The sequence below is a fragment of the Cupriavidus sp. 01T418 genome, assembly GCF_056398885.1.
This window is the reverse complement of record NZ_JBFTQG010000054.1, coordinates 1-57,671: the sequence shown is the minus strand read 5'-3', so window position 1 is coordinate 57,671 and position 57,671 is coordinate 1. Positions and strand designations below refer to the sequence as shown.

Below are 57,671 nucleotides of genomic sequence, written 5' to 3'. Positions count from 1 at the left end.
GCCCGCGGGGCAAACCAACCGTGGGCGATTCCATTCACCGTCAGGGCTCCAGATGAGCGGCTTTTCCATGCTTCCCGACCTGCATTTCAATGGTGGCAAGACCCTCTGGGCGGACGCCCGGAGGTTACCGCGCGAAGGCCTGGCCCAGGCGCTGGTGGAGGCGCGCAACCGTACCCTGGCCTGGCTCGCCGCTTTCGGCCAGACCCGGCGCGGCTGGGAGGTGCCACGGCAGGAGTTTGCGGACCCGCCGCTCTGGACGCTGGGCCATGTCGCCTGGCATGCCGAGTGGTGGTGCCTGCGCGAGGTGCATACGGTGGAGCGCGACGGCTTGCCGCTGCAGGTCGCCGGCCTGCCTGCGCTGCTGGCCGGCGCGGACGAATGGTTCGATCCCGCGCGCATCGACCCCGATGCCCGCTGGGAAGCCGCGCTGCCCGACGTGACGGTGGTCAAGCGCTACGCCGCCGACGTGCTCGAAGCCGCCTTGCGCCGCCTGGGGGCGCAGCCGGACGATGGCGATGCCACGCTCTACGCCTGGCGCCGCGCCCTGTTTCACGAGGACCGCCAGGGCGAGAACGTGGCAGCGCTGCTGCAGGCAGTGGACATGGCACCGGTGGGGCCGGCCGTGGTCTTGCCGTCGGTATCGGTGCCGCACGGCGGCACCTTGCAGTTTCCCGGCGGGCGTTTTGTCCAGGGCTGGAGCGAGCCGGACGGCTTTGCGTTGCCCGATGAACTGCCGCCGCAGCCCACCTATGTGCCAGCCTTCGAGATGGACGCCGCGCCGGTCAGCAATGCGCAGTTCCTCGACTTCGTCGAGGACGGCGGCTACGAGCGCGCGTCGTGGTGGACGGCGGCGGGGCGGCAGTGGCTGATGATGCAGGACCGCTCCGCGCCGCGTTACTGGGCTCGCCACCCGGAGTCCCGAGCGTGGATGGCGTCGCGTTTCGGCAGCCTGCGCACCTTGAATCCGGACGAGGCGGTGCGCCATGTCAGCTTGTTCGAGGCGCAGGCCTGGTGCGCATGGGCTGGCCGGCGCCTGCCGATGGAAGCGGAATGGGAACTGGCGGCGGTCCAGGCGCGCGGCGGCTTGCGCTGGGGCATGGTCCGCGAGTGGACGGCAACGCCCTACGAGCCCTATGCCGGCTATTCCGCCGGCCCGTCCGATGCGGCGTTTCTGGACAGCTTCGCCACGCACCAGGTGGTGCGCGGCGTCTCGTTTGCCAGCGCGGCGCGTCAGCGCCATGCGCGCGCGCGGCTGGCGCTGCTTCCGGAGAACGATTTCGCGTTCGTCGGTTTCCGCAGCTGTTCCCTATAGCGGGCCCGGCAAGGGCCGCGGCTGACGCGCCGCCAAATGAAAAAAGCACCCGAAGGTGCTTTTTTCATTTGGCGTGATGGATCGCCGCGTCGGCGGCAAATCCATTCAGTCGGGCGAATTAACGCTCGAAACGCGAGCGGCCGCCGGTGTTGCCGTTGCCACTGCGTTGGCCGCCGAAGCCGCCGCGGTTGCCGTCGCCGAAGCTGCGGGGCGCGCCGTCACGGTTGCCGTCGCGGTTGCCGAAGCTGCGGCCTTCGCCGCCGCGGTAGCCACCGTTGCCGCCATTGCCGGCCGCGCCGCCGCCGAAGCCGCTGCGATTGCCGTCGCCGAAGCTGCGGGGAGCCGCGCCGTCGCGATTGCCGAAGCCGCGGTTGTCGCCGCCACGATAGCCGCCGCCTTCGTTGCCGAAGCTGCGCTGGCCGCCGGCCGCGCCCTGGCCGCCCTGGCCGCGATAGCCGGTGCTGTTGCCATTGGCGTTGCCGAGGCCGCCGCGGTCACCGAAACCACGATTGCCGTCGCGATCGCCGAACGGGCGGTCGCCCGTGGGACGAGCGGCGCCGTCACGGCTGCCGAAGCCGCGGCTTTCGCCGCCGCCGAACTTGCGGTCACCAAAGGTGCGGTTGTCACCGCCGCGATAGCCGCCGYCGCTACCGTTGCCGTTGCCACGGTAACCACCGCGGTCGCCGCCCGGCTTGCCGCCGAAGCCGGTGCGCGGCTTGGGCGAGCGGCGCGGTTCCAGGCCTTCGATCACCGAAGCGTCGACGCGGTTGTTGGTGAAGCGCTCGATGCGCTTCCACTGGAACATGTCGCCGTGGTTCACCAGGTTGATGGCGACGCCCGAGCGGCCCGCGCGGCCGGTACGGCCGATACGGTGCACATAGTCTTCGGCTTGCTTGGGCAGGTCGAAGTTGACCACGTGGGTGATGTCCGGCACGTCGATACCGCGTGCTGCCACGTCGGTTGCCACCAGGATGCGCAGGTTGCCGCGGCGCAGCGAGGTCAGGGTGCGGTTACGCGCGCCCTGGGTCATGTCGCCGTGCAGCGCGCCGGCTGCGAAGCCGGTGTCGGACAGGCGCTCGGCCAGCGAGTCGGCATCGCGCTTGGTCGCGGTGAAGACGATGGCTTGCTTGAGCGTGGCATCGCGCAGCAGGTGGTCCAGCAGCTTTTCCTTGTGCGACATGTCGTCGGTGAAGTGCAGGCGCTGTTCGATATTGCTCTGGTCGGCGCGGGTCGCGGCGATCTCGATGCGTTGCGGGTCGCGCAGCTGGCGCGAAGCCAGTTGAGCGATGCGGCCGTCCAGCGTAGCCGAGAACATCAGCGTCTGGCGGGTGGCCGGGGTCGCGGCAACGATGGCGTCGATATCGTCGGCGAAGCCCATGTCGAGCATGCGGTCGGCTTCGTCGAATACCAGCATGTCCAGTTGGGACAGGTCGATACGGCCGGCTTCGACGTGGTCGAGCAGGCGGCCCGGCGTGGCGACCAGGATGTCAGGCATCTTGGACAGTGCGGCGAGCTGCTTCGGGTAGGGCATGCCGCCCAGGATGCTGGCGCACACGATGCGGCGCAGATGGCGGCCGTACTTGGCGGTGGCTTCGGTAACCTGCAGAGCCAGCTCGCGCGTGGGGGTCAGCACCAGCAACGCGGGTTGCGCCGGCGACGGACGGGGGCGCTTGCCCTTCATGCGCTTGACCGGATCGTCCGAACGCGGGCGATTCGGCGAAGCCTTTTCGCTGATGCGCTGGATGGCCGGCAGGATAAATGCGCCGGTCTTGCCCGAGCCGGTCTGGCTCGAAACCAGCAGGTCGCGGCCAGCCAGGAAGGCGGGGATCGCCTGGGCCTGCACCGGGGTCGGCGTGGTGTAGTTCAGTTCAACCAGGGCGCGCAGGATGGCTTCTTCGAGGCCAAGCTTGGCAAAGYCGTTGTCGGCATTGACGGTAGCGGCGGCGGCAGGCGCAACGGCTTCCGGGATGAGGATGGCGTCGAGCTTGTCGAGCGGGCTCGGTTCCTGGATAGCGGGCGTGGCGATGGCGGCGGCTTCGGTCGATGCGTCGGCGGCGGAGGCAAAAGCTTGCTCCGCACGAATGTCGTGCTGGGTCATGTCGTAGTTTTCTTTATGTGCATGGCACCCCATGCCGATCTAGCGGACAGGGGTGGGCGCAGTGCAAAGTCTTAAAAAGGCTTCGGCGCCAATCGGTGAGGCCGTTACGACAGACACAGCTGACAGTACGGCGGCAGGCAGGGCGACACCGGGCACAAGGCCGGGCGCGCGGTCCCTGGCAGGCAAACAGCTCGATAGAGCCATTCAACAGGATCGGAGACGAGGCGACGTCGGTGAGAAATGCGTTCTGTCGGGTATCACCACTTGGCCTTGATTCAGCTTAAGGCAGGCCAGCCGGCGGGACCGGGGAGCAGAGCTTGAGAGCGGGGGCGGTATCGCCTGCCGGAAGATACCGGTAGACGTGTTGCACAACTCACAGTGCGAACTCACGGCGCGAATTATAGCAGAAACAAAAGTAAGTCTGTTGCACTGCGATAGAAATTACTTTTGGGAGTCGAAATGTGGCGCTGCGGGCCTGATGCGGCGCTTTTCGTCGGGATTTGCCGATGCTGCATTCCGTATTCATTCCGTATTGCATCCCCAGGCGGCCTGCCTATACTGAATTCGTCGGGCGCATCGTTGTCCGGCAAGGTGGCGGACCCTGGAACAACCGCTGACCTTCCTCGGCGCTTTGCTTTAAGTGCTGCTAGCCGTTGATATCGCGGCAGTCGGTGTCATTGCCAGCTTTCCTTGGCTCTCCGGGTAGTCTGGAGGGACGTCCGCGTCATGGGCGGAATCATGGGAAACCGGCATGCGCGACTGTTGCCGCGATAGCGCCGGCGTCGACCTGGATGGTCCGGACCGTCCGCAACCAGCCCGCCAGTTTCCTGGCGGGCTTTTTCGTTGTGCTCCTGGGCGTAACGTGCTGCAAGCACAACTCCTCGCCGTGGCTCCGCCGCGCGGGTAATCCATTGATACCTTTGCTGACAGACTGAAGTCCCGCATCAAGCTATTCTCGTGCCTGAAACTGCAAAACGGGTTAGCGAAATGAAAAAGGTTTTTTTGTACGCAGGGGCTGTCGCTGGTTTGATGGGCACACTAGGCATGGCGCCTGCGGCGCATGCCGAGGTATCGGTCAATGTGTCGATTGGCGTGCCGCCGCCGGTCCCAGTCTATGAAACTGTCCCGGTGGCACGCCCTGGCTACATCTGGGCGCCCGGATATTGGGACTGGGATGATCGCGGCCACAAGCACAAATGGAAGCAGGGCAGGTGGGAGCGCGAGCGCGCGGGCTATGCCTACGAGGCGCCACGCTGGGTGCAGGCACGCAACGGCTGGGTGCTGGTGCCCGAGCGCTGGGACAGCCGGCCGGGCAAGAAGGACAAGGGCTACCACTGCCCGCCGGGACACGCCAAGAAAGGCGAGTGCTGAAGACAGCGGGGGCAGGCGCGCAGGTTAGCGGAGAGTGAGCAAGGCTGGCGGCGGCACGCTCGCGCGCCTTGGCCGGTGAGGTTTTTGATATACTCCGGTCCTGCTCCCGGATCCGCGCCGCCAAGGCGCGTCAGCAGGTCCGCGGGGCCGGTCCTCTCGCCGTAGTTCAATGGATAGAACACGCGCCTCCTAAGCGTGAAATGCAGGTTCGATTCCTGCCGGCGGGACCATCATATGGTTCGCAGAAGTTCTCTGAAGCTCCAATCTCAAGTAAATCAATCCCTGCCGGGCTTTTGGCGTTTTCGCATGCCTGGACGTATTCCCATGCCCAATCGACGCCCTTGTCGCCGCTACCCAGGCCCGAGTACATGCCGAAGGCGGTGTATTCGCGACGGATCATGCGAACACTTCACTTTTGCTGAAACCATTGCTTACAGCCGGCATGCAAGGCAGTGCGTATTCTGGAAGAAGGCAGAAGTTGATAAGGAGAGACTTATGAAACCCGTTCTTGTGCTGCTTGCCGCTTCCGTTGCACTGCTGAGCGGCTGCGTTGTGGCGCCCTACGGGGATGAGCACCATGGCGGTGGTGGCGGATACTACGGCGGAGAACCCCACGGGGATCACGACAAGGACCACGGCGATCGCGGTCACGATCACGGCGATCAGCGGAACTACGGTGGGGATCACGACGGGCGGCACGATCAGTACTGAATTCCAATCGGTGGTCCTGCGCTGTCCTTTTTGTTGAGCGAGCATGGCTCGGCGGCTCGACTGGTACCGGCCGTTCCCAAGGACGAACAGGTTTGGGAATGGACAAAAAAGAAGGCGCGACGGTGCCGCGCCTTGGGTGCCGGGACTCGTACACGGGGAGCGTAGATCCGGCGAGAGGCAATCGCTTCAAAGACAAAGCTATGCGAAAGTAAGAAAAAGGGCAAATTCGCCAAAATAAAATCAGAGTTGGCAAATGCATTGATTTTTGGCGCCGCCGATCCTGTGTGAATGATGGATGGTGGATCAGCGCCTCCCTCGTCTACCGGCCATGGGCGGGCAACGCCTTGATCGTGGCGGTGCCGTCCTTCTGCACGTCGGCGCGCGCCAGGGTATCGAGGGGGATTGTCTTGATTGGCTTCCTCAGCACCACGATGACCGCCTCGCCGCGGACGTTCTTCGCCCAGCAGCCTGTATCCCAGCCGCCACGATAAGTCGCCTTGCCGGACGCCTCGCCGCGATAGGATGCATAAAAGCGCATGCGCGCGGCATCGACGAAGGGCAGATCGCACTTCTTGTTGATGAAAAGGATGGTTGGAGATTGCAGCTGGATGGTTTCCCCGACTTTCATATTCTCAGTCGGGTAGATATACGCGTCCTCGGCTGATGCTGTGGCGCACAGCAGGGCAGTGGTGGCGGCCAGGAGCTTCTTCTTCATCGGACCTCATGGATAGGCGAGAGCGAGTTGACGCCCCGGCCCTGAAGCAGGCTTTCGGGCGGCTTATGAACTGTCAGCTGGACATCCATTCTTGCGGAAATTGTACGGCTGACGTTCCCGGTCAGCCAAGGGGTCGAATGCCGGGGATCTTCGTCTCCCGGCGCCGCCACGGAACCACTTGGGCGATGGTCTTGCGCGGCCTCTTCAATGCGCATCCATCTTCGAGAACAACTGGATCACCGCCACCCCCGCGATAATCAGCCCGATCCCCACCCAGGCAGCCAGGTCAGGTAACTGGCGATAGAGTAGGCTGGCGATCAGCGTGACCAGCACGATGCCGGCGCCGCACCAGATCGCGTAGGCGATTCCGACCGGCACGGTCTTCATGACCTGCATCAGCAGGGTGAAAGCGCCAACATATCCGGCAACCACCAGCACGCTCGGCCAGAGGCGTGTGAAGCTCTCGGACGCCTTGAGGCTGCTGGTCGCAATGACTTCGGCGACGATGGCGAGGGCCAGGAGCAAGTAAGCGTTCATCAATGAGTCCTATTGTCTAGCTGTGTCTAGCTGTGTCTGGCTGTCGCTGGGGCCACATTTTTCCACACATCTCGTCGCCGTCCGGGGACGCGGCACCCACGGCGCTTGCCTGAGGTGTACAGTCCAAGCCATGGTCGAAGCATTCGCGCGTTGGCGATCCCCTCCTTTCGGGTGGTTGTCACGCAGCCGGATGCGTTCTTCAATCGAACATGAGCGCCTTGTCTTTGTAAAGGCGCCAGCAATGCGCTGGGTCGGATGGGATGGTCGCGGTAGCCCCGACAAGCTGGCAGATTTGATAAAGCCAGCGGCGGGCGAGTCAGGTTTTGGGGGAGGGGGCGCCATGAATGGCGATGGAGATGTACCGACCGTTTGGCCGCAGGTGGAGGGCAATACGACGGGGTTGGGGGTCTGGCAGAACACGATAGCCGCTGCAGATGTCGCGCTGGAAGAAGCGTCTCGAATCCAGCGCGGCGTGCAGCACAACTTGAAGCTCCAGCAGGAAGTGAGGGCACTGCGTGAAGAGCTGCGCAAGGCACATGGCGAGCTGGACCGCTATCGTGGCATGCATGCGCGCGTGGTGGTGGGCATGCGGCAGCTGGAAGAGGAAAACGCCGGCGAAATCAGTCGCCTGCGCGCCGAGAGCGAAATGCTGATGGTGCGCCACCGGGTCTACAAGCTGCTCTCGGAGCACTACGCGCTGACCGCGCTGCGCTTCGATCCGGCCACGCTTGCCGAGCATCGCGATCGGGTGCTTCAGCACGTCCTGTTCCAGCGACGCAAGGGCACGCCACTCTCGGGCATCTGTTCGGCGGACATTGCCTTTCTGCTGCTTTAGGTTCCAGGCTTTATCCGGCCGGAGCGGCGGTGCGCGGGCGCAGCACCAGCAGTGCCAGCATGCCGCCCACCACGCCCCAGAAGGCCGAACCCACACCGGCCAGCGTCATGCCTGAGGCGGTGATCATGAACGTAAGCAGCGCCGACTCGCGCTGCGCCGGGGTGTGCATTGCCGTGGCCAGGCCGCTGGCGATCGAGCCGAGCAGGGCGAAGGCGGCCACTGCGATCACCAGCGCCTTGGGAAAGGCGGCAAACAGCGCGGCAATACTGGCTGCCAGCACGCCCGCGGCGAGGTAGCCGAGCCCGCAAACCACCGCCGCCGTATAACGCCGGTTGCGGTCCGGATCGGCTTGCTCGCCAGTGCAGATGGCTGCCGTGATCGCCGCGAGGTTGATGCCGTGCGAGCCGAACGGCGCGAGCAGGGCCGAGGCGATCCCGGTCACGGCGATCAGCGGAGACGCCGCTACGTGATAGCCGTCGGCGCGCAGCACCGCCAGCCCGGGAATATTCTGCGACGCCAGCGCGACAATGAACAGCGGCACCGCGATGCTGACAAAGGCCTGCAGCGAGAAGACCGGCGTGGTCCACACCGGCTTGGCCAGCGCGAAGTGGAACGATTCGAAGTGCAGCTGGCCAAGCGCGCCGGCCAGCGCCACCCCCGCCAGCAGCACGCCGGGCACCGCGTAGCGTGGCCAGAAGCGCTTGCCCACCAGGTACAACGCGAACATCACCAGCAGCAACAGGGTCTGCTGCTGCGCTTGCACGAACACGTCGACGCTGATGCGGAACAGGATGCCGGCCAGCAGGGCCGAGGCTATGCTGGCCGGCAAGGCGCGCATCAGTTTGTCGAACCAGCCGGTCAGGCCCGCCGCCGTCATCAGCAACGCCGCCATCACGAAGGCGCCGATCGCCTCCGGGTAGGGCACGCCGGGCAGGCTGGAGATCAGCAGGGCGGCGCCAGGGGTGGACCAGGCTATGACGATGGGCGCGCGCGTCAGCAGCGAGAGCCCGATGGTGGTGACGCCCATGCCGATGGACAGCGCCCAGATCCACGAGGCAACCTGCGCATCCGACAAATGGGCTGCCTGCCCGGCCTGGATCATCAGCACCAGCGAGCTGGTGTAGCCGGTCAGCGTGGCAATCAGCCCGGCGACCAGGGCCGAGACGGAGAGATCGGTCAGCTTCAGGGGGGTAGCAACAGTGGACATGGAACGGATACTCGGCCTGATCAGCAGGCGGAAGCGAAAAAGATCGGCTGGGCCGTCATCTTCGCACGAGTCGCGCCGTTCTTGTCCAGCCCGGCGCTAGTCGGCAACCTTGTCGCTGGGGAACTTGAAGGAGTCGCGCAGCAGGTAGCTCATCGGGATGTCGAGGTTGACGCCATGCGGCGGAATCGGCGACTGGAACCACTTCTTGTAGAGCTTCTGCGTATCAAGCGAGTAGATGGCCGACACCAGCGTCTTGTCCACCAGCCGCTTGAACTCCGCGTCCTGCTTCGACAGCATGATGGCGTAGGGCTCGACGGTCAGCAATTCGCTGGTGACGGTGTAGCGGGCCGGGTCGTGCGAATTCGCACGCAGGCCGTAGAGCAGCACATCGTCCATCACGAAGGCGTCGGCCTTGCCTTGCTCGACCATGGCGAAGGCTTCGGCGTGGTCCCTGGCTTCCACCACACGCATCTGCATGGCGCCGGAGCCGTTGATCTGGCGCACCACGGCCAGCGACGTCGTGCCTGCCGTGGAGACCACCGTCTTGCCGCGCAGGTCGCCCAGCTTGTGAATGCCGGAGTCGGTCTTCACCAGCATGCGGCTGCCGGCGATGTAGTGCGGGATGGTGAAGGCCACCTGTTCGCGCCGTTCGCGGTTATTGGTGGTGGAGCCGCATTCCAGGTCGGCCTTGCCGTCGACGATGGCGGCGATGCGGTTGGCCGGCGTGACGGGCACGAATTCCACCTTCAGGCCGGGCAGCGAGAGCGCGCCGCGCAGCGCATCGGCCACCCGCAGGCAGAGGTCGACCGCATAACCGTACGGCTTGCCGCCGATCAGGAAGGAAAACGGTACCGAGCTTTCCCGGTGAGCGATGCGCAGCACGCCGGTTTGTGCGATGCGATGCAATACCGGCGAGGCGTCGGACTGCGCCGCGGCGGGCCTGGCGCCGATGGCCAGCCAGAGTGCGAGCAGGGTCGATAGCAGGAGCAGCAGGCCGGCCGGGCTGGGCGAAGTCGCCAGCCCGGCGCCGCGCAGGCGTCGGCGAAGCGGATGGTTCATGGATGTCCCCGTACAAAAAAGAAAGCGAGAAAGCGAAAAAGCGGAAAGAGGTGTCAAGGGGAAGTGGCGCTGGGTCGCCTGCACCGGTTCGGACCGATCTTATGCTTATGCTGCTGCTGCCATTGTGCTGGGGCCTGCTGGCCGGCAATCATTATTCCATGGCGGCGAGCAACTGGACAACGGCCGCGGCGTGCGCTGTTGCGCGGCAGGCAAAGGGTGGACAGGACGGGTTGGGCGGAATGGGCGGAATGGGCGGTTCCGCGCCGTGGCCGATGGCGGGCGGGGCGGCGTTGACGGGGCTTTCCCTTACGGATTTGTCCGACTAGAGCCGGGCGGGTGTGCTTGGTATTCTCCGTTCGTGCCTTGCGAGCAGGGCACCGAGGAGAGACTCTTGGGCCCGCGCAAGCGCGGGCCCTTCTTTTTTTTGGGCGGGCCGCATGCGCCGGCTTTGCCTTGCTCGCGGCTGTGGGCTGGCGCAGGTGGTCTACAATGCCGGCTACCTGACACCGTGCCGCCCGGTTGCCCTTCGACGCCGGCGGGCAGTTGCGGGCGGCTGCTGGTTCCGTCAAGCCGCTTGAGTCGCCTCCCTTTCGCAGTCTCCTTTCGTATTGCTCCCATGGCCCTGTTTTCGATTTCCGACGCCCAGCTCGCCTTCGGGCACGTGGCCTTGCTCGACCATGCCGACTTTTCCCTGGAAGCCGGCGAGCGCGTCGGCCTGATTGGCCGCAACGGCTCCGGCAAGTCGTCGCTGCTCAAGATCGTGGCTGGCCTGTCCGCGCCGGACGATGGCCTGATCGCGCGCCAGAGCGGCGTGACCTCGGCCTATGTGCCGCAGGAGCCGCAGTTCGAACCCGGCCAGACCGTGTTCGACGCGGTGTCCCTGGGCCTGGGCAAGGTCCACGATCTGCTGGTGGCCTATGAAGCGGCGCTGGCGGCGCTGGACGACAGCCACGACGAGGCCGCGCTGGACGAATTGCACCGCCTGCAGTCCGAGGTCGATGCCGCCGGGGCATGGGGCTTGCGCACGCGGGTCGAGACCACGCTGGCGCAATTGAGCCTGAGCGCCAATGTGCGCGTGGATTCGCTGTCCGGCGGCATGCAAAAGCGCGTGGCGCTGGCGCAGGGGCTGGTGGCCGAACCCGACATCCTGCTGCTGGACGAGCCCACCAACCACCTGGATGTGGAATCGATCCGCTGGCTCGAGGACCTGCTGCTGGCATTCCGCGGCAGCGTGCTGCTGATCACGCACGATCGCGCCTTCCTCGACCGCGTGGCGACCCGCATCGTCGAGCTGGACCGTGGCCGGCTGGTTTCCTTCCCCGGCAATTTTGCCGCCTACCAGACGCGCAAGGCCGAGCAACTGGCGGCCGAGCAGGTGGAGCAGGCCAAATTCGACAAGCTGCTGGCGCAGGAAGAAGTCTGGATTCGCAAGGGCGTGGAAGCGCGCCGCACGCGCAGCGTGGCCCGCATCCAGCGCCTGGCGACGATGCGCAACGAACGCGCTTCGCGCCGCGACGTGCAGGGCAACGTCAAGCTGGAGGTGTCGCAGGGCGAGCGCTCCGGCAAGATCGTCGCCGAGCTGACCGATGTCAGCAAGCTCTTCGGCGACAAGGTGGTGGTGCGCGATTTCACCGGCACCATCATGCGCGGCGACAAGGTCGGCCTGATCGGCGCCAACGGCGCGGGCAAGACCACGCTGCTGCGGATGATCCTGGGCGAACTGGCGCCGGACGCCGGCGAGGTCAAGAACGGCAGCAATATGCAGGTGGCGTATTTCGACCAGATGCGCACGCAGCTGGACCTGGAGCGCTCGCTGGCCGATACCATCAGCCCGGGCAGCGACTGGGTCGAGATCAACGGCCAGCGCAAGCACGTGATGAGCTACCTGGGCGACTTCCTGTTCGCGCCCGAGCGTGCGCGTTCACCGGTCAAGTCGCTGTCCGGCGGCGAGCGCAACCGGCTGCTGCTGGCGCGCCTGTTCGCGCGCCCGGCCAATGTGCTGGTGCTCGACGAACCGACCAACGATCTCGATATCGACACGCTGGAACTGCTTGAGGAATTGCTGCAGGACTACAGCGGCACCGTGTTCCTGGTCTCGCACGACCGGGCCTTCCTGGACAACGTGGTGACGTCGACCGTCGCCGCCGAGGGCGACGGGTACTGGCGCGAGTATGTGGGCGGCTACTCCGACTGGCAGGTGCAGTCGGCGCGCAGCGCGGCCATGCGGGACGCGCGCGGCGGGGAACGCAAGGCAGCGGAAGCGGCGAAGCCGCGCGAGGCGCGCGCTGCCGGCCGTGCGGTCAAGCTGTCATACAAGGAACAGCGCGAACTCGACACGCTGCCCGAGCGCATCGCCTCGCTGGAGAGCGAGCAGAAGACCGTCAGCGCGCAGTTGGCGGATGGCTCGCTCTATGTCAGCGACGCGGCCAAGGCCGCGCAGCTTGCGGCGCGGCACGATGAGATCGATTTGGCACTGCTGGAGGCGCTGGAGCGCTGGGAAGTGCTGGAGGCCAAGGCCAAGGCCGAGGCGCAGTAAGGCATCCCGGTTCCGGTTGGCTTTCTCTGCTCTCCCACGTGTGGGAGAGCTGCCGGGGCAAGGGAGGGTGCACCGTCGGGCATCACAGGCGGGTTTGGCTCAACCGCACCAGGCCAGCACCATATTCGTCAAATCCACCATGAAGGCCGGCCGCAGGTAGGCCATGAAGCCCAGCGCCAGCACTGCGGCCAGCACCGCGAAGCCGCCGGCCCGCAAGACGGTGGCGCGCGCCCTGCTCATGCCGCCACCGCCTGCGGGCGCGCAATCGCGTGCTCGCGGATCGGCAGGTTGACCAGCGCGGCGACGATGCCCAGCCCGATGGCGATCATCCACACCGCGTTGTACGTGCCGGTGCGGTCGTACAGGAAGCCGCCCAGCCACGCGCCCAGGAAGCTGCCGATCTGGTGCGAGAAGAACACCACGCCCGAGAGCATCGACAGATACTGCACGCCGAATACCTGGGCAATGATGCCGTTGGTCAGCGGAACCGTGGATAACCACAGGAAGCCCATCATGGCGGCGAACACCCAGGTGCTGGCGGCCGTCAGCGGCAGCAGCAGGTAGGCGGCGATCACCACCGAGCGGGTGATGTAGATCAGCGAGAGCAGGTAGCGCTTGGGCACGCGCTGGCCGAGTGCGCCGGCGCTATAAGTGCCGAACACATTGAACAGGCCGATCAGCGCCAGCGCCACGGTGGCGATCTTGGGGTCGGTCAGGCCCCGGTCCTTGAGATAAGGCGCCAGGTGCACGCCGATGAATACTACCTGGAAGCCGCAGACGAAGTATCCCAGCGTCAGCAATTGGAAGTTGCGGTTGCCGAACGCTTCGCGCATGGCCTGGCCAATGGTCTGCTGGAAGCCGGTCCCGTGTCCCTCGCTTTGCGGCTCGCGCAGGCTGAAGGCCAGCGGCAGCATCAGGCAGGCCAGCACCGCCAGCACGAACAAGGCGTTCTGCCAGCCGGCCACCGAGATCAGCGTCTGCTCCACCGGGATCATCAGGAACTGCCCGAAGGAGCCCGCGGCCGCCGCGATGCCCATGGCCCAGACGCGTTTCTCCGGGCTGGCTACGCGCCCGATCACGCCGTACACCACGCTATAGGTGGTGCCGGATTGCGCGATGCCGATCAGGATGCCCGCGCCCGATGCGAAGGCGGTGCCGGAGCTGGCCATTGCCATGACCACCAGGCCCCCCACGTAGAGCGCAATGCCGATCAGCATGATGCGGAACGCGCCGAACTTGTCGGCCAGGGCACCGGTGAACGGCTGGGTCACGCCCCACATCAGGTTCTGCAGCGCCAGCGCAAAGGCGAAGGTCTCGCGGCTCCAGCCGTGGGTTTGCGTGATGGGCAGGTTGAACAGGCCGAAACCGTGCCGGATACCCATCGACAAAGTGACCAGAAGGCCACCGCATATAAGGACGGTCGTCAGAGAGAGTGCCTTTGTCGGCGTTTTTTGAATGGGGTTCTGCATGGCGTCCTGCATCCTGGCTGGGTGTGCGTTGTGCTGTTTTTGATGTTTTTTAATTTTATCGGCGCGCTCCGGATCCACCCGGGCCGCACCGTGCCAGCGAGTGTACCCCGCATCGGAAAGTGACGTAACGCAGCGTTCCGGGGCCGGGGGTGGCGTTTAATGCGTCGTATAGGGCATGTAAAAAGCCAGTCACGATTGGCATCAAGACGCCTTCGCGCTTCCATTACAATGCAGGCTGCCCGGTCCCCCTGGCTGGCGTGCGGCAAGCGCCCCCCGCCAAGGCTGGCCGAGAATCCCACTACGCAAGCGACTCCATGGCGAGCAAAACCAGTCAGTACAGCGAATCTTCCATCCGGGTCCTGAAGGGCCTGGAGCCGGTCAAGCAACGGCCCGGCATGTACACCCGTACCGATAACCCCCTGCATATCGTGCAGGAGGTGATCGACAACGCGTCCGACGAGGCCCTCGGCGGCCACGGTTCCGAGATCATGGTCACCCTGCACCGCGACGGCAGCGTCAGCGTGGAGGACGATGGCCGCGGCATCCCGGTCGGCATCCACCCTGAAGAACAGGTTCCGGTGGTGGAAATCGTCTTTACCCGCCTGCACGCGGGCGGCAAGTTCGACAAGGGCAAGGGCGGCGCCTATGCCTTCTCCGGCGGCCTGCACGGCGTGGGCGTTTCCGTCACCAACGCGCTGTCGACCCGGCTCGACGTGACGGTCTGGCGTGATGCCAATTGCGCCACGCTGACCTTCTCGGGCGGCGACGTCACCGTGCCACTGGCCACGCGCAAGCTCGAGCGTGGCGAGAAGAAGAGCGGTACGCGCGTGCAGGTGTGGCCGGATCCGAAATACTTCGATTCCGCCACCATCCCGATGGCCGAACTGCAGCGCCTGTTGCGCAGCAAGGCCGTGCTGCTGCCCGGCGTCAAGGTCACGCTGCTGCATGAAAAAAATGGCGAGTGCCAGACCTGGCAGTATGACCAGGGCCTGAAGGGCTACTTGGTGGAAGCGCTGGCGCAGGGCAGCGGCGCCGAACTGGTGGTGCCGATGTTCGAGGGCGAGCACTTCGCCGATCCCGATGCGAATGCGGCGGAAGACGGCTTCGCCGAAGGCGAGGGCGCCTCCTGGGTGGTGGCGTGGACCGAGGACGGCGCACCGGTGCGCGAGTCCTACGTCAACCTGATTCCCACGCCGGCCGGCGGCACGCACGAGTCCGGCTTGCGCGAAGGCCTGTTCCAGGCGGTCAAGAGCTTTATCGAAATGCACGCGCTGCAGCCCAAGGGCGTCAAGCTGATGAGCGAAGACGTGTTCGCGCGCGCCTCCTTCGTGCTGTCCGCCAAGGTGCTGGACCCGCAGTTCCAGGGCCAGATCAAGGAGCGCCTGAACAGCCGCGACGCCGTGAAGCTGGTATCCACCTTCAGCCGTCCCGCGCTGGAACTGTGGTTGAACCATCACGTCGAATACGGCAAGAAGCTGGCCGAGCTGGTGATCCGCCAGGCGCAGGCGCGCACGCGCGCCGCGCAGAAGGTGGAAAAGAAGAAGGGCTCGGGCGTGGCCGTGCTGCCAGGCAAGCTGACCGACTGCGAATCCATCGACGTGACCCGTAACGAGCTGTTCCTGGTGGAGGGCGACTCCGCCGGCGGTTCGGCCAAGATGGGGCGCGACAAGGAGTTCCAGGCCATCCTGCCGCTGCGCGGCAAGGTGCTCAACACCTGGGAGACCGAGCGCGACCGCCTGTTCGCCAACAACGAGGTGCACGATATCGCGGTGGCGATCGGCGTGGACCCGCACGGTCCCGGCGACGAACCCGACCTGTCCAACTTGCGCTACGGCAAGATCTGCATCTTGTCCGACGCCGACGTGGACGGCGCGCACATCCAGGTGCTGTTGCTGACCTTGTTCTTCAAGCATTTCCCCAAGCTCATCGACAACGGCAATGTGTGCGTGGCACGCCCGCCGCTGTACCGCGTGGATGCGCCGGCGCRCGGCAAGAAGCCGGCCCAGAAGCTCTATGCGCTGGACGATGGCGAACTGGTGGCGATCCAGGACAAGCTGATGAAGGACGGCATGAAGGAAGGCGCCTGGCAGATCTCCCGCTTCAAGGGTCTGGGCGAAATGAATGCCGAGCAGTTGTGGGAAACCACCATGAACCCCGACACGCGCCGCCTGCTGCCGGTGGCATTGGGCAATTTCGACCTGCCCCAGACCGTGGGCGTGATGAATATGCTGATGGGCAAGGGCGAGGCCGCGCAGCGGCGCACCTGGCTCGAAGAGCGCGGCAACGAGGTGGTTGCCGATATCTGATAGCCAGGCGGGCGGCGTTTGTTACGCCGCATGCCTGCATGACGCGAGGAATCCCGATGGCAAAGACCAGACTTACCAGCAACCGGCCGCGGCAGTGGATGGCCGCCGGCATGCTGCTGGCCGGCCTGGCCTGCGTGCCGGCGGCCCACGCGGCGCTGTATGGCTATATCGACGACGATGGCGTGGCGCATTTCTCCGACGAGAAGCTCGACGAACGCTACACGCTGTTCATGAAGAACGGCGGCGAGTTCAGGAGCCTCTCCCTGGGCAGTGCGAACTCCGGCAAGCAGATCGACCTGGAAACGCACAAGCTCTACCGCTATATCGTCAACCATCCCAATATCGCCACGGTGGAGCCCATGATCCGCCAGATCGCGCAGGCGCAGAACGTGGACCCGGCGCTGGTCAAGGCGGTGATGGCGGTGGAGTCGGGCTTCAATGCCGGCGCGGTGTCGCCCAAGGGCGCGATCGGCCTGATGCAGGTGATTCCCGACACCGGCGCGCGCTTCGGCGTAAGCGCCGATGCCAGGCGCACCGTCGAGCAGAAGCTGGCCGACCCGCGCACCAATATCGCGGCCGGTGTGCGCTACCTGCGTTGGCTGATGGAGCTGTTCCCCGGCAACCTGGAACTGGTGCTGGCCGCGTATAACGCGGGCGAGGGCGCGGTACAGCGCTACAACAACAAGATTCCGCCTTTTCCCGAGACCCAGCAGTATGTCAGCACGGTGCTGCAGTTCTATCGCTTCTACAGTCCGGGCGGCTCGCCCGTGGGGGCCGCGGCCGGGGGCATCAATCGCGTCAAGATGGTGATCGGCGGCCGCCGCAGCATGCCCTGATCGCCATCACGGACAACACGACGAACCACATAACGAACAACATGCAACCGGCGCACCGGCCAACGATGCGATGCGCCGTCTTCTTGCCAATCCATGGAACAACAAGACATTCCGTTTGACCCAGGTTCGCCCGACGAGGGAGCGGACTCGCTGACCCTTGCGCATTACGCCGAGCGGGCCTATCTCGACTACGCCATCAGCGTGGTCAAGGGCCGCGCGCTGCCGGAAGTGGCCGACGGCCAGAAGCCGGTGCAGCGCCGCATCCTGTACGCCATGCACGAGATGGGCTTGCGTGCCGACGCCAAGCCGGTCAAGTCGGCGCGCGTGGTGGGCGATGTGCTCGGCAAGTTCCACCCGCATGGCGACCAGTCCGCCTACGACGCGCTGGTGCGCCTGGCACAGGATTTCTCGCTGCGCTACCCGCTGATCGACGGCCAGGGCAACTTCGGCTCGCGCGATGGCGACGGCGCCGCGGCGATGCGCTACACCGAGGCCCGCCTCACGCCGATCGCGCGCCTGCTGCTCGACGAGATCGACCAGGGCACGGTGGACTTCGTGCCCAACTACGACGGCTCGATCGAAGAGCCCAAGCTGATGCCGGCGCGGCTGCCGTTCGTGCTGCTCAACGGCGCCTCCGGCATTGCCGTGGGCATGGCCACCGAGGTGCCGCCGCACAACCTGCGCGAAGTCGCGGCGGCTACCGTGGCGATGATCCGCAACCCCGATATCAAGCTGGCCGAGTTGCTGGCGCTGATGCCCGGGCCGGACTATCCGGGCGGCGGCCAGATCATTTCGCCGGCTTCGGATATCGCCGCGATCTACGAGAACGGACGCGGCAGCCTGAAGGTGCGCGCGCGCTGGATCATCGAGGATATGGCACGGGGCCAGTGGCAACTGGTGGTGACCGAACTGCCGCCAAGCACATCGGCGCAGAAGGTGCTCGAGGAAATCGAGGAAATCACCAATCCCAAGGTACGTGCGGGCAAGAAATCGCTGACGCCGGAACAGTTGCAGCTCAAGCAAAGCGTGCTGGCGGTGCTCGACGCGGTGCGCGACGAATCCGGCAGGGACGCGCCGGTGCGGCTGGTGTTCGAGCCCAAGAGCAAGAACATCGAGCAGCAGGAATTCGTCCAGACGCTGCTGGCGCATACCAGCCTGGAATCCGGCGCCTCGGTCAACCTGGTGATGATCGGCACCGATGGCCGCCCGCGCCAGAAGGGCCTGGCCGACATCCTGCGCGAGTGGATCGCCTTCCGCTTCGCCACCGTCACCCGCCGCACGCGCCATCGTCTCTCCAAGGTCGAGGACCGTATCCACATCCTGGAAGGCCGGATGCTGGTGCTGCTCAATATCGAAGAGGTGATCCGCATCATCCGCGAGAGCGACGAGCCCAAGCCGGCGCTGATGCAGGCCTTCAGCCTGTCCGACCGCCAGGCCGAGGACATCCTGGAAATCCGCCTGCGCCAGCTGGCCAGGCTGGAAGCCATCCGCATCGAGCAGGAACTCAAGAGCCTGCGCGACGAGCAGGCCGACCTGGATGTGCTGCTCAAGTCCGAGACCATGATGCGCCGGCGCATCATCAAGGAAATCGAGACCGATGCCAGGCAGTACAGCCCGGAAGACAAGGATCCGCGCCGTACGCTGATCCAGGAGGAGCGCCGCGCCGCTGCCGAGGTGCGCGTGGTCGACGAACCCCTCACCGTGGTGGTGTCGCAAAAGGGCTGGGTGCGCACGCGCCAGGGCCACGGCCACGACGCGCAGCAGTTCACCTTCAAGGCGGGCGATGCGCTTTATGGCACCTTCGAGTGCCGCAGCGTGGACGTGATGCTGGTGTTCGGCACCAATGGGCGCGCGTACACCGTGCCGGTCGCCGGCCTGCCCGGCGGGCGCGGCGACGGCGTGCCGGTGACCACGCTGATCGAGCTGCAGCCCGGCAGCCAGATCGCGCACACCTTTGCCGGCAGCATCGACCAGCGCATGCTGATCGCCACGCGCGGCGGCAACGGCTTCCAGACCAAGGTGGGCGATATGGTCAGCCGGCAGAAGGGCGGCCGCGCCTACCTGACGCTGGACGAGGGCGACGCGCCACTGGAGCCGTCGCCGATCGGCGACGAAGCCACGCACGTGGCCTGCCTGTCCGGCAATGGCCGCCTGCTGCTGGTGGCGATCGAGGAGATCAAGTCGCTGTCGGCCGGTGGCCGCGGCGTGATCCTGATGGAGCTGGAACCCAAGGAGACCTTGCAGCAGGCGATTGCTGTCGGCGCGCCGGGCCTTGTGGTGTCGGCTGAAATTCGTTGAGAAAATAAGTGTGCCGAGAAGGCGTGCGAGCCTAGGAACGAAGCGCAGCAAGGCTGGAGCCTTGCGAGCATTTGTGACGACGGATCGCGCGTCTTGTCGGCACACTTATTCGACGAATTTGTGATTCGGGATACTCGGTCCCGCCGAGCTGGCCTGGCCCTGCGCGTCTGCGCGGGGCCTTTTTCTTTAACGGCATGCCGGCATGCCGGGGCGCGATCCCGGCCGGCAGTCTTCATTCCTGTTACGCGTGATGCCAGTCACTTCTTCCCCCGCCGGCGACAAACCGGCGGCGCTAGCGCCGCCGCCCACGCCACGCCGCCTGTTCATCGAGTTTGCCCGCATGGGCTTGTCCGGCTTCGGCGGCGTGCTGCCCTTTGTGCGGCGTGCCGTGGTGGATCGCAACCGCTGGCTCGGCGATCGCGATTTCGTCGAACTGCTCAGCCTTGGGCAGGTGTTGCCCGGCCCCAATGTGATCAATCTCGCGCTGATGCTGGGCCTGCGCTTCGCGGGGCTGCGCGGCGCGCTGGCCGCGTTTGCCGGGCTGGTGATGGTGCCGATGGCGGGGGTGCTGTCGCTGATGCTGCTCTATGAGCACTACCGCGACGTGGCGGCCGTGCAGCGCATGCTGACCGGCATGACGGCGGTGTCCGCGGGCCTGGTGCTGTCGACCGGTTTCAAGCTGGCACAGAGCCAGCCGCGTACCGTGCGGGGGCTGATGATCGGTGGCGCGGCCTTTGTCGGCATCGCGCTGCTGCGCTGGCCGCTGGTGCCGGTCATGGCGGTGCTGGTGCCGCTGGGGCTGGTGCTGGAGTGGCGCAGCGGGCAACAGGCGCGGCGCGCGAACGCGCTGCTGCTGGCGGGTGGCATCGACAAGCCGCCCATGCCCTCCGGCGATGACGGCATCGATCCGGTTGCGCCGGCGACCAGCGGGGCGAACCAATGAGTTCGCCTAATCCTGATGTCCTGGGCAGCCTGCTCACGCATTTCCTGATGCTCTCCCTTCTCGCCATCGGCGGCGCCGGTACCACCATTCCGGATATGCATCGATTCCTGGTGGAGTCGCATGGCTGGATGAGCGACGGGCAATTTTCCGCCATGTACGCCATCTCGCAGGCCGCGCCGGGGCCGAACATTCTATTCGTGGCTTTGTTCGGCTGGCAGGTGGCGGGGCTGGCCGGCGCCATCGTCGGCATGATCGGCATCTGCGGGCCGTCCAGCCTGATCGCGCTCGGTTTCGAGTATTTCGCCGGGCGCTCGCCGCAGGCGCGCTGGCCGGGGCTGATCCGGCGCGGGCTCGCCACGTTGACGATCGGGCTGCTGTTTTCCACCGGGTGGATTCTGGCGGCTGGCGTGGATCACCGGTGGACCGCGGTGGCGGTGACGCTGGCCACGATCGCGCTGATGCTCAAGACGCGCGTGCATCCGCTGGTGCTGGTGGCGCTGGGCGCCGGGGCGGGGCTGCTGGGGCTGGTATGAATTCCGCAGCGGCTTAGTCCACGCCGACGAAGCCGCCGGTCTGATGCGCCCACAACCGCGCATAAAGTCCCCCGTGCGCCAGCAATTCCGCATGGGTCCCACTCTCGGCAATCCGGCCCTTGTCCAGCACCACCAGCCGGTCCATGCGCGCAATGGTGGAGAGCCGATGCGCAATGGCGATCACGGTCTTGCCTTGCATCAGCGTCTCCAGGTTCTCCTGGATCGCGGCTTCCACTTCGGAGTCCAGCGCGGACGTCGCTTCGTCCAGGATCAGGATGGGCGCATCCTTGAGCAGCACGCGCGCCACGGCGATGCGCTGGCGCTGCCCGCCGGAGAGCTTGACGCCGCGTTCGCCCACCATGGCGTCCAGCCCGGTGGCGCCGTCCGTGTCGCGCAAATGCGGGATGAACTCGCCGGCATGGGCATCGTCCGCCGCGGCAAGCAACTCCGCTTCGCTGGCGCCCGGCTTGCCATATCGCAGGTTGTCGCGAATCGAGCGATGCAGCAGCGAGGTGTCCTGCGTCACCATGCCGATCTGCGCGCGCAGGCTTTCCTGCGTGACGCCGGCAATGTCCTGCCCGTCGATCAGGATTTGTCCCCGCTCCACGTCGTACAGACGCAGCAGCAGGTTGACCAGCGTCGACTTGCCCGCGCCCGATGGCCCCACCAGCCCGATTTTCTCGCCCGGACGCACCAGCAGGTCGATCTTCTCGATCACACCCGCACCCTTGCCGTAATGAAAGGCCACGCCTTCGAAACGTACCTCGCCGCGCGTCACCCGCAGCGGCGGCGCTGCGTCGCGGTCGGTCACCTTGCGCGGTACCGAGATGGTCAGCATGCCATCCTGCACCTGGCCGATGTTCTCGAAGATGCCGCTGATCACCCACATGATCCAGGCCGACATGCTGACGATGCGGATCACCAGCCCGGTCGACAGCGCGATCGCGCCCACGCTGACATGTCCCTTGCTCCACAGCCACAGCGCCAGCCCGGTGGTGCCGGCGATCAGCACGCCGTTGAGCGCGGTGACGCAGACATCCATCGCGCTGACCATGCGGCCGGAGCGCCGCGCCTTGTCGGTCAGGTCGGCCATGGCTTCGCGCGCGTAGTCTTCCTCATGGCGCGTGTGGGCGAACAGCTTGAGCGTGGTGATGTTGGTATAGCCGTCGACGATGCGGCCCATCAGCCGCGAGCGGGCGCCCGTGGCGGCTACCGAGCGCACTTTCACGCGCGGCGTGAAATACGCCATGGCCGCCACATAGCACACGATCCAGATCAGCAGCGGAATCATCAGGCGCCAGTCCGCCGCGGCGAACAGGTAGAGCGAACTGGCCGCATAGATCAGCACGTGCCAGACTCCGTCGACCGCCTGCACCGCTGAATCGCGCAGCGAAAAGCCGGTCTGCATGATGCGCTGGGCGATGCGGCCGGCAAAGTCGTTCTGGAAGAACGACAGGCTTTGCTTGAGCACGTAGCGGTGATTCTGCCAGCGCACGAGGTTGCCCAGGCTGGGATTGATGACCTGGTGCACCAGGATGTCGTGCAGGCCATTGAACAGCGGGCGCACCACCACCGCCACCGTGGCCATCCAGGCAAGTTCCCAGGCGTGGCGCTGGAAGAAATCGGCGGCCGGCGTGGTCTGCGCCAGGTCGAGCAGGCGGCCGAGAAAGCCGAACAGCGCGACTTCGATCAGCGACACGGCCAGGCCCACCGCCAGCAGCAATCCGAAGACCGGCCACACCTCGCGCAGGTAATAGGCATAGAAGCGCCAGATCTGGCCAGGCGGCTCGGTATCGGGGAGGGCGCGGAACGGATCGATCAGCCGTTCCAGAAAACGCATCAGCATAGGAGTCCGGGAGTGGAACAGCGACCGCGCATTCCGGGGCGCTGGCGTGCGCGGGCAAGGGTCGCATCGATGCCATGGGTATGCCACGGATCAAGAATCAAAAGCATGATACCGCGCACGCACCGTGTTCTTGCTCCAGTGCATGTGTCCCGGGGCGGTTGCAGGGGATCTTCGGGAATACCCCAATTTCTTCTAACTTGTCTATACAACACTATACATATCTGGAAAAGATCAACAGGCCGGGTCAGATCCGGCAGCAATTACCGAAGGAGTTGCCGTGAGCAATACCCACCGCTTTCGTGATGTAGAGATCCGCGCCCCGCGTGGCAGCCAACTGAACGCCAGGAGCTGGCAGACCGAAGCGCCGCTGCGCATGTTGATGAACAACCTCGACCCGGAAGTGGCGGAGAATCCCAAGGAACTGGTGGTGTACGGCGGTATCGGCCGCGCCGCGCGCAACTGGGAGTGCTACGACAGGATCGTCGAGACGCTCAAGACGCTGAATGATGACGAGACCCTGCTGGTGCAGTCCGGCAAGCCGGTCGGCGTGTTCAAGACCCACAGCAATGCCCCGCGCGTGCTGATCGCCAATTCCAACCTGGTGCCGCACTGGGCCACCTGGGAACACTTCAACGAACTCGATGCCAAGGGCCTGGCCATGTACGGCCAGATGACCGCCGGCAGCTGGATCTATATCGGCAGCCAGGGCATCGTGCAGGGCACCTACGAGACGTTCGTGGAAGCCGGGCGCCAGCACTACAACGGCACCCTCAAGGGCCGCTGGGTGCTGACCGCCGGCCTGGGCGGCATGGGCGGCGCGCAGCCGCTGGCCGCCACGCTGGCCGGCGCCTGCTCGCTGAACATCGAATGCCAGCAGGCCAGCATCGACTTCCGCCTGCGCACGCGCTATGTCGACGAGCAGGCCACGAACCTCGATGACGCGCTGGCCCGCATCGCCAGGTACACCGCCGAAGGCCGCGCCGTTTCCATCGCGCTGTGCGCCAACGCCGCCGACGTGCTGCCCGAGCTGGTGCGCCGTGGCGTGCGCCCCGACATGGTCACCGACCAGACCAGCGCGCACGATCCGCTCAACGGCTACCTGCCGTCGGGCTGGACCTGGGGCCAGTACCGCGACCGCGCGCAGACGGATCCGGCCGCGGTGGTCAAGGCCGCCAGGCAATCGATGGCGAAGCACGTGCGGGCCATGCTGGACTTCCAGAAGATGGGCGTGCCCACCTTCGACTATGGCAACAACATCCGCCAGATGGCCAAGGAAGAGGGCGTGGCTGACGCCTTTGATTTCCCCGGCTTCGTGCCGGCCTATATCCGCCCGCTATTCTGCCGCGGCATCGGCCCGTTCCGCTGGGTCGCGCTGTCGGGCGATCCGCAGGACATCTACAAGACCGATGCCAAGGTCAAGGAACTGATCCCCGACGACGCCCACCTGCACCGCTGGCTGGACATGGCGCGCGAGCGCATCAGCTTCCAGGGTCTGCCTGCGCGTATCTGCTGGGTTGGACTGGGCCTGCGCGCCAGGCTCGGCCTGGCCTTCAACGAGATGGTGCGCAGCGGCGAACTGTCGGCGCCGGTGGTGATCGGCCGCGACCACCTGGACTCCGGCTCGGTGGCCAGCCCCAACCGTGAAACCGAAAGCATGAAGGACGGCTCCGACGCGGTGTCCGACTGGCCGCTGCTCAACGCGCTGCTCAATACCGCCAGCGGCGCGACCTGGGTGTCGCTGCATCACGGCGGCGGCGTGGGCATGGGCTTCTCGCAGCATTCCGGTGTGGTGATCGTGTGCGACGGCACCGATGAAGCTGCAGCCCGCATCGCCCGCGTGCTGCACAACGATCCCGCCACCGGTGTGATGCGCCATGCCGACGCCGGCTACGACATCGCCATCGACTGCGCACGCGAGCAGGGCCTGAACCTGCCGATGCTGGGCCGCTGACCGCCTGGCCGAGCAGCCACGCGCGGCGCCGGACCCGCCCTTGTGGCGGCCGGGGCCGGCACGCATACGGGGGGCTTGGCCCCCCAACGCCGTCTCCGCACAGGAGGCGGCGATTCCAACGCCAGGGAGACCCAATCTTGTCCATCGACACCACCGCACCTGCTGCCGTCATCGGCAGTGGGGCCGCCACCGCACCGCTATCCAGGATCCAGGCCATCGCCGCCATCACCATCGGCAATGGCCTGGAATTCTACGACTTCGTGGTCTACAGCTTTTTCGCCACCCTGATCGGCCGCCTCTACTTTCCGGTTTCCGATCCCACCGGGCAGTTGCTGCTCTCCTTCGCCACTTTCGGCGTCGGCTTCCTGATGCGCCCGCTGGGCGGCTTGCTGATCGGCATGTACGCCGACCGTGTCGGGCGCAAGCCGGCGGTGGCGCTGACGCTCTGGCTGATGGGCCTGAGCTCGGTGATTTTCGTGGTGACCCCGACCTATGCCCAGATCGGCATGTTCGCCCCGATCTTGATCCTGCTCGCGCGCCTGGTGCAAGGCTTCGCCATCGGCGGCGAGATGGGCGCTTCCACGGCGCTGCTGCTGGAATATGCCGACGAGCGCTCGCGTGGCTTCTACACCAGCTGGCAGCCGTTCAGCCAGGGCCTGGCTGCGCTGTTCGGGGCGCTGGTCGGGCTGCTGCTCAGCAATGTGCTGGAGCAACAGGCGCTGGAAGCATGGGGCTGGCGCCTGGCCTTCGTGATCGGCATCCTGGTGATTCCGGTGGGCCTGGTGATTCGCCGCCGCCTGGAAGAAACCGCGCCTGCCGCTGGCGAGTCGGAACGCGGTTCCACCCTGCCGTTGCTGCGTGAGCAGCGGCGCGCGCTGGTGGCCAGCATCCTGCTGATGATCGGCGTGGCTTCGTCGACCTATATCGTGGTGTATTACCTGAGCAACTATGCCGTCAGCCAGTTGCATATGCCGCTGTCGCTGGGCATCTGGGCCGCCTGCGTGGCAGCCGCGGTGCAAGTGGTGCTGTCGCCGTTCGCCGGCTGGCTGAGCGACCGGCTCGGCCGCCGCCCGGTGGTGCTGTGGTCGCGCGTGGCCTTGCTGCTGATGATCTATCCCGCCTTCGTGCTGATCAATGCCGAGCCAAGCCTGACGCGTCTGCTGCTGGTGGTGGGTTGCCTGTCGGTGCCGATGTCGATGACCTCGCCGGCGTCGATGGTGCTGGTCAGCGAGGTGCTGCCGCAGCGCCTGCGCGCCACCGGCCTGTCGATCGCCTACTGCGTGGCCATTGCCATCTTCGGCGGCTTCGCGCAGTTCTTCTCGACCGAGTTGATCCATCTCACCGCTAATCCGAACGCGCCTGCCTTCTACGTGATCGGCTGCGGCCTGGTTTCGCTGATCGGCCTGGCGATGGTGCCGGAAACCCTGGGCCGCCGCCTGTCATGAGCGAAATGGATCCCGCGGCGGTCGCTATCGTGATTCGCCATCGGATCCGGCCCCGCCCGAGCACGGGCGGGGCCTCTTTCTCATGAGCGCCTGGCGCGGCGCGCTCAGTGAATCACCATCTGCGTAAACGGATGCACGTACGCCTGCAGCGTGATAAACAGCCCCACCAGGACCGCCAGCGCGATCGAATGGAAGAACACGTAGCGCAGGATGTCGCCCTCGTGCCCGTACCACTTGGTAGCGGTGGAGGCCACCACGATGGACTGCGCGTCGATCATCTTGCCCATCACGCCGCCGGAACTGTTGGCCGCGGCCATCAGGACAGGCGACAGCCCGAGCTGTTCGGCCGTGGTCTTCTGCAGGCCGCCGAACAGCACGTTGGACGCGGTATCGGAGCCGGTCAGCGCCACGCCCAGCCAGCCCAGCATGGTGCCGAACAGCGGATAGAAGGCGCCGGTGTGGGCAAACGCCAGCCCCATGGTGGCATCCAGGCCCGAGTAACGGGTCAGGTAGCCAATGCCGAACATCGCGCAGATGGTCAGCAGCGAGTACTTCACCAGCTTGATGGTCTCCCAGTACTCCCTGATGAGGCGCGGCACCGAATAGCCCATCAGCAAGCCACCCAGCAAGGCCGAGGCCAGGATGCCGGTACCGGCCATGGACAACACGTTGAAGCTGAACACGGCGCCTTCGGCGATGGGCTTGGGCACGACCGGCGGCACCTTCATCACTGCCTTGTCGAGCCCCGGAATGGCGAACTTCCATTGCCACAAGCCGTCCATCAGCTTCTTGAATTCCGGAATGCCCCAGACGAAGACAAACACCGTCAGGATCACCCACGGCATCCACGCCTTGGCCACCGAGATGCTGGCGGATGCGGCATTGGCGCGTGCTTCCGCGGCCACGGCGGCAGGGTCGTCGACCCTGGAGTCGTCATGGCGGCCCAGGATCTTGGTGGAGGTCCAGATTTCCCTGGGGTGCCAGACCTTCAGGAACAGCGTGAGGCAGCCCATCGAGACCAGCGCGGCGATCACGTCCACCAGCCAGGGGCCGTGGAAGTTCGAGACCAGGAACTGCGGCACGGCGAAGGTGACGCCAGCGACCAGGACTGCCGGCCAGATCGCCAGCATGCCGCGGAAACCCGCGAACGCCCAGATCAGCCAGAACGGCACCAGCACCGAGAAGAACGGCAACTGGCGGCCGACCATGGCCGACAGGTCCAGCAGGTCCAGGCCGGTGACCGATGCCAGCCCGATCAGCGGCGCGCCCAGCGCGCCGTACGCCACCGGCGCGGTATTGGCGATCAGCGCCAGGCCCGAGGCGGCCAGCGGCGAGAAGCCAAGCCCGATCAGGATCGCACCTGTCACCGCCACTGGCGTACCGAAGCCGGCGGCGCCCTCGAAAAAGGCGCCAAAACTGAACGCCACCAGCAGCAGTTGCAGGCGGCGGTCTTCGGTGATCCCGGAGATCGAGTTCTGCAGCACCCTGAAGGAGCCGTTCAGCGTGGTCAGCCGGTGCAGGAAGATGATGTTCAGCACGATCCAGCCGATCGGGAACAGGCCCGACACAATGCCCAGGCCGGCCGCCTTGCCCGCCATCTCGGCTGGCATGCCAAACACCGCGGCGGCAATGATCACGCCCACCACCAGCGCCAACCCGGCGGCCAGGTGTGCCTGCAAATGAAAAAATGCCAGCGAAGCCAGCAGTACGGCGACAGGAATGCCGGCAGCTAGCGTCGATAACGCCATGCTGCCTAGCGGGTCATAGACTTGACTCCACACGATGAATCCTCCTCGGGTTGGGCGGCAGGTTCTCTGGCTGGTTCTCTTCTGGTTGCCCCGGCCTGCCGTTTTGGCTCTTGTGCCGGCGTGCCGTGCCAGCCATGCATATCGACAAACATCGCGATGTTAAGGATGGGTTGCTGCCGCGCCGCCCTGAATTGGATCACTGTCATCATGAGCCGGCTTCAGGGATCAGGGTTTGCCTGGGGGCAGGCTGGCGCACTCGCTGCCCCATAGGCAGAGTACTCCAAACCAATCGCCAGGCAAATGTATGCTGGCAAAGTCCATGGTGGCAGAATGCACTGGCTGTCCTTTTGTGCCATGCCCGCGCAGCTGGCCAGTCAGGCATGACGGGGCGGCGTTCAAACCGGCGAGGGAGAATTGCCATGCATCACATCATTCCCGGCGGCGCCATGCTTGCCGCTTTTCTGCTGTCCAGCCTGTTGCTCGCGGTCACGCCCGGGCCCGCTGTCATCTACATCGTTGCGCGCACGCTTGGGCAAGGCAGGCTCGCCGGCCTGGCTTCGGTGGCGGCGGTGGTGGCGGGCAACCTGGTCAATGTGCTGGCGGCCGCCTTGGGGCTGGCGGCGCTGTTCGCGGTGTCGGCGCTGGCATTTTCCGTGTTCAAGTACGCGGGCGCGGCCTACCTGGTCTATCTCGGCTTGCGCGCACTGCGCGGGCGTCCGGCGGCTGCCGCCGATCCGGAGCCGGACGGCAAGGGCGCCGGGCTGCGGCGCGTGTTTCGCGATGGTTTCGTGGTGGCCTTGTTCAACCCCAAGACCACCTTGTTCTTCGCTGCCTTCCTGCCGCAGTTCATGGATCCGGCCATTGCTGCGTTGCCACAGAGCATTGCCCTGGGCAGCCTCTTCGTGCTGATCGCCTCCATCACGGATTGTTGCTACGTGCTGGCCGCGGCTGCCGTGTTGCCGCTGCTCTCCCGCTCAAGCGGCGTGCAGTCCGCGGGCCGCTACCTCACCGGCGGCGCGCTGATCGGGTTGGGGGTGCTGGCCGCCGTGTCGGGCGGCCGTCACGGCAAGTAGCCGGTGGCAGGCTGCCTGGTATCAGGTCAGCGGCAGGACCAGGATGCCGGCGGCGGCCGGCCTTGCCCGCATGGCGGCAATCCAGCGTTCAAGATGCGGGCGTGGCTGGTGCGTCACCGGGAGTCCCAGCCAGCGATGCGCGGCGCACGCCAGGGAGATATCGGCCATGGTGAAGCGGTCGCCGCAGATGAACTCGCGCTCGGCCAGGGCTTCGTCGAGCCGGGCCGCCAGCGGTTCGGTGCGTTCCAGGGCGCGGGCGACCAGGTCGGGGGCGCGCTGGCCGGCGGGCAGCCGCACCAGGTGACGGAACGCGTCGACCATGGCCGGGCTGAAGGCATTGGTCTGCCAGTCCATCCAGCGGTCGGCCAGGGCCCGCGCCTTGACGTCCTGGGGCCAAAGGCTATCCTCGCCGTCGCGCGCGCAGAGGTAGCGCACGATGGCGTTGGACTCCCACAACACGAAGGGTTCGCCACCGACGTCGGTGCCGCGGAAATCCTCGATCACAGGGATGCTGCGGTCGGGATTGAGCCGGACATAGGCTTCGGTATCGAGGTCGCCCTCGCTGACGCCAATGTCAATACGTTCGTGGTCCAGGTGCAGCTCGCGCGCGCACCAGACCACTTTCTGCACATTGATCGATGAGAGCCGACCCCAGATACGCAGCACGAAGTTCTTCTCCTGATGGCTTGGGCCGCTATGTGACTATGTGACTATGTGCCATAGGGCCCGGGCTGAAGGGCGATGTTGTTATCTTGCCATGAAGCCCGCCAGCGAGGAATCGGCCAGGAGATCTATGCGCCGTATCGGAACGACAGCCGGGCCGGGCCGGTCGACCGGCCCGGTTTGCCCGGTGCCTCAGGCTGCCTTGGCCTGCGGGGCGTGCCCGGCGATGGCTTCGCGGAACAGCGTGCCGAGGATGGCCACGCCCTCCTCGATGCGCTCCGGCGCCACCGTGACGAAGGCCAGGCGCAGCGCATTGCGGCGCGGGTTGCTGGCATAGAACGGCGCGCCCGGCACATAGGCCACATTGCGCCTGACCGCTTCCTCCAGGATCACCATGCTGTCCAGCCCTTCGGGCAGTTCCATCCAGATGAACATGCCGCCTTCCGGCGCGTTCCACGTCACGCCCTCGGGCATGTGGCGCGCGAGCGAATCCAGCATGGCCTGGCACTGCGCGGCGTAGAGCGTGCGGATGGTGGGGATGTGCGTGTCGAGCAGGCCGTCGCGCACCACCTCGTAGGCCAGGCGCTGGGTGAAGCTGGGCGTGTGCAGGTCCGAGGCCTGCTTGGCCTGGCACAGCTTGAAGTGCAGGTCGGGCGGGGCGATCACGAAGCCCAGGCGCAGGCCGGGAGCGAGGATCTTGGAGAAGGAGCCCATGTAGATCACGCCATCGGGATTCATCGACAGCAGGCTGGGCAACTGGTCGCCGCTGTAGCTCAGTTCACCGTAGGGGTCGTCCTCCACCAGCAGCACGCCGAGCTCTCGCGCGCGCGCCACCAGCGCCTGGCGGCGTTCCAGCGGCATGCGCCGTCCGGTGGGGTTCTGGAAGTTGGGCAGGGCGTAGAGGAAGCGCGCGCCGGCGGTCAGCTCGGGCGTGAGCGCTTMGGGCAGCAGGCTCTTGTCGTCTCCCGGCACCGAGACGAATTCCGGTTCGAACAGCGAGAACGCTTGCAGCGCGCCGAGGTAGCTGGGCGTTTCCACCAGCACCGGGCTGCCCGGATCGATCATCACCTTGGCGATCAGGTCCAGCGCCTGTTGCGAGCCGGTGGTGATCAGCACGCGCTCCACGTCCACTTGATGACGCTTGGCGATGAACTCGCGCAGCGGCAGGTAGCCTTCGGTGGCGGCGTACTGCAGGGCTGCCTGCGGGTTGTCCGCAAAGATCCGGGCCACCGCCTGTTCCATGGCCGCTACCGGGAAAGTGGCCGGGGAGGGCAGGCCACCGGCGAAGGAAATGACTTCCGGACGCTCGGTGACTTTCAGGATTTCACGGATAGCCGAGCTGGTCAGCTGTTGCGCCCGGCGGGAGATGGCCCAGTTCATGATGTTCTCTTGGTATGTGGGGAGTCGAATGGGATCGACTCAGTCAACGATAAAAAGCCGCGCACCGGTCGGGGTGGACGAACGGTGCGGTTCGGCGTGGTCKGCAACCTGGTAGCTCGTGCCCGCGCGGAGCACGAAATGCCGGCCGTCTTCCAGCTCGGTATGCAGTTCGCCTTCCAGCACAAACAGGATGTGTCCCTTGGTGCACCAGTGATCGGCGAGATACCCGGCAGAATACTCCACCATGCGAACGCGGATGTCGCCGAACTGGCGGGTGCGCCAGAGAGCTTCCCCGGTGTCGCCGGGGTGGCGGGTCGGGGTGATGCCGGACCAGTCGGTGGTGCCGAAAGGCAGATTGTCGATGCGCATGCGTGGGACGGATTCCTCTTGATGTTCAGCGGGGAGCCGACACCCGCAGGGGGGCGTAACGGCGCCCGGAACAAGCCGCTTTACTTTATTTCACTTCAACGATCATCTCGATCTCGACACAGGCGCCCAACGGGATCTGCGCCACGCCGAAGGCGCTGCGGGCATGCTTGCCGGCCTCGCCGAAAATTTCGGCCAGGAGTTCCGAGGCGCCGTTGGTGACCAGGTGCTGTTCGGTGAATTCCGGCGTGGAGTTGACCAGGCTCATCACCTTGACGATGCGGGTCACGCGGTCCAGGTCGCCGCCCAGGTGCGTGCTCAGCGTGGCCAGCAGGTCCACGGCGATGGCGCGCGCAGCGGCCTTGCCGTCTTCGGTGCCCAGGTCCTTGCCCAGCTTGCCTACCCACGGCTTGCCATCCTTGCGGGCGATGTGGCCTGAAAGGAATACGGTGTTGCCGGTTTGCTCAGCCATCACGTAGGCAGCGGCGGGGGCGCCGGCGCTGGGCAGTTCGATGCCGAGGCGGGCAAGAGTGTCATGGACGGACATAGGGTCTCCAGTCAGTGGGATCGTCCCGTTGGGATGGGGTGGGGTTCTTCGACGGCGGGCGCGGGCACCGGGCCCGCGGGGGCGCTGCGCACGGCGGTCCGGCGGCCCAGGGCCACCACCGCGATCACCGCCACCGCAAAAGCGAGGGTAACGGCATCGAGCGGCTCGGCCAGCATCAGGGCGCCGCCCGCCAGCGTGAGGAACGGCTGCAGCAATTGTATCTGGCCCACGCGCGCCACGCCGCCTTTTGCCAGACCGGCGTACCAGAACAGGAAGCCGATGAACATCGAGAACACCGATACATAGCCCATGCCGAGCCAGGCGCGCGGCGATGCAGCGGCGATCTGGCCGAGGTGCTGCAGCCCCAGCCAGGCCACCACCGGCAGCAGCAGCGGCAGCGCCACCGCCCAGCTGATGGTCTCCAGGCCGCCGAGCTCGCGCGACAGCTTGCCGCCTTCGGCATAGCCCAGCGCGCCCAGCACCATGGCCGCGAACAGCAGCCAGTCCGCATGCTGCAGGCCGCCCGCGCCCTGCCACAGCGCAAACGCGATCACCAGCGCGCTGCCGACGCCAGCTGATACCCAGAACGCGGGCGAGGGCCGCTCGCGCCCGAACCAGGCGGCAAAGACAGCCGTAGCCAGCGGCAGCAGGCCGGTAATGATGGCGCCATGGCCGGCCGGCACTTCGCGCATGGCCAGCGAGGAAAACAGCGGAAAGCCCACCACCACGCCCAGCGCGGTTACCGCCAGGCGCCACCACTGGCCGCCGCGGGGCCAGCGCGCGCGCGCAAAGGCGCCGCGCTGCCACAGCAGTACCAGCGCCAGCAGCGCCGCCACCACGGCCCGGCCCAGCGCGACGAATGTGGCGTCCAGCTCGGCCACTGCCATGCGGGTGAAGGGCAGGGTCTGGCTGAACACGGCCACGCCGGCAAAGCCAAGCAGCATGCCGCCGCCGTGGCTAGCGCCAGGGGCGGTGTGGCTGTGCGGGAGGGAAGAGGAATTGGTCGCCATGCCTTGTCACGCCGCGAACTGCACGACCACGCGCCGGTTGGTGCGGCTCTTCTTCTCGATCTTGGTCACCACCACCTGGCCGATTTCCCCGGTGGCCGCCACATGGGTGCCGCCGCAGGGCTGGCGGTCCACGCCGGGGATTTCGATGATGCGGATGGCATCGCTGCCTGCCGGCGGCGCCGCGCCCACGGTACGCACCAGTTCCGGCTGCGCGGCCAGCTCCTCGGGCGTGATGCGTTCGATGGCGACCCGGCTGTCGGCGCCGATCAGCGCGTTGAGCTGCTCGGTGAGCAGGGCTTTGTCGAGCGTGGATTCGGGCAGGTCGAAGTCGATGCGCGCCGTGTCGGGCGAGATGCCGCAACCGGTCACCGGCACCGGGATCAGCGAGCCCAGCAGGTGCAGGCAGGTATGCAGGCGCATCAGCCGGTAGCGGCGCGCCCAGTCGATGGAGACGGCGACGATATCGCCGGGCTCCGGCAGCGCGGCGCCCGCTTCAGGCACGTGCAGGATATGGCTGCGGTCCGGGGCGTACACCGTCTCCAGCAAGGCGATGGTGGCGCCGTTGGCCAGCTTGAGCGTGCCGGTATCGCCCGCCTGGCCGCCACTGCGGGCGTAGCACACGGTCTGGTCGAGTTCGATGCCTTCAGCATGCACGGCCACCACGGTGGCGGTGCAGCTGCCGAGATAAGCGTCGTCGTCGAAGCGTTTGCGGGTGGTGGACATCGGTTGGTTTTCCTTTTGCTTTTGTTGTTGTTCTTGTGGTTGTTGCTTTCTTAGCGCAGCGTGCGAATGCCGTCGGGCGTTTCTATCTCCGCGCTCAGTTCCGCGCGGGCGGACGCCTCCGGGACGAACGGGCCGCCGCCCAGCCATTGCATGGCCTCGGCAAGCCGGGCCGCCTGCGGATGGTGCGCCCGCAGGGAGCGCAGCGCCAGGCCCTGGTTTGGCAGCCGGGACGAAGGATGAGCCGATACATCCCACTGGATCAGCGTCGGGAGGATGCCGTCGCCGGGAATCGCCGCGGCAGCCGCATCGTCGCCCGGCCACGACGGCAGGCTGCCGTCTTCGGGCACGGTGATACGCCAGCGCAGGTCGCCACGGCGCATCGGGATGACCGGCGGGAGGCGATCGGGGTACTGCGCCTGCCACAGGGACAGGTCGGTTGGCCGCGCCACCCGCGCTACCCAGTGCAGCAGGAAGGGACCATGGCCCAACCGCGCCTGTATCGACTCGGAGTCCAGGCCAAACCAGCGCGGCCGGGTGGGCGCCGGCGCCTCGGGGTCGATGGCGATCACCTCGATGTAGGTCCCGCCGAACAGGCCGAGCAGGCAATTGTGCGTGCCCATGCCAGGGTGGGCGCCGCCCGGCAGGGGCGTCACGCCCAGCGCGTCGGCGACATGCTGCGCCCCCGCGGCAAGCGTGGGAGCGGCGATCACGAGGTGGTCAAGGGCTATCGGCATTGTGTGTTGATGGTAGACAAGGTTGTCGGTACAGTACCGGTACAGTTATGCAGAACATTCTCAGTACAGTGGCGGGAGCAAGGCATGAACAGCAGCGAACCGGTTGCACCAGGGCTCAAGGATAAAGGAGCCGGGGCAGACAGGCATGACGGCGTGGCCTCCCAGGCGGGAGAGCAGGCGCGGCCGTTGCGCCTGGTGCTGCCGCCGCCCACCGAGCGCATGCCCGATCCGGTGCCCTCGGCGCAAATGACGCTGGTGGAGCAGCTCACCGAATGGGCGCGGCTGCGCATCGACGAGCGGGTGTTCCGCGCCGGCATGCGCATGCCCTCGATCCGCCAGCTCGCGCAGGAAAAAGGCATCTCCCGCTTCACCGTGGTCGAAGCCTACGAGCGGCTGGTGGCGCTGGGCTACCTCGAATCGCGCCGGGGCTCGGGCTTCTACGTGCGCGAGCGGACGCCGCAGGCGGCGGCGGTGGCGCCGGTGGCCACCGGCGCGCGCAATATCGACGTGACCTGGCTGCTGCGCAGCATGTTCCACTCCACCGAGCCGCATAAATCGCCCGGAATGGGCTTCCTGCCCAACGACTGGCTGGACGGCGAACTGATCGCCAGCGCGCTGCGTGGCCTGGGCCGCCAGCCGGGCAACCATTTCCTCGCCAGCGGCACGCCCCAGGGCTTCCTGCCGCTGCGCCAGCAACTGCGCAACCGCCTGGCCGAACTGGAGATCGGCGCCACTCCGGACCAGATCGTGCTGACCTCCGGCATTACCCAGGCGCTCGACCTGATCGCCCGGCTCTACCTGCGCCCGGGCGATGCCGTACTGGTGGGCGATCCGGCCTGGTTCGTCATGTTCGGCCGCTTTGCCGCCCAGGGCGCGCAACTGATCGGCATGCCCTACACCGCCGAAGGCCCGGACCTGGAGGCGCTGGAACGCATCCTGCAGGCGCGCCGGCCACGCCTGATGGTGATCAACTCGGTCCTGCACAACCCGACCGGCACCTCGCTGTCGGCCGCCAAGGCCTTCCAGCTGCTGCGGCTGGCCGAGCAATACGACCTGCTGATCGTCGAGGACGACATCTACTGCGACCTGTGCCCGCCCGGCCATGCCGCCACCCGGCTGGCCAGCCTGGACCAGCTGCGCCGGGTGATCTACCTGGGGAGTTTTTCCAAGACGCTGGCTGCCAACCTGCGCGTGGGCTTTATCGCCGCCCACCCGGAACTGGCCGCCAGCCTGACCGACAGCAAGCTGCTGGCGGGCCTGGCCTCGCCCGAGATCAACGAGCGTGTGCTTTATAAGGTGCTGACGGAAGGGCACTACCGCAAGCACGTGGAACGGGTGCGCAACCGGCTCGACCGCGCCCGCGACGAGACCCGGCGCACGCTGGAACGGATGGGCCTGGCGCTCTTTCCCGGCCAGCACGCCGGCATGTACCTGTGGGCGGACACGGGCYGGGATACCAATGCCGTGGCCGTCGCCGGCCACGAAGAGGGCTACCTGTTCGCCCCCGGCAGCCTGTTCTCGCCTTCCCAGATGCCCTCCGGCTGGATGCGCTTCAACGTGGCCAGCAGCCACGATGCCGAGATGCTGGCCTTCCTGGCGCGCCAGCTGGAACGGCGCTAGCGCAGCAGGTACGCAGCAGGTACCTGCACGCCGCATCTTGAAAACCACGCCGCCGCCCCTACCTTTGCGGACACCGGCCTGATGCCGGGCCGGCACCTGGAGGGGGCGGCCTGGCTCTGCCACATTGCCCAGATTCCCAAGATTCCCAAGCTTGCCAAGAGGAGAACCATGACCGCACCGCACGAGACGATGAGCTTCCAGGCGGAAGTGAAGCAACTGCTGCACCTGATGATCCACTCGCTGTACAGCAACAAGGAAATTTTCCTGCGCGAGCTGGTATCGAATGCTTGCGACGCCACCGACAAGCTGCGCTTCGAGGCGATAGCCAATCCGGCCCTGCTCGAGAACGACGCCGACCTGGCCATCCGCATCGAGGCCGACCCAAAGGCGCGCACGCTGAAGATCACCGACAACGGCATCGGCATGAGCCGTGACGAGGCGATCCGCAACCTCGGCACCATCGCCCGCTCGGGCACCAAGGAATTCTTCCAGCAGCTCTCCGGCGACCAGCAGAAGGACGCCGCGCTGATCGGCCAGTTTGGCGTGGGCTTCTACTCGGCCTTTATCGTGGCCGACAAGGTCACGGTGGAAACGCGCCGTGCCGGCATGCCCGCGAGCGAAGCCGTGCGCTGGGAAAGTGCCGGCGACGGCGAGTTCAGCGTGGACGCCATCGATCGCGCCGAGCGCGGCTCCACCGTCACGCTGCACCTGCGCGAAGGCGAGGACGATTTCCTCTCGGCCTGGAAGCTCAAGGGCATCGTCCATAAGTACTCCGACCATATCTCGCTGCCGATTCGCATGCCCAAGGAAGTCTGGGATGCCGAAGCCAGCGCCTACAAGGCCACCGGCGAGTGGGAAAGCGTCAACCAGGCCAGCGCCCTGTGGACCCGTTCCAAGTCGGACATCACCGAAGAGCAGTACACCGCCTTCTACCAGCACATCGCGCACGACAACGAAGCGCCGCTGGCCTACACCCACAACCGTGTCGAAGGCCGCAGCGAATACACCCAGCTGCTGTACGTGCCGGCGCGCGCGCCGTTCGACCTGTGGGACCGCAACCACAAAGGCGGGCTCAAGCTCTACGTGAAGCGCGTCTTCATCATGGACGACGCCGACCAACTGCTGCCGGCCTACCTGCGCTTCGTCAAGGGCGTGGTGGATTCGGCCGACCTGCCCCTCAACGTCTCGCGCGAACTGCTGCAGGAAAGCCGCGACGTGAAGGCCATCCGCGAAGGCTGCACCAAGCGCGTGCTGTCGATGCTGGAAGCGCTGGCCGACAGCGAGGACGAAGCCGAACGCACCAAGTACACCACCTTCTGGCAGCAGTTCGGCCAGGTGCTCAAGGAAGGCCTGGGTGAAGATGCTGCCAACCTGGAGCGCATCGCCAGGCTGGTGCGCTTCGCTTCCACGCATCAGGACAGCGCCGAGCAGAGCGTGGCGCTGGCCGCCTACGTGGGCCGCATGAAGGAAGGCCAGGACAAGATCTACTACGTCACGGCCGATAGCTGGTCCGCGGCCAAGTCGAGCCCGCACCTGGAAGTGTTCCGCAAGAAGGGCATCGAAGTGTTGCTGCTGACCGATCGCGTGGACGAGTGGATGCTGTCCTTCCTGCGCGAGTTCGACGGCAAGGAACTGGTCTCGGTGGCACGCGGCGACCTGGAACTGGGCGCCCTGGCCGATGCCGACGAGAAGGCCGAGCAGGAGAAGGCCGAAGGCGACTGGAAGGCAGTGCTGGATGTCGCCAAGACCGTGCTGGAAGGCAAGGCCAAGGACGTGCGCGTCACGCTGCGCCTGACCGAATCGGCCTCTTGCCTGGTTTCCGACGAAGGCGACATGAGCGGCTACCTGCAGCGCATGCTGAAGCAGGCCGGCCAGAAGGCGCCGGACGCCCAGCCGATCCTGGAGCTGAACCCGGACCACGCGCTGGTGCAAAAGCTGCGCGCACTGGTGGAAGCCGGCCCCACGGACGAAGCCTTTGGCGATCGCGTGCATGTGCTGTTCGACCAGGCCATGCTGGCCGAGGGCGGCACGCTGGACGATCCGTCGGCCTACGTGCGGCGCATCAACAAGCTGCTGGCCTGACGCACCGCCGGCTACGCTGCGTCGTAGCGGTGGCTTGCTCCCCTCTTCCGCTGATGGAAGAGGGGCCGGGGGAGAGGGGCAGGCGTTCGCAGCAAGCCAACGCACGCAAGCCGCGCACGCGCCTGTCTTCCCTCCGGGCCCGCCGGCGCCCGCGCAGTACACTAGCCCCATGCCAGCCCCTTCCCCAGAATCCCTCCCGCTTCTCCCCCCCGATCTCCAGCAAGGCCTGCCCCCGGTCATTGACCGGCACACGCGCGTGCTGGTGCTGGGCAGCTTTCCGGGCGCGGCTTCCCTGGCGGCGCGGCAGTACTATGCGCACCCGCGCAACCAGTTCTGGCCGCTCCTGGGTGCGCTGACCGGCGAGGCGCTGCCCGACTTGCCTTACGCGGAGCGGCTGGTGCACCTGCTGTCCCATCGCATCGGCGTGTGGGATGTGCTTGGTGCCTGCGTGCGCGAGGGCAGCCTGGACTCCAATATCCGCTATCCGCAGGCCAACGACTTCGCGCGGCTGCATGCGCTCGCGCCCGAGTTGCGCCGCGTCGGCTTCAACGGCGGCACTTCGGGGCGTTTCGCTGCGCAGTTCGCGGCGGCAGGCTATGAGACAGTGGTGCTGCCATCGTCGAGCCCGGCGCATGCGGCGCGCAATTTCGAGCAGAAGCTGGCGCTGTGGCGTGCGCTCCTGTCACAATCCCTCCCGTAAGAATAAGCAGGCGCGAACGTTTCCGGACAGTGCAGTCGGGGGTGGTATCGTACGCTTTTGGTCGCTGCGTCGATGTTACGCAGGCGCAACGCCAGGATATCAAGGAGATGGGACATCAGCCGCCATGGTGGATTCGGATTACCCGCAGTTCTTTCGTCCGCTGACGCTGAAGAGGCGCCGGCTGATCGCTGCCTGCATCCGCGCATTCTATGCGCGGCTTTATGGTTCCCATGCCGACTACCGTTCCATCCTCGGGCGCGAGGACTTGCGTGACCTGTTTGTTCAGACCATGCAGTCCGCCACGCTGCCGGCCGACCTGGCCGGAGAAGATGGCGAAGACGGATTCGCAGCCGGTGACCTTGCCGACGACCAGAAGCTGGCAAGCGCCATCGTGCGTCTGCTCGTCGCGGACGGCTGGCTCGAAACCGCCGAGGATCGCGTTCGACTGGTTACCGCCTATCGCTTCACCCGCGCCGGCAAGATCTTCGCTCAGGCGCTGACGCTGGCCGACCGCCCACGCGAACGGACCCGCCAGCGCAACATGCGCTCCTGCAAGAATGCTCTGGGTGCCTTCATCGAGCGCCGCGACGTGGAGGACCTGCTTGACGCCTATGAGTATGCCGATCGCGTCATTGCCGACCTCTCCGAGGACATCGAGCTCTTCTACGACCTGGCCCGCAAGATATTGCTCGATGCACATGTGCAGGGCAATTGGGATGGGTTCATCGAGTTCGTCGAGCGACGTTTTCGTGATGAGTTCTCGCCCCGGCTGGTCTATGACAATGCCGAGCGCCACCGGCTGGACATCGGGGCGCTGATCGAACGTCTTAACGAGTTGAGCGCAGCCGAGATGCAGGCCATTGACGATGACCTGGCCAACCACGCGGCATGGGCCGCGCAGGCCGCGCCGGACGGGGCTATCTTGAGATGGATGCTGGATCGGATCGACGAGATGGTGACCGCGGCCTGCCGGACGAAGCAGCCGGAATTGTTCCGGGCCATGGAAAGCTATGTCCGCCGCCATGTGGTTTTGCTGTCGCAGAGCCTGTTCATGGGGGCATCGGGCAGCGGGGCCGCGTTGTCCACCTTGATTCGCCGCCTGGGGGAGATGCCGGAGCGGGAGCAGGGCGCGTGGCTGGAGCGGCAGGGAGCGGCGCTCGCACCGGTGAGCGTGGCGTTGTATGATCCCGCCGCGGTGCAGCCGAGAAAGGCTGCCGAGCGTAACCGGGCGCAGGCCGTGAGCATTGTTCCGGAGATCACGCGGGAAGAGCGGTTGCGTCAATTCGTGCGGCAAGCGGAGGAGCGGGCCTTCTCCTTGTCGCATCACGATGTCGTGAATTACCTGCTCGGTTCCATGGATGGCACGGGCGCGCTGCGCCTGTCCGGGTTGCCGGTCGACGATGCCATCCAGGCGTTATCGTTGTTGCGGGCCGTCGAGGCAGCACGGGACCATGACGGACTGGAGGTGGAGCGGCTAGACGCCGAGCCGCTGGACAATGCCATCATGTCGGGCACCGACTATGCAATCAGGAGGCGCCACATCGGCCATGGATGAGATTACGATTGGGCAACTGGTGGAAGCGGAACTGAAGGCGAGGGGCGTCAGGCCGGAGGCGTTCCGGCAGATTCTCGGCCGCCTGTTCGGGCTGTCCATCCTGCACCGGGAGGACAGCGCCATCGAGCGTCAGCTCTACGACGACGCCGTGCGTATCGAGGGCCTGCTCAATGCGTATTTCGATGTGGGCGGGTTCCGGCTGCTGCACGAGCGGCATCAGAGCTATTTTCGGCTTTACCCGCCGGGGGCGCGCGTGCCGGGATTGCCCGCCGAGGACGATGCGATCGCGGTGGACGCCGTGCGGGCGAAGCTCTCTGCCGATTTCGTGGCATGCTGCCTGGTGCTGCGCTTGCTGTACAACGAAAGCCTGCGGCAAGGCTCGATCAACGAACGCAACGAGGCGCTCGTCACAGTGGAATACCTGAATGCCACGCTGACTGCGCAGGCGCGCCGCTCACTGCCGGCCAAGACTGCGCGGGAGAAGCTCTTCGCCGACCTGAAGCGTGCCCGCCTGATCGATTACCGGGCGGATTCCGAGGTGGAAGATGCCGACGCTCTGGTCGCCATTCGTGGCACGATCCTGCAGTTCGTGGCGGATTCCGCCATCGATGCCCTGCTGGCGGAAACACGCACGCCCGTGTCGGCCGTCACGCCGCCGGAGCCTGACGATGAAGCTTGAGAAGCTCATCCTGGTCAACTGGGGTTTCGTGGTGTCCCGGGAATACCCCTTTGGCGACACCACCTTGCTGTCGGGTTCGACCGGCGTTGGGAAGTCCTCTTTCCAGGACGCGATCCAGCTGGTCATGACCGGCGGCAAGCAGCACATCAACGTGTTCAACTCGGCGCAGGACGAGAGCGGCGCCTCGCGCGCGGGCGGCAAGGTGAGGCGGACGCTGGCGTCCTACGCGGTAGGCATGCGCGACAACCTCTGCGTCCGGCCGTATGGGTCGCACACCTATGTCGTCGCCGTCTTCGCGCCCGATGCCGGGGAGTCCGCCGAGCCATTCACCGCCGTGGTGGCCGTGGAAGCCGCCGTGTCCGGTACGCGCGAGCAAGGCCGCAGTGTCGACGTGGCGCGCAAGCTCTACTTTGTGCTGCCGGGCAGCCGCGCGATGGAGGCGGATTTCATCGAGTCGCGCAAGGCCAATTCGATTACGGCGGTGAAGGTCGAGGATATCTACCATCGGCTGCGGCAGCGCTATCCGCGCGTCCTGCCGTTCGAGAACAGCATCGAAGACTATCTGTGCAAGCTCTATGCCGAATTTCGCGGTGGCGGCAAGACGCTGGTCGGGCCGCGCGAGGCCGAAGCGGCGGCGCGGGCTTTCGTCCAGTCCATTGCCCGCAAGACCGTCGGCTCGGTGGACGAGCTGATCCGGGAGCAGGTGCTGGCCGAGCCTGATTTCTCCGATCAGATCGGGCATATCGCGTCGCTCATGCAGAACGTGCAACGTCTGCGCAAGATCGCCACCGAATTACTGGCGTGCCGGGAGCGGCTGGGCGTGCTGAAGGCGCACGCAGATGCGTTCCTTGCCGCGTTCGAAGAGGCCATGGAGGCCGAACTGGGCGAGGCGGTGCGCCTGCAGCAGGATGTCGAGGAGGAGATCCAAAGACTGCAGGCCTGCCGGCGCCTCGCCTTGGTCGATGTGGAAAAGCAGCAGGCGCTTGCCGACCGGCATGCACAGGCGCTAAAGCGCGCCACGGAATTGCACGGCACTGCCAAGGGGCGGCTCAATGGCAATCCGGTGGCGCAGGATCGCGAACGGATCGGCCGCGAGATAGCCGTGGCCACCGAAGGTCGATCCCGTATCGCGCTGGACGTCCTGGCCGCCCTGACGGGTTTGCGCGGCGTGCTGGACGAACTGGCTGCCCTGGCTAAACTGCCAGCAGGACCGGTCTGCGCCTACGCACCCCATGCGGAGCGGCTGGTTGTCGATGCCGCGCCGATCGATGCCGCCGACGGCCAGGCCGCCGCGCGCGAGCTGGCGGCGATGCTGACAGGCGCGCCGATCGACCCGGCGAGCCTGCGGCGCGACCGGTTCGCCAGGCTGGATGCCGCTCTGGCTCCCATTGCGCAGCGGCTGCACGGCGCCGATGGCCTGTATGGGGCAGTGGTTCAGGAGCAGGCGCGGGAGTCGGATCGCGCTGCCGCCCTGCAAGGGGAAATCGATGACCTGAAGCGGCGCCGGCAAGGGCTGGAAGATGGTCACTTTGACTTGCCGGCGCATGTGGAGGCCGCGGTCCGATATCTCGAAGCCCGGATGCCGGGCGCCCGTCCAAGGGTGCTTTGCAACCTTGTCCAGCCGCGGGAGGGCTCACGCTGGCAGAACGCCATCGAAGGGCTTCTGGGCGGCAACCGCTTCGTGATCCTGGTGGACGCGCAGTACGAGGCGAGCGCCATCCGGGCACTGCGGCACGAGCTGCCGGCGGCCAGGCAAGGACGAGAGGCTTCCGTGGTGCAGGGTGAACTGGCCAGGCGGCGGGCGGAAAACCAGGCGCTGTCGCCCGATGCCGTGCTGCAGGAACTGGTGATCGCCGATGAGACCGCGCGCGCCTATCTGATTGCAAGCTACGGCCGTTATGTCAAGGTGGCGGATGCGCAGGCACTGCGCGGCGCGCCACAGGCACTGACCGTGGACGGCATGGCCAGCGGCGGCTTCAAGATGTTTTCGTCATGGGTGGAGGACGGCGAACTTGCCTTCGGTGCCGAGGCGCGGCGCAAGCGCGTGGTGCGGCTTGCCCGGCAGATCGATGAAAAGACGCGGGAGAGGGACGCACATCGCGCAAGCGCCGCGGCGTTGGCCGCATGGGGCGCGCGTCTGCTCGGCCTGAAGCACGTGCCTGTCGCACCGATGCTGGACAAGCTGGGTGAGACGCAGCGCGGACTGAGTAGTCTCGCGGCGCAGCTCGCCAGTCTGGATGACGCCGATCTCATCGTGCTGGAGCGCCGCGTGGCGCGTGCGGAGCAGCTATTGGACGGCCACCAGCGCCTATCCAATACCGCGTCACGCTCAGCGGGCGAAGCGGCCGGCCGGGCGCGTGGCTTCGAAGCGAGCATCGCTGGCGCCGAAGCCAGGCTTGTCGGGTGCCAGGACGGCGTGAGACAGGTCAACGCCCGCGTGGCTGAACTGATCCGGCTCAATCCGCACTTCGATCCGGTCCGGTTGGACCAGCGTGCCCGGGAAGCGGCCAAGGAGCAGACCTCCGCGTCCTTCGATGGACGGCGGCGCCAGCAAGCCGGCCTCTACCGCCAGGAGCGCGAGGCATTCGAGCGGAAACTGGAGGCACACAATCTCTTGTCTTCCTCGTTCGATGAGCGGGTCGACTTTCAGCCTTGCCAGTCGACGCAGGGGGAGTACGAGTGGCAAGCCTATGGCGGCGTACCCGCCGCCCGGCGGCAGATCTCGGCCATGCTCGAACGGCTCGACCAGGTGCGCATTCTCAACAACACCAGCGAGCTGCGGGGCGCCGAGAAGAGCTTCAACAATACCTTCAGCACGCATTTCGCGCTGGCCGTACGCACCGCCGTGGAGCAGGGCATCGATCCGCTCAAGCGGCTCAATGAGAAGCTCAGGCGCCTGGCATTCGGCGAGGACCGTTTCGAGATCGAGTACGGGCAGATGGTCAAGGAGTACAAGAAGTACTTCGACCTGTTCCAGGAACTGAATCGGCTGGCCGAGACGCAAACGCCGGTGGATCTGTTCTCGGCGGTTGAAGGCGTGCTGTCCGCCGACAGCCTCGTGGCGCTGGACGACATCAAGCAGCTATTGCTGGACACCAACCGCGATCACGCGTTGCGGCGACTGAAGGACATAGCGGACTACCGCAACTATCGCCAGTATGACATCCGCAAGTATTCGGAAGATGGACGCGAGGCGTCCCTGGCGAGAATGGCGACGTTCTCGGGAGGCGAGCTGATGACGCCAGCCTATCTCGTACGGGCCGCTGTGCTGGCCCAGGCATTTCGCCAGTTCGAGAAGACGCCGAGCCTGAAGCTCATGATGATCGACGAGGCCTTCGACAAGATGGACGAGGGTCGCACCGCCGCCGTGATGCGCTATCTCAATGAGAATCTTGGCCTGCAACTGGTGGTGGCCATGCCGTCCCGCGCATCCGGCCCCCTGCTCGAGTTGTTCAGTTTCGAGCATCGCTTTTCCCTGATGAAGGTGGAAGGTCTGGCAGGGGAACTCGATAGAATTACCGAAGTGGACAGTTCCCTGTTGAAGGCTGACCGGTTGCATGCCCTCTGGACTGAGCGCCGGGCGACGGTGCGGCGTGAAGCGGTAAGTCAGTTCGACTTGCAGGAGGCACGCAAGCAGTTGGTCTCGGACATGGGGACATGAGCGCCGACGGCATTCCGGGGCGCCGGCAGGCCGCCCTCACCGCGTTGCTGAATACGCTGGTGGACCGCATCGAGGCGAAGCCGTTTGCCGAGCGGCGCCGCGATATCAGCTTCCCGCTGAGTGCCGGAACGTGGCCGGAATTTTTCGCGATCGCCGTCCACGGCGAACGCATGTTCGTGTGGCGCGCCCTGGAAGCGCTGCAGGCGCAGCCCGGGTTGGCGCTGGTGCTCGACCAGCGTCGCGGCCAGCGGGATCTTGATATCTGGGAGCGCTCACCAAAGCTCGTCATTGCCGCGCAAGCGGAAGCGTTTCTTCGCGACGAGACGGGGCGCCAGCCCAGTGCCGTGGTCGCCTGGATGGCGCAGTGGCGGCAGGCTGTGACGGCGCGTTTCGGCAATGCGGCGCTGTGCGAGCGGCTGCTGTCCCGTCCCATCCTCATCCTGCCACGTTCGCCGGAGCAGGTGCTGGAGCGTCTTGCGGGCATCCCGGCGCTTGCCGGCGAGCAACTCATGCTCCATGAGGTGGCAAGCCGGCAGTTCTGGGGCTTGTCAAAAATTCTCAACGGCCAGCAAGAGACTATTGCCCTGTTGCTTGACACGGATGTCTGCCCCTTTCCGGACAAGCCGGTGCAATTGCTGGTAGCCGCCCGCACAGCCGATCCTGCTGCCCCGATCCTGTTTGTGGAAAATGCCGCAACGTTCGAATCGATGGCAGCGGGGAGGCTGAGCGCCGCCGAAGGTTTTATCCTGATCTACGCATCGGGATACAAGGCGAGCGCGAGGCGGCTGCGCCAGTCGGGTGGCAGCTCCGTCTATTTTTCCCCGGGCGTGTTCGAGCGGAATGCGGCATTGGGACGTAGCTTTCTTGCATGGCTGCATGGCACCGACGTCACGCTCCCGGTTTATTTCTGGGGCGACCTGGATTTTGCGGGAATGGATATTCTCAAGGAGTTGCGCGTGGTATTCCCAGGCGCGCAAGCGTGGCAGGCTGGCTACGATGCGCTGCTTGCACGCCTGCTCGCGGGGGAGTCCCACGCGCCGGGCGAAGCAAGGAAGACGGGCCAGGCCGATCCGGGCCTTACCGGCTGCCCTTATGCGGACGAAGTGCTGCTGCCAGCACTACGCAGGCTGGGCCGATTTGTCGACCAGGAGAGTCTGTAGCGTCCCGGCTGCGAATAGGCGGTGTCAAAGTAGCCATAGCATGCCGCGTCATCGCCGGCGCGCGCTCCGCCCGCCGTTTCGGGGTGAACCGGAGCCATGGCGCGCACATCTGTCACAATCTCGGGCATGAGTGCCGGTGGAGAGTCTGCCGGCGGGCGCTTTGCAGGATAGATAGACAATGTCGTATTTTGGAATTGGCTTTCACGTCATCATCGCCGTGTTCTTCGCGGTGCACGCGGTGCGCACGCAGCAGGGCATGTATTGGCTGCTGATCCTGTTCGCCTTCCCGGGGCTGGGCAGCCTGGTGTATTTCTTCGCCATCTACTTGCCGGGCCTGCGCCAGACGCGCGGCGCGCGGGCCGCCACGCGCGCCATTGGCCAGCTGGTCGATCCCAACCGCGCGGTACGCGAGGCGCGCGACGCATTCGACCGCGCGCCCACCGTTGATCACCGCATGCGCCTGGGGGCCGCTTTGCTGGATGCCGGCGACCCCAAGGCTGCACTGGAACATTACGAGGCCGCCGCCAGCGGTCCGTTCGCCACCGACCCGGCGCTGCTGCTGGGCCTGGCGCGCGCGCAGTTCGCCACGGGCGGCCATGCCGCCGCCGTGGCCGCGCTGGAGCGCCTGTTCGCGGCCCAGCCGCAGTCTCGCCAGCAGGCCGATCCGGCCTTGCTGTATGCCCGCGCGCTGGCAGCCTCGAACGCGCCGGGCACGCGCGCCGCATTCGGGCAGGCGCTCACCTGCGCCAGCGATGCCGCCGCGCGCTGCCTGTTCGCCGACTGGCTGACAGCGCAGGGCGAGCCGGCCGACCGCGAGCGCGCCCAGGCGCTGTACGCCGAGATCGTGCACGATGGCAAGCACTGGCCGCGTCACGCCCGGGAGCACAACAGCGAATGGCTGCGGCGTGCCCAGGCTGCGCTCGGCAAGGCGTGACTTGAACGATCTGGCGCCGGCAGCTGGCATATCGCGGGACCATCGCCTGCCACCTTGTTATGTGCCGCCTACGCTGGTGGCACGCCGATTTGTTTTTTCCTGACCACCATGACTCTTCTCAAACGCAAATCCATCGAAGCCGTGGCCTCGCGCCGCCCCGCGCGTGGCACGCGCAGCCGCGACGGCGCGGCAGCGCTGCGCGAGGAAAAACGCATGACGCCGCGCTTCGCGCCGGTGACCTTTTCTGAAATGGAAGGCGTGCGCTACCTGCATTTCGGCACGGAATGGGTGCAGGGTGCGATGCGCTTGCGCAAGCCCGATGCCATCGAACTGGAGTACGCGCAGCAGATGATGGCGTGGCTGCTGTTCCTGTCGCCATCGGCACCGGATTTTCATGTGACGCAACTGGGGCTTGGCGCCGCCGCGCTGACCAAGTTCTGCCATCGCCAGTTCAGCCGTGCACGTGTTACCGCGGTGGAACTGAATCCTTCCGTGATCGTGGCCGGGCGCAGCATGTTCGGCCTGCGCGAGGACGACGAGCGCCTGACCGTGCGCGAGCAGGATGCCTGGGACTATGTGATGGATGGCGCCCACACGGGTGCCCTGGACGTGTTGCAGGTCGACCTCTACGACGCCACCGCGCGTGGGCCGGTGCTGGACACCACGGCCTTTTACAAGGCCTGCCGCCGGGTGCTGAAAGCGCCGGGCGTGATGACCATCAATCTGTTTGGCGACCACGACAGCTTCCCCAGGAATATCGTGCGGATCTGCGAGGCATTCGATAACCGCGTGCTGGTGTTCCCCGAAGTGCATGACGGCAATGTCATTGCCCTGGCTTTCAACGGGCCGGCGATCGATGTGCCGTGGGAGGTGGTGGAGGCGCGCGCCGAGGTGGTGGAGGACGCTACCGGTTTGCCGGCACGCGACTGGGTCAGGAAACTGCGGGCGGCGAATGCGCGGCAGGAGGACGGCCTGCGCATTTGATCGGGAAGCGGAGGATCTGCTTCCCGCGGCGCCGGCTTTGAACGCCGGCGCCGCGAGGGCAGCACTCGCTTACTGCTTGTGGAAGAACTGCGCGAGCGACCATTCGTCGGTTCGCGCTTCGTACTTCAGGTCCTTGCGCATCGCCCACATCGCCAACTGGCTGTGCGACGGGATGATGGCGTGATCCGCCAGCGCGAACCTGGCCGCGGCACGTGCATTTTCCTCGCGCGCCTTGTCGCTGCTCACCGTGGTCAGCGATTTCTCGATCAGCTGGTCAAGCTGCGGATTGCTGTACTTGCCCCAGTTCCACGTTCCGTATCCCGTCTTGGGGTTCGGTGTGCCGGTGATCGAGCGCAGCGCCACGTCGGCCGCCGCCGATCCCCAGCCCAGCATCTCGAAGGAAAAGTCGCCCTGGCGCGCGCGCGTGAAATACGCCGCCACCGGCAGCGTCTCCACCTTGGTCTGGATGCCGATGCGCGTGAGCATGCTGGCGGTGGCCTGCGCCACCGCGGCATCGTTCAGGTAGCGGTTATTGGTCGCGTGCAGCGTCAGCCCGAACCCATCCGGATAGCCCGCCGCGGCCAGCAGCTTCCTGGCGCCTTCGGGGTCGTAGGCCTCGGGCTTGGTGCCGGGATGGCCGAAGATCTGCGGCGAGACGATCGAGGAGGCCGGCACGGCCAGGCCTTCCATGATGCGGCTGACGATGGCGTCGCGGTTCAGGGCCTTGCTGATGGCGGCGCGCACGCGCGCGTCCTTGAACGGGTTCTTGCCGAGCGGCTTGCCGGCCTTGTCGGTGACGAAGGGCGGGTTGTCGCGCGACTGGTCCATCTGCCAGAAGATGGTGCGCCACGAAACCTGCTGCTCGATGCGGAACTTGGGGTTCTGCCTGAGCCTGGCCACGTCGGCGGAGGGCACGCTTTCGATCACGTCGACATCGCCCGAGAGCAGTGCCGCGCTGCGCGCGCCGTTGTCCGTGATGATGCGGAAGATCGCGCGATCCCATTCGGCCTTGGGGCCCCAGTAGTCGGGGTTCCTGGCCATCACGATTTCCTGCCCGCGCGCGAAGCGCACGAACTTGAACGGCCCGGTGCCGATCATCGCCTTGCCCGAATCGAAATCGGCCTGGGTCAGCGTGGCGGCGATCTTCTTCGGCATGATCGGCACGCTGTTGAGGTCGTTGGCCAGGTTGGCGTAGTTGGGCACGCTCATGGTCAGGCGCACGGTGAGCGGGTCGGGCGTGTCGATGCGCGCGATGGGCTTGGTGTAGCTGGTGAAAGAGCCCGGGCTGTTGGTGAGCTTCTCGGGGCGCTCCAGCGAGGCCTTGACGTCTTCGCTGGTGAACGGCGTGCCGTCATGCCATTTCACGTTGGGGCGCAGCTTGATTTCCCAGGTGATGGCGTTGACCGGCTTCCACGACAGCGCGAGACCCGGGATGTAGCGGGCGTTCTTGTCCATGAACACCAGCGACTCGAAGATATGTAGGGCGATGGCGTTGTTCGGCCCGGCGTTGTTCCACTGCGGATCCATCGAGGTCACGTCGGCGGACAGGCCGACGCGCAGGTCTTCGGCCTGCGCCGCGCCGGCGGGCAGCAGCATCAGCGCGGCGCTGCCGAGCGCGATGGCGGCGCCGGCCTTGAGCAGCGCGCGGCTGGGCGACAGTGCGGTCTGGCGGCCGGAAGGTTGACGTGTGCGGCGTGGTGTGGCGTTCATCGAGATGCGCTCCTCGTACGAGCCGTCGCCCGCATGGATGGGCGGCGGCGGGTTCTCAGAAGGGGTGGCTGGGCTTGCCGGCCCGCTCGCTCACCCCGGCTGTGCGCATTGTGCCGTCAAATCGACATCGGCGTGCGACATGCGCGTCATGTCCTGATGCGCGCAGCAGCGGGTGGGCCTTGTTCGTGCCTCTGGCCGGCGCCGTGGCCCCGTGCGCCACGGCAGCCGGTAGAATCCCGCCCATGTTCGCCAACTCCCGCACCATCACCTCGGCCCAGGCCGATGTCCACGAGCACCTTGCGGCGCGCGTCGCCCGCCACCTGAACGAGCCCTTTCGCAAGCCGATCGGCGAGCCCAGCCGGCGCGCGCTCGATCTTGCGCTGCAGCAATGGCAGCAGGCCGGCGCCGCGCCGCTGATCCTGGATGCCGGCTGCGGCGTGGGGGAGAGCACCTTGCGCCTGGCGACTGCCTTCCCCGGCCACTTCGTGATCGGCGTGGACCAGTCGGAGAAGCGGCTCACCGGCGGCAAGGACTGGTGGGAGGGGCCGATGCCTGCCAATTTTGCGTGGGCCCGCGCTGACCTGGTCGATGTCTGGCGGATGTTGCAGGCGGATCAGGTGCCGGTGGAGCGCCATTACGTGCTTTATCCCAACCCCTGGCCAAAGATCGGCCATCTGGGGCGGCGCTGGCAGGGCCATGCGGTGTTCCCGGCACTGGCCGCGTGCGGAGACTACCTGGAGTGCCGCAGCAACTGGCAGGTCTATATCGATGAGTTCGCCCAGGCGCTGGTGCTGGTCGGCCGGCCGGTGCGGGTCGAGCCCTGGCAGCCGGCCGAGGCCATCACGCCGTTCGAGCGCAAGTACGCGGCTTCTGGCCACGCCTTGTGGCGCTGCGTGAACGAAGCCGCGGCAGCCTGAAAGCAAAACGGCCCGCGCAAGGCGGGCCGTCGGTCAGGCGGATAAATAAGGAACGGCTCAGTGGAACAGCGGCTGCTGCGTGGGCGCGTCTTCCGGCAGTTCGGCGTGCACGATCTCGCCGGAGCGGTCGGCGTAGAGCGGCGTGCCGCAGTCTTCGCAGTACTCGGGGTCGAACAGCGCAGCGTGGCGGAAGATGTCTTCCACGCCGGCATTGCGCAGTTCCTCGCAGATCTGCTCCAGCGGGTTGTCCTTCTCGCTGGCGTCGATCTCGCCGGACTCGCGCCCGTACACCGGCCAGACGATGCCGTAGATCACATCCTTCTCGCCGCGCATGGTGAAGCCCACGCGGTATTCCTCGACTTCCTCCTCGCCAAACGCCGCCACCACGGCCGCCATCTGGCCGGCGGGCACGTCCAGCGTGCCGCACAGGTAGTTGACGGCGGCGCGCACGGTCAGCGGGCGGATGCTCTTGTCGGATTCGCGGCAGGACAGGAAGAAGGCGTCCGGCAGCAGCAGCTCGAACTCGCAGCCGGGCATCAGCACCGCGATCGACGGCTGCACCTGGGTACGCCATTGCTCCAGGCACACCGTGCGCTCGGCATGGTGCTCCTTGGCATCTTCCTGCCAGCGGAACAGGGCCTGCTCGTGCGGCGCCACCACCACCGCCAGCAGGTAGCGCGGATCGGCCAGGATCGGCGCGGTTTCCGGCAGGTCGCGCAGGTCGACCTTGGGCATGGCGCCGGCCATGGCGGCGGACACCAGCTTGTAGGTCAGGGCAAAGGTGTCGCTGTGCGTGCGCGGCAACTGGTCGATGCTGTACAGGTATGGCGATAGGGCCATCTTGGTGTTGGCCGCCAGCACATGCGCCTGCATGTGCACCGCGAGCGTCTGCGACAGCTCGGGCTTGAGCGCGCCGGACGGGATGGCGTAACGGGTGTGGGCCAGGATGGGCGCGGCGATCAGCAGGGCGTCGTAGCTCACGCCGTCGATTTCGACGGTGGCCGACTCGGCCAGGGTCTCCGCTTGTTCGGCGAGTACGTCGGAGGCGTCGGCATTGTGCTTGAACAGGTGTTCGAGCGCTGCGTCGAGCGCGGACTGGCTGCCGTTCTTCAGGAGCCGGCCCAGGCGTTGCGAGAGCCGCCGCTCCCAATACCCATCCTCCATGCGGCTGCCCGAGGCATCGAGCGCAAGCGCATCGGCCACCAGACGCTCGGCGTCAGGCGAAAGACGTTGGGAAGCCTTGGGGCGAAAACCTGCCATAAGTCGAAATTATCCGTTTTTCCGTAAAACGGTATTCTACTCGCTGCGTTGACAAAAAATGCCGCCAGGTGTTGGGTGGCTGTCCTGCGTGGTGTCGGGCAGGCTTGCGCGCGCCGGGAAGCGCCGGAGCTGTTACTTCTGCGCGGGGGTCTCCGGCGCGTGGCTTTCCACGCCGTGCTGCTCGCCGCCCATCGAGATGTCACCGCCCTTGGACAGCAAATAGAGTGCCGCGCCGGCAATGACGACGAATGCGATGAAAATCTTTGCCATGGTGTCTCCTGTGCGATTGAGGCGGGCAGGCCGGCATGGCTGCCCCGCGCGATGTTGCGCTCTTGTTGGTGCGTCGGAGTTTGGCAGGGCAGGCTTGCGTGGAACTTACACCGGCGGCCTCGGGTAAGCCCGGGTAAAGCGGCGGATGCGGCGCTTTCAGGCGGCGCGCCAAAGAAAAACGCCGCTGGCCATGTCCTCCGTGGAGGCGCAGGGCCAGCGGCGTCATCCCCGGGCCCCGCAGGGCCCGGGGCTTGCCGGTCAGGCGGCCAGCAACTGACGCAGCACGAACGGCAGGATGCCGCCGTGGTTGTAGTAGTCGACCTCGATCGGGGTGTCGATGCGCAACAGCACCTGCACGCGCTGCGCGTCGCCGTTGGCGCGCTTGATCACCAGCGTCACATCCTGCTGCGGCTTCAGTTCGCCCTCGATGCCTTCGATGTCGAAGGTCTCGTTGCCGGTGATGCCCAGCGTCTGCACGCTGTCGTTGCCTTTGAACTGCAGGGGCAGCACGCCCATGCCGACCAGGTTGGAGCGATGGATGCGCTCGAAGCTGCGCGTGATCACGGCCTTGACGCCGAGCAGCTGGGTGCCCTTGGCGGCCCAGTCGCGCGACGAGCCGGTGCCGTATTCTTCGCCGCCGAACACCACGGTGGGTGTCCCTTCGGCGATGTACTTCATGGCAGCGTCGTAGATCGACAATTCTTCGCCGGAAGGCTGGTGCAGCGTCACGCCGCCTTCCACGCGCGAGCCGTCGGGCTTGACCGGCAGCATCAGGTTCTTGATGCGCACGTTGGCGAAGGTGCCGCGCATCATGACCTCGTGGTTGCCGCGGCGCGAGCCATAGCTGTTGAAGTCCGCCTTGAGCACGCCGTTGGCCAGCAGGTACTTGCCCGCGGGCGACGATTCCTTGATCGAGCCGGCCGGGGAGATGTGGTCGGTGGTCACGGAGTCGCCGAAGACACCGAGGGCGCGCGCATTGCGTACGCTGGACTGGGTGGCGGCCGGTTCCATGCCGAAGCCCTCGAAGAAGGGCGGCTCGGCGATATAGGTCGACTTCGGCCAGTCATAGACCTGGCCCTTGGTGCCCTTGATCTTGCCCCACAGCTTGCTCGGCTTCTTGACCTGCTCGTAGTTGACCTTGAAGACCTTGGCGTCCATCGCGTACTTCATCAGCGCATGGACTTCTTCGGAAGTCGGCCAGATGTCGCCCAGGAAGATCTCGCGGCCGCCCTTGCCGATGCCGACCGGCTCGGTCATCAGGTCGCGCGTGACGTTGCCGGCGATGGCGTAGGCCACCACCAGCGGCGGCGAGGCCAGGAAGTTGGCGCGGATGTTCGGGTGGATGCGTGCCTCGAAGTTGCGGTTGCCCGACAGCACGGCGGCGGCCACCAGGTCGTTCCTGGTAATCGCTTCGTTCAGTTCGGGCGTCAGGTCGCCGGCGTTGCCGATGCAGGTGGTGCAGCCGTAGGCGGTCACGCCGAAGCCCAGCTTTTCCAGGTAGGGCAGCAGGCCGGCGGCTTGCAGGTACTCTGTCACCACGCGGCTGCCAGGGGCGAGCGAGGTCTTGATGTGCGGTGCCACCTTGAGGCCGGCTTCCACCGCCTTCTTGGCCAGCAGGCCTGCGCCCAGCAGCACGCTCGGGTTGGAGGTGTTGGTGCAGGAGGTGATGGCGGCGATCAGCACGTCGCCGTTTTTCACGTCGAGGCCGTCGGTCGTCGTGTAGGTCTTGTCCAGCTCGGCGATGTCCTTGTTGAACCCGTTCTCGGCGGTCGGCTTGGCGAACAGCGAGGCAAAGGTGGTCTTGACGTCGCCGATCTCGATGCGGTCCTGCGGGCGCTTGGGGCCGGCCAGCGAGGGGGCCACGGTGCCCAGGTCCAGCGTGACCACGTTGGTGTAGTCGATCTCACCGGCCTTGGGCACGCCGAACATCTTCTGGGCGCGGAAATAACCCTCGAAGGCGGCGATTTCTTCTTCGGTGCGGCCGGTGCCCTTGAAGTAATCGATGGTCTTCTCGTCGACCGGGAAGAAGCCCATGGTGGCGCCGTATTCCGGTGCCATATTGCCGATGGTGGCGCGGTCCGGCAAGGCCAGGCTGGCGGTGCCTTCGCCGAAGAACTCGACAAACTTGCCGACTACTTTCTCGCGGCGCAACATTTCGGTGATGGTGAGCACCAGGTCGGTGGCCGTCACGCCTTCGCGCAGGCGGCCCTTCAGTTCCACGCCGACCACATCGGGGGTCAGGAAATAAACCGGCTGGCCCAGCATGCCGGCTTCCGCCTCGATGCCGCCCACGCCCCAGCCCACCACGCCGATGCCGTTGATCATGGTGGTGTGGCTGTCGGTGCCGACCAGCGTGTCGGGGTAGTACACGCCATCCTTCTTGTGCACGCCGCGCGCCAGGTATTCCAGGTTGACCTGGTGCACGATGCCGAAGCCCGGCTGCACCACGCCGAAGGTGTCGAAGGCCTGCATGCCCCACTTCATGAACTGGTAGCGCTCGTTATTGCGCTGGAATTCCAGTTGCATGTTCAGGTCCAGCGCCTTCTTTTCGCGGAAGTGGTCGATCTGCACGGAGTGGTCGACCACCAGGTCCACCGGCACCAGCGGCTCGATCTTCTTCGGGTTCTGGCCCATTTTCTCGGCCACGTTGCGCATCGCCGCCAGGTCCGCCAGCAAGGGCACGCCGGTGAAATCCTGCAGCACCACGCGCGCCACCACGAACGGGATCTCGTCGACGCGCTCGGCGACGGGCTTCCAGTTGATGAGCTGCTTGACGTGTTCCTCGGTGACTTTCTTGCCGTCGCAATTGCGCAGCACCGATTCCAGCACGACGCGAATCGATACCGGCAGGCGCTCGACGGCCACGCCGAGTGCCTTGCCGAGTTGCGGCAGGGAATAGAACTGACCCTTGCCGGACGGGCCGAACTTGAATTCTTTCAGAGTCTTGTTGAGATTGTGGGGCATTGCCTTACTCCAATCGAAGGATTGCGCGGACTAGCTGTGGACTCGTATATCTGCGTCTGGGCCGCCGGCGGCCTTGAAACAAGCCTGCCTCGCGGCCCCCGGCGCCGTGGCGACGCCGTGGGTCATGCCTACTGCCTTCTTGCTTTTCTTGCTGTTGGGATTCCCGGTGTCTGGATTCTTGCGGATCTGCTTCGCTGCTGCTTTCCTGCTGGCTGGCTCTACCAATGTACGTGCCGCGTGGATTTTAGGCCAAGCCGGCATGCCCCGTCAGCCTTCCGCTCGCATTTCGCTCGCATTTGGCTCGCATTCCGCTCCGTTTTTCCCGGCGGCTCAGATCACGTACAGGTCGACGTACTCGTTGACCGGCATCGCTTCCAGGCGGGCCTGGTCCAGCGACACGGCCAGGATGGCCTGCTGCTGCCTGGCCGGGAAGCGGCGCGCCAGGTTGGTCCTGAACTTCTCCACCAGCAGCGGGATGCCTTCGGCACGGCGGCGTTTGTGGCCGAGCGGGTATTCCACCGCCACTTCGGGCAACACGGTGCCGTCGTTCAGTTCCACTGTCAGGGCATTGGCGATCGAGCGTCTATCCGGGTCATGGTAGTCGGCCGTGCACTGCGGGTCTTCCACGCACACGATCTTGTCGCGCAGCGCATCGATGCGCGGGTCCGCCGCGGCCTTGTCTTCGTAGTCCTCCGCGGTCAGGCGGCCGGACAGCAGCGGCACCGCCACCATGTACTGGATGCAGTGATCGCGGTCGGCCGGGTTGGCGAGCGGGCCCTGCTTGTCGATGATGCGGATGCAGGCCTCGTGGGTCCGGATGGTGACCTTCGCGATGTCCGCTGCCGTCTTGCCCGCGGCGGCGAGCTGGCCATGCAGGGTCATGGCGGCTTCCACGGCGGTCTGCGCGTGGAATTCGGCCGGGTAGGCGATCTTGAACAGCACGTTCTCCATCACGTAGGAGCCGTACGGACGCTGGAATTTGAAGGGCTGGCCCTTGAACAGCACGTCATAGAAGCCCCAGCCCTTGGCGCTGAGTACGGAGGGGTAGCCCATCTCGCCGGTCCTGGCGATCAGCGCCAGGCGCACGGCGCGGCTGGTGGCATCGCCGGCGGCCCAGCTCTTGCGGCTGCCGGTGTTGGGGGCGTGGCGATAGGTGCGCAGCGATTGCCCGTCGACCCAGGCAAGGGATACCGCGTTGAGGATCTCGTCGCGGCTCAGGCCGAGCATCTGCGCGACCACGGCGGTGGAGGCCACCTTGACCAGCACCACGTGATCCAGGCCGACCTTGTTGAAGGCGTTCTCCAGCGCGATGCAGCCCTGGATCTCATGGGCCTTGATCATGCCGGTCAGCACGTCTTTCATGGTCAGCGGCTTGCGCCCGGCGGCCACGTTGTTGCGCGAGAGCCAGTCGGCGGTGGCAAGGATGCCGCCGAGGTTGTCCGAAGGGTGACCCCATTCGGCGGCCAGCCAGGTGTCGTTGAAATCGAGCCAGCGGATCATGGCGCCGATATTGAAGGCGGCCTGGATCGGGTCGAGCTGGAACTGCGTGCCGGGCACCCTGGCACCGTTGGGGACCACCGTGCCAGGCACGATCGGGCCCAGCAGCTTGGTGCAGGCCGGGTACGACAGGGCCTCCAGGCCGCAGCCGAGGGTGTCGATCAGGCAGTTGCGGGCTGTGTCGTAAGCGAGCGCGCTCTTGATCTGGTACCGGGTGACGTAGTCGACGATATCGACCAGGACCTGGTCAGGCTCGGGGCGGACATTCGAACCGTGTGCGGACATGGCGTCCTCTCGGATTTTTGTGCTTCCTGATGCCCATTGACATGGCCGGGCGAGGCCCGGCCATGTCCGGTAGTTACTGCTTGGGGGCGGCAGGCGCTTCCGCGGCCGGCGCGGACGGGGCGACCAGCAGGGGTGTGGCTACCGGGGCACGCAGCGCGCCCGCCTGGGTCGGCGCCGAGCCGCCGGCCTGCATGTCGGCAGTCTGGCACTCGTCGGCCAGGCGCTGGCCGGCATTCTTGTTGAACAGCATGGCCTTGCTCGGGATCACGACCAGGTCCATGCCGGAGCGTTGGTCGAAATAGCGGTCGGCGCCAGTCACGGTGGACAGGCGTGGGAGGCGGTATTCCTTGCCCTCCCAGTTCACTGTGATGACTTCGTCGCGCTGCATATTGCCGCCGATGTACATGACGTGGCCCAGTTCGCACTGCCATTTTTCGCCACTGGGTGTGACTGGCTCGGCGGCGACGGTTTTCGTGCTCTTCTTGGCCGGGGCCTTTTTGGCGTGGACTGGCTTCTTGGCCGGTTCCTGGGCCATCGCAACACCGGCGGTGGTCAGCGTGAACGCGCCAATGCAGGCGGCGAGGACGAGATGCTTCATTCTGTAGGTTCCTTCTGGAGTTGGGTCAAAGGCAGTGGACTGCCGCAAAAGGCCGGCATGCATATATCCGCCGCTATTCTCTACGATTTGAAAGTCGGGGCGTACTACCCCTACCTTCGGTTACACAATTGAGCGCCGCGGCTGGCTGACCAAGGCTTTCTGCTCCATGGTAGAACGCTTTTGCCCCTATTTACGCTTACCGATCGGCACGAACTTCAGGTTCTCCGGACCCGTGTAGTTGGCGCTGGGGCGGATGATCTTGTTGTCGATGCGCTGCTCGATGATGTGGGCAGCCCAGCCCGAGGTGCGCGAGATCACGAACAGCGGCGTGAACATCGCGGTCGGCACGCCCATCACGTGATAGCTCACCGCGCTGAACCAGTCGAGGTTGGCAAACATCTTCTTGCCTTCCTGCATGGTGGCTTCAATGCGATCGGCAATGTCGAACATCTTCATCGAGCCGGCGTCGCTGGACAGCTTGCGCGCCACTTCCTTGATCACCTGGTTGCGCGGGTCGGAAATCGTGTACACCGGGTGGCCGAA

46 protein-coding genes, 1 tRNA gene and 1 pseudogene are annotated in these 57,671 nt (G+C 66.0%); 24 read left to right on the top strand and 24 right to left on the bottom strand.

What is annotated here, in order from left to right; all coding sequences use genetic code 11:
- Positions 1-52: 52 nt before the first annotated feature.
- Positions 53-1,312, top strand: a complete 1,260-nt coding sequence (locus tag AC1DQ3_RS31915; protein WP_477124119.1) for an SUMF1/EgtB/PvdO family nonheme iron enzyme — start codon at positions 53-55, stop codon at positions 1,310-1,312.
- A 118-nt stretch (positions 1,313-1,430) separates the two neighbouring features.
- Here AC1DQ3_RS31915 and AC1DQ3_RS31910 read toward each other — a convergent pair whose 3' ends face one another.
- Positions 1,431-3,410 carry a DEAD/DEAH box helicase gene (locus AC1DQ3_RS31910; RefSeq protein ID WP_477124118.1) on the bottom strand — a complete coding sequence of 660 codons (1,980 nt, stop codon included), beginning with the start codon at positions 3,408-3,410 and terminating at the stop codon, positions 1,431-1,433.
- Between the two features lie 987 nt (positions 3,411-4,397).
- Between AC1DQ3_RS31910 and AC1DQ3_RS31905 the strand changes: the two genes are divergently transcribed.
- Together AC1DQ3_RS31905 and AC1DQ3_RS31900 are read left to right on the top strand one after the other, a co-directional pair.
- Positions 4,398-4,781, top strand: a complete 384-nt coding sequence (locus tag AC1DQ3_RS31905) for a YXWGXW repeat-containing protein (protein ID WP_477124117.1) — start codon at positions 4,398-4,400, stop codon at positions 4,779-4,781.
- A 155-nt stretch (positions 4,782-4,936) separates the two neighbouring features.
- A tRNA-Arg gene (locus AC1DQ3_RS31900) sits at positions 4,937-5,011 on the top strand.
- A gap of 166 nt (positions 5,012-5,177) precedes the next feature.
- Here the strand turns inward: AC1DQ3_RS31900 and AC1DQ3_RS31895 are convergent.
- The 3 genes from AC1DQ3_RS31895 to AC1DQ3_RS31885 all read right to left on the bottom strand — a co-directional run bounded on the left by AC1DQ3_RS31895 (position 5,178) and on the right by AC1DQ3_RS31885 (position 6,744).
- The gene (locus AC1DQ3_RS31895; RefSeq protein WP_477124116.1) at positions 5,178-5,537 is read right to left on the bottom strand and encodes a hypothetical protein; all 360 of its coding nucleotides are present in this window, start codon (positions 5,535-5,537) and stop codon (positions 5,178-5,180) included.
- Positions 5,538-5,811: 274 nt separating this feature from the next.
- Positions 5,812-6,207: a hypothetical protein gene (locus tag AC1DQ3_RS31890; protein ID WP_477124115.1), complete on the bottom strand. Its 396-nt coding sequence runs from the start codon at positions 6,205-6,207 to the stop codon at positions 5,812-5,814.
- A 204-nt stretch (positions 6,208-6,411) separates the two neighbouring features.
- Positions 6,412-6,744: a DMT family transporter gene (locus tag AC1DQ3_RS31885; protein WP_477124114.1), complete on the bottom strand. Its 333-nt coding sequence runs from the start codon at positions 6,742-6,744 to the stop codon at positions 6,412-6,414.
- 340 nt (positions 6,745-7,084) lie between these two features.
- Between AC1DQ3_RS31885 and AC1DQ3_RS31880 the strand changes: the two genes are divergently transcribed.
- Positions 7,085-7,579, top strand: a complete 495-nt coding sequence (locus AC1DQ3_RS31880; protein WP_477124137.1) for a hypothetical protein — start codon at positions 7,085-7,087, stop codon at positions 7,577-7,579.
- 10 nt (positions 7,580-7,589) lie between these two features.
- Here AC1DQ3_RS31880 and AC1DQ3_RS31875 read toward each other — a convergent pair whose 3' ends face one another.
- Both AC1DQ3_RS31875 and AC1DQ3_RS31870 read right to left on the bottom strand, forming a co-directional pair.
- Positions 7,590-8,786 (bottom strand): benzoate/H(+) symporter BenE family transporter, encoded by a 1,197-nt coding sequence (locus AC1DQ3_RS31875; RefSeq protein ID WP_477124113.1) that lies wholly within the window; start codon positions 8,784-8,786, stop codon positions 7,590-7,592.
- Positions 8,787-8,882: 96 nt separating this feature from the next.
- Positions 8,883-9,845: an amino acid ABC transporter substrate-binding protein gene (locus tag AC1DQ3_RS31870; RefSeq protein ID WP_477124112.1), complete on the bottom strand. Its 963-nt coding sequence runs from the start codon at positions 9,843-9,845 to the stop codon at positions 8,883-8,885.
- Positions 9,846-9,946: 101 nt separating this feature from the next.
- Here AC1DQ3_RS31870 and AC1DQ3_RS31865 point away from each other — a divergent pair, with 101 nt between their 5' ends.
- Entirely contained in the window at positions 9,947-10,171 is a 225-nt protein-coding gene (locus tag AC1DQ3_RS31865; protein ID WP_477124111.1) for a hypothetical protein, read from the top strand.
- A 290-nt stretch (positions 10,172-10,461) separates the two neighbouring features.
- Complete coding sequence (locus AC1DQ3_RS31860) at positions 10,462-12,381, top strand: ATP-binding cassette domain-containing protein (RefSeq protein ID WP_477124110.1); 1,920 nt, start codon at positions 10,462-10,464, stop codon at positions 12,379-12,381.
- Between the two features lie 99 nt (positions 12,382-12,480).
- On the opposite strand, the gene AC1DQ3_RS31855 is transcribed toward AC1DQ3_RS31860, so the two are convergent.
- Both AC1DQ3_RS31855 and AC1DQ3_RS31850 read right to left on the bottom strand, forming a co-directional pair.
- Positions 12,481-12,621 carry a hypothetical protein gene (locus AC1DQ3_RS31855; protein ID WP_477124109.1) on the bottom strand — a complete coding sequence of 47 codons (141 nt, stop codon included), beginning with the start codon at positions 12,619-12,621 and terminating at the stop codon, positions 12,481-12,483.
- Positions 12,618-13,850 carry an MFS transporter gene (locus AC1DQ3_RS31850; protein ID WP_477124108.1) on the bottom strand — a complete coding sequence of 411 codons (1,233 nt, stop codon included), beginning with the start codon at positions 13,848-13,850 and terminating at the stop codon, positions 12,618-12,620. Before AC1DQ3_RS31850 ends, AC1DQ3_RS31855 begins: the two co-directional genes overlap by 4 nt.
- 314 nt (positions 13,851-14,164) lie before the next feature.
- On the opposite strand from AC1DQ3_RS31850, the gene AC1DQ3_RS31845 reads away from it, so the two are divergent.
- From AC1DQ3_RS31845 to AC1DQ3_RS31825, 5 genes and pseudogenes are all read left to right on the top strand, one after another.
- Entirely contained in the window at positions 14,165-16,156 is a 1,992-nt protein-coding gene (locus tag AC1DQ3_RS31845; RefSeq protein ID WP_477124107.1) for a DNA topoisomerase IV subunit B, read from the top strand.
- Positions 16,157-16,212: 56 nt separating this feature from the next.
- On the top strand, positions 16,213-16,992 hold the full coding sequence (locus AC1DQ3_RS31840) for a lytic transglycosylase domain-containing protein (protein WP_477124106.1): 780 nt from the start codon (positions 16,213-16,215) through the stop codon (positions 16,990-16,992).
- Positions 16,993-17,085: 93 nt separating this feature from the next.
- Positions 17,086-19,290 (top strand): DNA topoisomerase IV subunit A, encoded by a 2,205-nt coding sequence (parC, locus tag AC1DQ3_RS31835; protein ID WP_477124105.1) that lies wholly within the window; start codon positions 17,086-17,088, stop codon positions 19,288-19,290.
- 250 nt (positions 19,291-19,540) lie between these two features.
- Positions 19,541-20,110: pseudogene (locus tag AC1DQ3_RS31830) on the top strand (chromate transporter); the annotation flags it as partial.
- A 119-nt stretch (positions 20,111-20,229) separates the two neighbouring features.
- Positions 20,230-20,766, top strand: a complete 537-nt coding sequence (locus tag AC1DQ3_RS31825; protein ID WP_477124104.1) for a chromate transporter — start codon at positions 20,230-20,232, stop codon at positions 20,764-20,766.
- A 13-nt stretch (positions 20,767-20,779) separates the two neighbouring features.
- Here the strand turns inward: AC1DQ3_RS31825 and AC1DQ3_RS31820 are convergent, their stop codons facing one another.
- Positions 20,780-22,612 (bottom strand): ABC transporter ATP-binding protein, encoded by a 1,833-nt coding sequence (locus AC1DQ3_RS31820; RefSeq protein ID WP_477124103.1) that lies wholly within the window; start codon positions 22,610-22,612, stop codon positions 20,780-20,782.
- A gap of 277 nt (positions 22,613-22,889) precedes the next feature.
- On the opposite strand from AC1DQ3_RS31820, the gene hutU reads away from it, so the two are divergent.
- Together hutU and AC1DQ3_RS31810 are read left to right on the top strand one after the other, a co-directional pair.
- Positions 22,890-24,563: a urocanate hydratase gene (gene hutU / locus AC1DQ3_RS31815; RefSeq protein WP_477124102.1), complete on the top strand. Its 1,674-nt coding sequence runs from the start codon at positions 22,890-22,892 to the stop codon at positions 24,561-24,563.
- Between the two features lie 137 nt (positions 24,564-24,700).
- Positions 24,701-26,008 (top strand): MFS transporter, encoded by a 1,308-nt coding sequence (locus AC1DQ3_RS31810; protein WP_477124101.1) that lies wholly within the window; start codon positions 24,701-24,703, stop codon positions 26,006-26,008.
- Positions 26,009-26,112: 104 nt separating this feature from the next.
- Here AC1DQ3_RS31810 and AC1DQ3_RS31805 read toward each other — a convergent pair whose 3' ends face one another.
- Entirely contained in the window at positions 26,113-27,789 is a 1,677-nt protein-coding gene (locus AC1DQ3_RS31805; protein ID WP_477124100.1) for an L-lactate permease, read from the bottom strand.
- 386 nt (positions 27,790-28,175) lie between these two features.
- On the opposite strand from AC1DQ3_RS31805, the gene AC1DQ3_RS31800 reads away from it, so the two are divergent.
- A complete protein-coding gene (locus AC1DQ3_RS31800) occupies positions 28,176-28,829 on the top strand; it encodes a LysE family translocator (RefSeq protein WP_477124099.1) in 654 nt (217 codons plus the stop codon).
- A gap of 21 nt (positions 28,830-28,850) precedes the next feature.
- Here the strand turns inward: AC1DQ3_RS31800 and AC1DQ3_RS31795 are convergent, their stop codons facing one another.
- The 7 genes from AC1DQ3_RS31795 to AC1DQ3_RS31765 form a co-directional block, all read right to left on the bottom strand.
- Positions 28,851-29,495 carry a glutathione S-transferase family protein gene (locus tag AC1DQ3_RS31795; protein WP_477124098.1) on the bottom strand — a complete coding sequence of 215 codons (645 nt, stop codon included), beginning with the start codon at positions 29,493-29,495 and terminating at the stop codon, positions 28,851-28,853.
- 189 nt (positions 29,496-29,684) lie between these two features.
- A complete protein-coding gene (locus tag AC1DQ3_RS31790; RefSeq protein ID WP_477124097.1) occupies positions 29,685-30,872 on the bottom strand; it encodes an aminotransferase-like domain-containing protein in 1,188 nt (395 codons plus the stop codon).
- A gap of 39 nt (positions 30,873-30,911) precedes the next feature.
- A complete protein-coding gene (locus tag AC1DQ3_RS31785; RefSeq protein ID WP_477124096.1) occupies positions 30,912-31,241 on the bottom strand; it encodes a DHCW motif cupin fold protein in 330 nt (109 codons plus the stop codon).
- An 85-nt stretch (positions 31,242-31,326) separates the two neighbouring features.
- A complete protein-coding gene (locus tag AC1DQ3_RS31780; RefSeq protein ID WP_477124095.1) occupies positions 31,327-31,785 on the bottom strand; it encodes a RidA family protein in 459 nt (152 codons plus the stop codon).
- 11 nt (positions 31,786-31,796) lie between these two features.
- Positions 31,797-32,795: a DMT family transporter gene (locus AC1DQ3_RS31775; protein ID WP_477124094.1), complete on the bottom strand. Its 999-nt coding sequence runs from the start codon at positions 32,793-32,795 to the stop codon at positions 31,797-31,799.
- 6 nt (positions 32,796-32,801) lie between these two features.
- Complete coding sequence (locus tag AC1DQ3_RS31770; RefSeq protein ID WP_477124093.1) at positions 32,802-33,518, bottom strand: alanyl-tRNA editing protein; 717 nt, start codon at positions 33,516-33,518, stop codon at positions 32,802-32,804.
- 50 nt (positions 33,519-33,568) lie between these two features.
- Positions 33,569-34,252, bottom strand: coding sequence for a VOC family protein (locus AC1DQ3_RS31765; protein ID WP_477124092.1), 684 nt, complete (start codon positions 34,250-34,252; stop codon positions 33,569-33,571).
- 219 nt (positions 34,253-34,471) lie between these two features.
- Between AC1DQ3_RS31765 and AC1DQ3_RS31760 the strand changes: the two genes are divergently transcribed.
- The 9 genes from AC1DQ3_RS31760 to AC1DQ3_RS31720 all read left to right on the top strand — a co-directional run bounded on the left by AC1DQ3_RS31760 (position 34,472) and on the right by AC1DQ3_RS31720 (position 47,627).
- Positions 34,472-35,872 carry an aminotransferase-like domain-containing protein gene (locus tag AC1DQ3_RS31760; RefSeq protein ID WP_477124136.1) on the top strand — a complete coding sequence of 467 codons (1,401 nt, stop codon included), beginning with the start codon at positions 34,472-34,474 and terminating at the stop codon, positions 35,870-35,872.
- Between the two features lie 168 nt (positions 35,873-36,040).
- Positions 36,041-37,954: a molecular chaperone HtpG gene (gene htpG / locus AC1DQ3_RS31755; RefSeq protein WP_477124091.1), complete on the top strand. Its 1,914-nt coding sequence runs from the start codon at positions 36,041-36,043 to the stop codon at positions 37,952-37,954.
- A 169-nt stretch (positions 37,955-38,123) separates the two neighbouring features.
- Positions 38,124-38,654: a DNA-deoxyinosine glycosylase gene (locus AC1DQ3_RS31750; RefSeq protein WP_477124090.1), complete on the top strand. Its 531-nt coding sequence runs from the start codon at positions 38,124-38,126 to the stop codon at positions 38,652-38,654.
- 124 nt (positions 38,655-38,778) lie between these two features.
- Positions 38,779-40,209: a Wadjet anti-phage system protein JetA family protein gene (locus AC1DQ3_RS31745; protein WP_477124089.1), complete on the top strand. Its 1,431-nt coding sequence runs from the start codon at positions 38,779-38,781 to the stop codon at positions 40,207-40,209.
- Complete coding sequence (locus AC1DQ3_RS31740; protein WP_477124088.1) at positions 40,202-40,888, top strand: DUF4194 domain-containing protein; 687 nt, start codon at positions 40,202-40,204, stop codon at positions 40,886-40,888. Before AC1DQ3_RS31745 ends, AC1DQ3_RS31740 begins: the two co-directional genes overlap by 8 nt.
- Entirely contained in the window at positions 40,878-44,549 is a 3,672-nt protein-coding gene (locus AC1DQ3_RS31735; protein WP_477124087.1) for an SbcC/MukB-like Walker B domain-containing protein, read from the top strand. The genes AC1DQ3_RS31740 and AC1DQ3_RS31735 overlap by 11 nt, the downstream gene beginning before the upstream one ends.
- On the top strand, positions 44,546-45,709 hold the full coding sequence (locus AC1DQ3_RS31730; RefSeq protein ID WP_477124086.1) for a Wadjet anti-phage system protein JetD domain-containing protein: 1,164 nt from the start codon (positions 44,546-44,548) through the stop codon (positions 45,707-45,709). Before AC1DQ3_RS31735 ends, AC1DQ3_RS31730 begins: the two co-directional genes overlap by 4 nt.
- Positions 45,710-45,887: 178 nt before the next feature.
- On the top strand, positions 45,888-46,643 hold the full coding sequence (locus AC1DQ3_RS31725) for a tetratricopeptide repeat protein (protein ID WP_477124085.1): 756 nt from the start codon (positions 45,888-45,890) through the stop codon (positions 46,641-46,643).
- Positions 46,644-46,751: 108 nt separating this feature from the next.
- A complete protein-coding gene (locus tag AC1DQ3_RS31720; protein WP_477124084.1) occupies positions 46,752-47,627 on the top strand; it encodes a class I SAM-dependent methyltransferase in 876 nt (291 codons plus the stop codon).
- A gap of 69 nt (positions 47,628-47,696) precedes the next feature.
- On the opposite strand, the gene AC1DQ3_RS31715 is transcribed toward AC1DQ3_RS31720, so the two are convergent.
- A complete protein-coding gene (locus AC1DQ3_RS31715) occupies positions 47,697-49,337 on the bottom strand; it encodes an ABC transporter substrate-binding protein (protein WP_477124083.1) in 1,641 nt (546 codons plus the stop codon).
- Positions 49,338-49,579: 242 nt separating this feature from the next.
- Between AC1DQ3_RS31715 and trmB the strand changes: the two genes are divergently transcribed.
- Entirely contained in the window at positions 49,580-50,254 is a 675-nt protein-coding gene (gene trmB / locus AC1DQ3_RS31710) for a tRNA (guanine(46)-N(7))-methyltransferase TrmB (RefSeq protein WP_477124082.1), read from the top strand.
- Between the two features lie 57 nt (positions 50,255-50,311).
- Here trmB and AC1DQ3_RS31705 read toward each other — a convergent pair whose 3' ends face one another.
- The 6 genes from AC1DQ3_RS31705 to AC1DQ3_RS31680 form a co-directional block, all read right to left on the bottom strand.
- Positions 50,312-51,514, bottom strand: coding sequence for a DUF2863 family protein (locus tag AC1DQ3_RS31705; protein ID WP_477124081.1), 1,203 nt, complete (start codon positions 51,512-51,514; stop codon positions 50,312-50,314).
- A gap of 132 nt (positions 51,515-51,646) precedes the next feature.
- Positions 51,647-51,784 (bottom strand): hypothetical protein, encoded by a 138-nt coding sequence (locus tag AC1DQ3_RS31700; protein WP_477124080.1) that lies wholly within the window; start codon positions 51,782-51,784, stop codon positions 51,647-51,649.
- 258 nt (positions 51,785-52,042) lie between these two features.
- Positions 52,043-54,748 (bottom strand): aconitate hydratase AcnA, encoded by a 2,706-nt coding sequence (gene acnA, locus AC1DQ3_RS31695; RefSeq protein WP_477124079.1) that lies wholly within the window; start codon positions 54,746-54,748, stop codon positions 52,043-52,045.
- A gap of 330 nt (positions 54,749-55,078) precedes the next feature.
- Complete coding sequence (locus AC1DQ3_RS31690; RefSeq protein ID WP_477124078.1) at positions 55,079-56,530, bottom strand: bifunctional 2-methylcitrate dehydratase/aconitate hydratase; 1,452 nt, start codon at positions 56,528-56,530, stop codon at positions 55,079-55,081.
- Between the two features lie 73 nt (positions 56,531-56,603).
- On the bottom strand, positions 56,604-57,128 hold the full coding sequence (locus AC1DQ3_RS31685; RefSeq protein WP_477124077.1) for a hypothetical protein: 525 nt from the start codon (positions 57,126-57,128) through the stop codon (positions 56,604-56,606).
- 186 nt (positions 57,129-57,314) lie between these two features.
- Positions 57,315-57,671: citrate/2-methylcitrate synthase (locus AC1DQ3_RS31680; RefSeq protein ID WP_477124076.1), on the bottom strand; the 357-nt coding region annotated here is incomplete at its 5' end.

Bases quoted from the DNA above. Each gene is read 5' to 3' on its own strand.
- AC1DQ3_RS31915 (WP_477124119.1), top strand. From the start codon at position 53: ATGAGCGGCTTTTCCATGCTTCCCGACCTGCATTTCAATGGTGGCAAG.
- AC1DQ3_RS31905 (WP_477124117.1), top strand. From the start codon at position 4,398: ATGAAAAAGGTTTTTTTGTACGCAGGGGCTGTCGCTGGTTTGATGGGC.
- AC1DQ3_RS31895 (WP_477124116.1), bottom strand. From the start codon at position 5,537: ATGCTCGCTCAACAAAAAGGACAGCGCAGGACCACCGATTGGAATTCA.
- AC1DQ3_RS31890 (WP_477124115.1), bottom strand. From the start codon at position 6,207: ATGAAGAAGAAGCTCCTGGCCGCCACCACTGCCCTGCTGTGCGCCACA.
- AC1DQ3_RS31885 (WP_477124114.1), bottom strand. From the start codon at position 6,744: ATGAACGCTTACTTGCTCCTGGCCCTCGCCATCGTCGCCGAAGTCATT.
- AC1DQ3_RS31880 (WP_477124137.1), top strand. From the start codon at position 7,085: ATGAATGGCGATGGAGATGTACCGACCGTTTGGCCGCAGGTGGAGGGC.
- AC1DQ3_RS31875 (WP_477124113.1), bottom strand. From the start codon at position 8,786: ATGTCCACTGTTGCTACCCCCCTGAAGCTGACCGATCTCTCCGTCTCG.
- AC1DQ3_RS31870 (WP_477124112.1), bottom strand. From the start codon at position 9,845: ATGAACCATCCGCTTCGCCGACGCCTGCGCGGCGCCGGGCTGGCGACT.
- AC1DQ3_RS31865 (WP_477124111.1), top strand. From the start codon at position 9,947: ATGCTTATGCTGCTGCTGCCATTGTGCTGGGGCCTGCTGGCCGGCAAT.
- AC1DQ3_RS31860 (WP_477124110.1), top strand. From the start codon at position 10,462: ATGGCCCTGTTTTCGATTTCCGACGCCCAGCTCGCCTTCGGGCACGTG.
- AC1DQ3_RS31855 (WP_477124109.1), bottom strand. From the start codon at position 12,621: ATGAGCAGGGCGCGCGCCACCGTCTTGCGGGCCGGCGGCTTCGCGGTG.
- AC1DQ3_RS31850 (WP_477124108.1), bottom strand. From the start codon at position 13,850: ATGCAGAACCCCATTCAAAAAACGCCGACAAAGGCACTCTCTCTGACG.
- AC1DQ3_RS31840 (WP_477124106.1), top strand. From the start codon at position 16,213: ATGGCAAAGACCAGACTTACCAGCAACCGGCCGCGGCAGTGGATGGCC.
- parC (WP_477124105.1), top strand. From the start codon at position 17,086: ATGGAACAACAAGACATTCCGTTTGACCCAGGTTCGCCCGACGAGGGA.
- AC1DQ3_RS31825 (WP_477124104.1), top strand. From the start codon at position 20,230: ATGAGTTCGCCTAATCCTGATGTCCTGGGCAGCCTGCTCACGCATTTC.
- AC1DQ3_RS31820 (WP_477124103.1), bottom strand. From the start codon at position 22,612: ATGCTGATGCGTTTTCTGGAACGGCTGATCGATCCGTTCCGCGCCCTC.
- AC1DQ3_RS31800 (WP_477124099.1), top strand. From the start codon at position 28,176: ATGCATCACATCATTCCCGGCGGCGCCATGCTTGCCGCTTTTCTGCTG.
- AC1DQ3_RS31780 (WP_477124095.1), bottom strand. From the start codon at position 31,785: ATGTCCGTCCATGACACTCTTGCCCGCCTCGGCATCGAACTGCCCAGC.
- AC1DQ3_RS31775 (WP_477124094.1), bottom strand. From the start codon at position 32,795: ATGGCGACCAATTCCTCTTCCCTCCCGCACAGCCACACCGCCCCTGGC.
- AC1DQ3_RS31770 (WP_477124093.1), bottom strand. From the start codon at position 33,518: ATGTCCACCACCCGCAAACGCTTCGACGACGACGCTTATCTCGGCAGC.
- AC1DQ3_RS31765 (WP_477124092.1), bottom strand. From the start codon at position 34,252: ATGCCGATAGCCCTTGACCACCTCGTGATCGCCGCTCCCACGCTTGCC.
- htpG (WP_477124091.1), top strand. From the start codon at position 36,041: ATGACCGCACCGCACGAGACGATGAGCTTCCAGGCGGAAGTGAAGCAA.
- AC1DQ3_RS31750 (WP_477124090.1), top strand. From the start codon at position 38,124: ATGCCAGCCCCTTCCCCAGAATCCCTCCCGCTTCTCCCCCCCGATCTC.
- AC1DQ3_RS31745 (WP_477124089.1), top strand. From the start codon at position 38,779: ATGGTGGATTCGGATTACCCGCAGTTCTTTCGTCCGCTGACGCTGAAG.
- AC1DQ3_RS31740 (WP_477124088.1), top strand. From the start codon at position 40,202: ATGGATGAGATTACGATTGGGCAACTGGTGGAAGCGGAACTGAAGGCG.
- AC1DQ3_RS31735 (WP_477124087.1), top strand. From the start codon at position 40,878: ATGAAGCTTGAGAAGCTCATCCTGGTCAACTGGGGTTTCGTGGTGTCC.
- AC1DQ3_RS31730 (WP_477124086.1), top strand. From the start codon at position 44,546: ATGAGCGCCGACGGCATTCCGGGGCGCCGGCAGGCCGCCCTCACCGCG.
- AC1DQ3_RS31725 (WP_477124085.1), top strand. From the start codon at position 45,888: ATGTCGTATTTTGGAATTGGCTTTCACGTCATCATCGCCGTGTTCTTC.
- AC1DQ3_RS31720 (WP_477124084.1), top strand. From the start codon at position 46,752: ATGACTCTTCTCAAACGCAAATCCATCGAAGCCGTGGCCTCGCGCCGC.
- AC1DQ3_RS31715 (WP_477124083.1), bottom strand. From the start codon at position 49,337: ATGAACGCCACACCACGCCGCACACGTCAACCTTCCGGCCGCCAGACC.
- trmB (WP_477124082.1), top strand. From the start codon at position 49,580: ATGTTCGCCAACTCCCGCACCATCACCTCGGCCCAGGCCGATGTCCAC.
- AC1DQ3_RS31705 (WP_477124081.1), bottom strand. From the start codon at position 51,514: ATGGCAGGTTTTCGCCCCAAGGCTTCCCAACGTCTTTCGCCTGACGCC.
- AC1DQ3_RS31700 (WP_477124080.1), bottom strand. From the start codon at position 51,784: ATGGCAAAGATTTTCATCGCATTCGTCGTCATTGCCGGCGCGGCACTC.
- acnA (WP_477124079.1), bottom strand. From the start codon at position 54,748: ATGCCCCACAATCTCAACAAGACTCTGAAAGAATTCAAGTTCGGCCCG.
- AC1DQ3_RS31690 (WP_477124078.1), bottom strand. From the start codon at position 56,530: ATGTCCGCACACGGTTCGAATGTCCGCCCCGAGCCTGACCAGGTCCTG.
- AC1DQ3_RS31685 (WP_477124077.1), bottom strand. From the start codon at position 57,128: ATGAAGCATCTCGTCCTCGCCGCCTGCATTGGCGCGTTCACGCTGACC.